Raw genomic sequence first — 57,671 nt, 5'->3', positions numbered from 1 at the left:
GACATCATTCCTGATCTTAGAAAACTTTTATAATACAAAATAGAATCTCTAGGAGTCATAATTGTATCTATATATCCTTTCCATGAAAAAATCTTCATTTCGGTTTTAACATCAAAAGATTTTAAGATCTCTTCCTCACTTTTGTTTTGAGATAACATTTTCTTTCTTCTTGCCGAACTTCTAATGGCTCTTTTGATAATACCAGCTACCTCTTGCTTTGTAAGATCTCTAAAAGGAGCCGTTTTATTTTTTTCTTCTTGCTTATCAAATTCTTTTTGAAGATTTGACATATGTTCCTGAACAGCTTCTTCCGCATACTTTTGCATTCTTGAATCAATTGTTACATTAATTCTAAGTCCATCTCTATAGATGTTATAATATTCTGTATTTCCTTCTTCATCTTCACCTTTTGGGTTTTTCTTTACCCAATTTCCCATCCAGCTTCTTACATATTCTCTAAAATACGTTGCGATTCCATCAGAATGTCCTTCTGGAGCATAGTCTAATTTTAATGGTAATTCTTGTAAACTATCTTTTTCTTTCTCAGTAATATATTCATATTTTGCCATTTGAGACAACACAACATCACGTCTGTCTTTCACCAATTCAGGGCGTCTCAAAGGATTAAATAAGGAAGAGTTTTTTAGCATCCCCACCAAAACAGCAGCTTCTTCCTGTTTCAGATCTTTTGGAGCTTTATTAAAGTAAATTCGGCAAGCAGAGCTAATTCCGATAGCTTGATTAAGGAAATCGTATTTATTAAGATACATCGCCATGATCTCATCCTTAGTATACTGTCTTTCTAATCTTGCAGCAATTACCCATTCTTTTATTTTTTGTGTATATCTCTGCCAACCACGTGATCTAGTACCGGTAAAAAGAAGTTTTGCTAATTGCTGTGTTATTGTACTTGCTCCTCCTTTTTTTCCTAAAAAAGCAAAAGCTCTTATGGTACCTCTAGCATCTATTCCTGAGTGATCATAATAACGCACATCTTCCGTAGCTACAAGAGCATTTACCAATTTTGGTGATAAATCTTCAAAACTAACTGGTGTTCTGTTTTCTTTAAAAAAAGTTCCTATTTGTTTACCATCTGAAGAGATAATTTGTGTTGCTAGATCATTTTGAGGGTTTTCCAATTCATCAAAACCCGGCATTTCTCCAAAATATCCCCAACTAGCAAAAAGAAATACGAGAATTACCAAAAATATTCCGGATGCAAAGGTGATCCAAAACCATTTTATATATTTCAATATGCTTATTTCTTGTGGTGCCGACTTTTTCTTAGTCGACTTCGGTGTTGCTTTAGCCATTTTATCTAGGGTTTTGTGCAAATTCTATTCTAAAACCTATATCTGTAATTCCTTCAAGTGTATTGATGCCTAACGTCTCTCCATTTTTCCTCATGGCATGTTGCAATGTCACTTTATACACTCCATTTTCTGTAAAACTTACATTTTCTTTATACCATAATTTACTTTCTTTCACATCTGAAAAACCAGAACCTAACCATTCTCCATTTGGTCTAGCCATTTCGTATTCCAAGGTATCTGTAACAATTTTACCATTTGGAAACTCCATTTCGCTTATCAGAAACAGATTGCTAAATTTATAATCATTGGTATTTCGCACATTAATAAACAAATTATATTGTTCTAAGGAGTCTAATTCGGGTAAATTAAAGGTAACTTTTTCTTCTTTATCCCAAGAATAAGAAACCGATCTATATTCATCAAAAACCCTTTCATCATCACAAGAATATATACCTGCACATAAAAAAAGTAATATAATAACTCTAAGATTTATCATTATTCTTTCGTTGCTGTGGTTTACGTTTTCTATTACGTTGATTATTCTTTTTTTTATTTGAACTTTTATTGTTCTTATTTGAAGCAGTTTCTTTAGGCTTCGGTGGATTTGATTTTGAATTTTGCTCCACTGCCACCTTTTTCTTATTTCTATTTCTGTTCTTATTTCTTCTCCTTTTACTTCTCTTAGGTTGATCAAAACGAGTTAAACTGTCTTGTCCTACAACGTTCTCAAAATCGGCTTTAGTATCTTCTAACAGCTCAGAAGCGAATTCTTCAAGACCTAATACTTTTTCATTTTTCTTATTAGCTTCAATAATTTCATTTGCATGATCAGCAGAAATCTTGTGCCAATTCATCCATTCTCCTTCATAAGCATACCATAAATATCCTTTAAAAATATCTATTTTTTGACATACAGCAGTACCCTTTTCTGTTTGTAATTTTACTTCAGTTTTTGGAAACTCCTTAAGTGCATCAATGTATGCATCTAACTCATAATTAAGACAACATTTAAGTTTTCCACATTGACCTGCTAGTTTTTGAGGATTCAAAGATAATTGCTGGTATCTGGCAGCACTTGTATTTACAGATCTAAAATCCGTAAGCCAGGTAGAGCAACACAATTCGCGACCACAAGACCCAATACCTCCTAAACGAGCAGCTTCCTGACGAAATCCAATCTGTCTCATTTCGATTCTGGTACTGAATTCTTGGGCAAATTCTTTGATCAACTGTCTAAAATCAACACGTTCCTCCGCGGTATAATAAAAAGTACATTTAGACCCGTCTCCTTGAAATTCAATATCAGAAATTTTCATTTGCAATTTCAAACGAATTGCAATTTCTCTAGATCTAACTTGAATACCTTTTTCACGATCACGGGCTTTTTGCCAAATATCTATATCCTTTTGAGAAGCTTTACGGTATACTTTTTTTACGTCTTCACTGTCTACATCTACCTTTTTCTTTTTCATTTGTATCCTCACCAACTCTCCAGTAAGAGATATAATTCCAACATCATGACCAGGAGAAGCCTCTGTGGCCACAATATCACCAATACTTAACGATAGATTTTCGGTATTTTTAAAGAAGCTTTTTCTTCCGTTCTTAAAACGAACTTCTACACAATGAAAAGGAGCTACGCCACCAGGAAGTGACATATTAGACAACCAATCAAAAACAGTTAGCTTATTGCAACCATCCGTACCACAGGTACCATTATTCTTACATCCTTTTGGCTGTCCGTCTTTCCCTGAGGAACAACTACTACACCCCATATACTTTTATATATTGAAATTTGTTCGCGACGAGCACGACAAATATGGTTCTTACTTAGATTGGATTTATAAAAATCCTATATTTACTTAATCGATAAAGATACTATGATTTCTTCTAAATCCATAGTATATAAATCATTTTAGTATTACTGCTTAAATTTTAATACTTCGGAACGTCCTTTCTTAAATATCTTATTGCTATTTCCTTTTCCCTTTCGAAGTGCTTTTTGCTCTTCATACGGTAAGCTGTTAATTTCCTGACATTCCACAGAACAACAATTATCCATTTTTGCAGCACATTCTGGACATTGAATAAACAATAGGTGACAAGCCTCATTGGCACAATTTACATGGGTATCACATGGTTTTCCACATTGATGACAATTCGAGATAATGTCATCAGATATTCTTTCTGATCTTCTGTGATCAAAAACAAAGTTTTTTCCTAAGTATTTATTTTCCAGTCCTTTTTCTTCTACCTGCCGAGCATATTCTATAATACCACCTTCTAATTGAAATACTTTTTTAAATCCTTTGTGCTTATAATAGGCACTTGCTTTTTCACATCGAATACCTCCAGTACAATACATGACCAGATTTTTATCCTCTTTGTGTTCTTTTAAATCTTCTTCTATAATATCTAATGAGTCTCTAAAAGTGTCCACATCTGGAGTAATAGCTCCTTGAAAATGTCCAATTTCACTTTCATAATGATTACGCATATCTACCAAGACGGTATCTGGATCCTCTATTAATTCGTTAAATTTTTCAGCATCAACGTGTACACCTTTATTGGTAACATCAAAAGTGTCATCATTTAATCCATCTGCTACAATTTTTTTACGAACTTTTACCTTAAGCTTTAAAAATGACTTTACATCTTGTTCTCTGGCTATATTTAATCGTACATTTTCTAAAAAAGAAATACTATCCAGATGTTTTTTGAAGGCATTAAAGTTAGGAGCAGGAACCGATAGCTGTCCATTAATTCCTTCATTGGCTACATAGATTCGACCTAATACATCCAATTCGTTCCAATTGACAAACAAGTGATTTCTGAAGATTTCAGTATTACCGATATGTGCATATTTATAAAAAGAAAGCGTAAGGCGATCTGTACCGGCCTCATCAATAAGAGCTGCTCTCTCTTTTGCACTTAATTTATTGTACAGTTGCATGCTATACTAATTTTTTAAGTTAGAGAAATAATTTACTTTTTTGCAAAAGTACAAATCCTTATATAATATGCAAGAGTATGGTTTTGGGATAAAAAAAATGCCTTGAAAACCACTTCAAGGCATTTTTTGGCTAATTCGTTATTTGAAAAATACTTCATCTTAACGATTAAAATCAAATAAAGAAGCTAGCCACCTTCTACGATACAACTACTAATCTTAGTAGTTATATGCCCATAAAGGTTATGTCTTACGACTCTTTTAAGAAACTTCATCTACATCTTCTTTTCATACAATTGTTCTAGTATTGCTTTCTATGTAGATACACTATTAAAGAAAAGGTTGCGTTCAATGATTAAAAAAATTTCAAACAACATTAAAGACCTCAAAATCATTGTTAATAAATTAGTGCTTCAAGTATAACTTTTGAAAGCGTTATGCGAAAAACTTATAGTATTTTAGCAGAAATCAATTACAAAAGAGAGTCAGCGCATGAGTACTGAAAAAGAAAAAGATGCAAAATTAAAAGCGTTAAAACTTACTTTAGACAAACTAGATAAGGCTTACGGTAAAGGTACCGTAATGAAAATGGGAGATGATGCAATTCAGGAAGTAGAAGTTATCCCAACGGGATCTCTAGGCTTGGATTTAGCGCTTGGTGTTGGAGGATATCCCAGAGGAAGAGTTATAGAAATTTTTGGTCCAGAATCTTCTGGTAAAACCACATTAACATTACATGCAATAGCACAAGCGCAAAAATCCGGAGGTATTGCCGCTTTTATAGATGCAGAACATGCTTTTGATAGGTTTTATGCAGAAAAATTAGGTGTAGATATTGACAACTTAATTATCTCACAACCTGATCATGGTGAACAAGCCTTAGAAATTGCAGATAATCTAATTCGATCAGGAGCAATCGACATCATTGTAATTGACTCTGTTGCTGCCTTAACTCCAAAAAGTGAAATCGAAGGAGAAATGGGAGATTCAAAGATGGGGCTTCATGCTCGATTAATGTCTCAAGCACTTAGAAAATTAACTAGTTCTATTAGCAAAACCAACTGTACGGTTATCTTTATCAATCAACTTCGTGAGAAGATAGGTGTTATGTTTGGAAATCCTGAAACTACAACGGGTGGAAACGCTCTTAAGTTTTATGCCTCTGTACGTTTAGATATTCGTAGATCAACGCAAATTAAAGATAGTAATAGCGAGGTAAAAGGAAATAAGACACGTGTAAAAGTTGTTAAAAATAAAGTAGCTCCACCATTTAGAACAGCCGAGTTTGATATTATGTATGGAACAGGAATTTCTAAGACTGGTGAAATCATCGATATAGGTGTTGATTATGAAATCGTAAAAAAGAGTGGATCTTGGTTTAGCTATCAGGACACAAAACTTGGTCAAGGAAGAGATTCTGTTAAATCATTATTAAATGATAATCCAGAACTTATGGAAGAGCTGGAAGAAAAAATAAAAGAAGCTATTAAGATTGTTAACGAATAAAAACTAGCTTAGATAAATACTAAAAATCCCGAGTTTTCGGGATTTTTTTATTCCTTATCTCAAATTACTACTATTAGTGTACTAAAACCTAAAACATCCGTTATTTTTTTATACTTTAAACGCAACCTTATTAATAACTAGACATCTACAGTGTAGAATTTGGTATGTGTAACCCCAAAGTTAGTTGTATGAAAAGGATAAAAATAATAGCACTAATCATCTTAACATCTTGTTTATCAAGCTGTTTGTCGGATGATGACTCAGGTATTAGTTTTTCTTATGAATTAGTACCTATAGAACAAATAGATATTCCTGAACAGTTTACAAGAGGACAAACTTATGAAATAACTGTTTCCTATTTTAGACCCTCAGATTGCCATTCATTCAGTGGTTTTGACTATGATAGAGTATCTAATGAACGTACAGTATCGGTAGTAAACGTATTGGTAAATGATCGTGAATGCGAAGATCTTGCCGAAACGGATTTAATCGATGCTTCAATTAATTTTTTGGTTGGGTTTGAAAACTCATATGTTTTCAGATTTTGGCAAGGAAGAGACGCACAAGGAGAAAATCAATTTTTAGTACGGGAAATCCCAGTTGTGGATTAGTATTTCCTGTAAATTCTATTAATTCAAACAAATTGTTAGTGAGTTTAGAGCAACTCATAAAAAAGTGTAAAAAACAAGATGCAAAGGCACAAGAGCAGCTGTATAGATTATACAGCAGTAAGTTATTTTCTATATGTTTAAAATACTCTAATAGTTATACGAATGCTGAAGATACTTTGCAAGATGCTTTTATTACAATTTTTGATAAAATAGAACAATATAATGGAAAAGGTTCTTTTGAAGGATGGATTAAACGGATTACTATAAATACCGCTTTACAAAAATATCGAAAACAAAAAGTATTCGAAATTATTGGTGAAGAACAGATAGAAGATGTCGAAGTAGAAATAGATGAGGACAATGTTTCTTTAGATTATTTGCTAGAGATCATTCAGCAATTACCGGATAGGTACAGATTAGTATTTAATTTGTATGTATTAGATGGTTATTCTCATAAAGAGATAGCCCAAATGCTAGAAATCTCTACTGGGACATCCAAATCTAATTTAGCGAGAGCAAGAAACATTTTAAAAGAAAAAATAGAAAGCAACCAAGAACATCGTGTTCAATCAATTGAAGGATGAAAATGGATGACAAAAAAAATATAGATAGATTATTTCAGGAGAAATTCAAAGATTTTGAAGTTGCTCCTAATGATGCTGTTTGGGAAAAAATCAAAGCCCGAAAAGATGATGACCGTAAACGTGTATTGATCCTACCATTCTGGTATCGTGTTGCAGGAGTAGCGGCATTGGTGGCTGTTATACTATCAGTAGGAACTTTTTTATGGCAAGATACTTCTCAGAAAGATACTATCGTAGTTACTGACGAAAATTTAATCGATGATAATTCGAGAGCAACTGAAACAGAAAATATCGATACTAAAGGATCAAATGAAGGTATTGTAAACCAAGAATCTAATACGATCAATGAAGTACCAAAGAATGAAATTATAAATAAGGAAGCAATAACAGATAATACTGTTTCGGATTCTAATAATGAACAATCACCAATTTCTAAAGATCGTAAGAATCCAGTCTTGACAAATTTCAAAAAATCTTCCACTAATACGGCAGACAAAAATAACACAGCAATTACATCTATTACTAATCAAAAACAAAACTCAGACAATTCAAATACTAATGATATAAATAATAATGCTATCACTAAAAGTGAGCAATCCGTATCAACTGATATTGCGAATGTTAGTCGAAATAAGAATTCAGAAATAGTTAAACAAGATATTCGTACTACACCTAAAAATAACACTACTGAAGCAATCGCAGAGCAAGAGGTTCTAAAAAATAATGAGAAGCAAGAGTCAAATTCAAATGAAAATTTGAATCCTTATTTTGTTGATCCTACCAACACTGAAAAAAACAGTATTGAAGCAGTTGTAGATAATAATAGTCAATCAAAAAACACTAAAGATGCTGACAGTATCATAAACTCAGATAGCAGTACAGGAAAAAAATCCATTTTTGATGCTATTAAGGAAAAAGAAGAAAAAGCAGTTGTTACGAATGACTCTAAGAGTGGCAAAAGATGGAATATCTCTCCAAATGTAGCTCCGGTATATTATGACTCTTTTGGTGGTTCTTCTATTGACCCTCAATTTTCGGATAATACCAAACAAGGAGAAGTAAATCTTAGTTATGGAATACAAGTTGCTTATGCAATAAATAAAAAATTAATTGTAAGATCAGGTGTGAGTAAGGTTGATGTAGGTTACAATACTGAAGATGTAGGGTTTGGTATTGCATCTATTGCAAGAGATGTAAATGGTGTCGGAAATACTCAAAGTATTGTTGTTTCTGATTACCAAGGTGGTCCTTCTTCATTAGCACCTCCTCCAGGAGATATTAACACTGAAATTTTAGTTACCTCGCAAAATCCAGGACTTCTTAATCATAGTATTGGATATATAGAAGTTCCATTGGAACTCAAATATGCACTTACAGATTCCAAAATTGGAATACATATGATTGGAGGAGTGAGTACATTGTTTTTAGAAAGTGATGAAGTGTCCATTATAGCTGGAAGCTTTAGAAATGAAAATGTTTCCAGAGAACAAACTGTCAATRATGTTAGCTTCAGTGGTAATTTTGGTATAGGATTTGATTATAAATTATCAGATCAATTTAAGATCAATATGGAGCCTATCTTTAAATATCAATTTAATGGCTTTAGAGATAGCGCCGAAAATTTTAGACCTTATTATTTTGGTGTATATACTGGAGTAAGTTTTAGGTTTTAGAACAATGAAAAAGAAGAAATACCTAAATGTGTTTAGGTTAATTTAGTTGGTTAGGTTGAATTATTGCTCTAGGGAAGCAATGATGACAAAGCTGTTTCTGGGGAGGAACAGCTTTTGTTTTTATAAGAAATCAAATTACAATGTTTGGGATTTCAACTTGTTCAGAATTATATTCCTAGTTTTCGTTTTAAGTTCCTTTTTATGCTCTTGTGTCAGACTCTTGGTAGGAATCTCATTGTGAACAAAAGCTCTCATTCGACCAGGACTACCACTAAAAAAAGTGTATGAAAATCGTTTTTTGTTATCCAAAAAAGATAGGGGTAGTATTGGTATTTGATGATCAATAGCTAATCTAAAAGCCCCATCTTTAAATTCATCTAGTATCACCTCTTCATCATCAGGTACTCCACCTTCTGGAAAGATACAAATACTAGTTCCTTTTTGTAATCTTGCCTGAGCTCTATCGAAAACTTCTTTCCTACTCTTTTGACTACTTCTATCTACCAGAATACACGTTCTTTTATAGAAAAACCCAAATATTGGGATTTTAGCTAACTCCTTTTTTCCAACAAAAACAAAAGGATTCTTCACACAATACAACATCAACATGATATCTGTCATAGAAGTATGGTTGGCTACGAACATGTAACTTTTCTTTACCTCTACTATTCCTTCATTTTTGACTTTGGGGATAAAACCACTCCCATATAATACGATTTTTGCCCAAAAGCGCGCTACTACAAAAAACTTTGGATACCATTCTTCTCTAGAGGTTAATATCAACAAAACTGGAAATAATACTATAATAGGAATTCCCATCATGATATAAAACCAAATACGCCAAAGAAGAATTAAAACATTTCTTAGGATCATCATAAATTCAAAAATACATAATTGGTTTGAGGTATGTGAACAAAAAAATTACCTTTGCCGGAAACTAAAAAATACTATGGCAAGAATTCTAACAGGAGTCCAAAGTACAGGAACACCTCATCTAGGAAACTTATTAGGTGCGATCATTCCTGCAATTCAGATGGCAAATCAGCCAGAGAATGAATCTTTCTTATTTATTGCAGATATGCATTCACTTACACAAATAAAGGATGCTACTATTTTAAGAGAGAACACCTACTCTACTGCTGCTACTTGGTTGGCTTTTGGTTTAGATATTGAAAAAACAGTTTTTTATCGTCAGAGTGATGTTCCTCAAGTGACCGAGCTTGCATGGTATCTTAATTGTTTTTTTCCTTATAAGAGATTAACATTAGCACACTCTTTTAAGGATAAAGCAGATCGATTAGAAGATGTAAATGCTGGATTGTTTACCTATCCTATGCTGATGGCGGCAGATATTTTATTATATGATGCTGAAATTGTTCCTGTTGGGAAAGATCAGGAGCAGCACTTAGAATTTACACGTGATGTAGCAGATAGAATTCATAATAAGGTTGGTGAAGTATTTGTGTTGCCAAAAGCACAATTTAGATCAGAAACCATGCATGTTCCTGGAACAGACGGGGCAAAAATGAGTAAATCTAAAGGAAATACCATTAATTTATTTTTACCAGACAAAAAATTACGTAAAAATATTATGTCTATCCAAACCGATAGTACACCACTGGAAGAGCCTAAAGATCCTGATACTTGTAATGTGTTTGCACTATATCAATTAGTAGCATCACCTGATGAAATATCAGAAATGCGTTCAAATTACGAAGGTGGTAACTACGGATATGGACATGCAAAACAAGCGTTATATGAGCTTTTGATTACAAAGTTTGCTGAAGAACGAAAACGCTATGCATATTATATGGAAAACCTGGAAGAAGTTGACAAAGCACTGGCGATTGGAGCTAAAAAAGCTTCAGAAGTTGCAGGAAAAGTACTTTCTAGAGTACGTGAAAAAGTTGGATATTAACTAAAGTGCAAACATAAAATAAAAGAAAGCCAGTCATTTTAGAACTGGCTTTTATCTTTTATAAAACATTTATTGATCAAAACCCATTTTCTACAACTACTAATAAATTGTGTGTTTTATCTTCCTTATTAACCACTACCGGATATTTTCCTGGTAGGATTACATTTCCTTGCAATCCCATTTTTTTAGCCATTACTGGATCTAAAACAATTTTGTTTTCTAAATAGAATATACTCGGTTGCGGAGTTGGATCTCCATAAACAATCTCGAAATCTTGAAACCCAGATGTTGGTGGTTCATAAAATTGTACTCCTAATACATTTTTATTTAATGCAAACGGAATCCCTTCCACTTTTTCATCTAATCTCAATTCGTATAGTCCTTTAAAGGATCTATAAAATCAATCCCACATGGAACTACTAAGCAAGGATCCCAAACCACTGGTGGTAATTCAAAAATAATATCTGGATCTGGTATACATTCTACAATTGCACAAATATCACCAAGACTATATCGACACTTAAAATTTCCCGTAGCCGGATCAGGTTCACTTTTAGCATTGATCTGTAGTGTAAATCTACAGAACTCGCCAGATCTTTTTTGTTGTAAGTCATTACTAATTTGCTCTGAATTCATCTCCAAAATACTGGTTTCTTCAGCGACATTTTCTTTTTGACAAGCTACTAAAACAAATAACATTGCCCCAATAATTACTAATGATCGTTTTTTCATGATTATATGGTTTTAAGTTAAAAAATAGAAAAGAACTTCCCGGACCATTTATAACAGTTATTTGTTATGGCCTAGTGAAGTTCTTTGATCATTAGTGTAAATCAGTATGTATAAGTAAACATGTAGAAATAAAAATTATTCATCTAAGCTTTCTTTACATCCAGCTTATCGTAATATTTGTTTTCGTAAGCATATTTTTTTATCTTAAATGATCTAAAGAAATAGGTAAAAGTTATGAAAGTAAATTGCAGTTTAGTGTTCGTATTTCTCTTTTTACAAGGTTTTTCTCAAAATATTTATAAAACCTTGCTTCATGATAAAGGAGCAGATATTTTAAATGATAAACAAGTATCCGAAATTACTACCTTGATCACTTCTTATACCGAAGAAGGTACAGAAACGGTAAAAGATATAACTACATTAAATGATCATCATAAAATTGTTTCTTGTATAATATATGATGATAAGGATTCTTTAAAAAGCAAACTTATCAGAAGTTTTGATGAAACTGGCCTTAGAAGTTTATCCGCAAAACGTGAAACTTGGAATAAGATGCTTGGATATAGTTCAGAAACTTCGAAATATCAATATGACCAAAAGGGAATATTATAAAAATAACAGAAAGTAATAATTTCAATATCATCATGCGCGAAGTTTTAATAGCGAATAACGAAAAAGGGCATCCAATTTCTGTTAGCCTACAACAACCTGGAGCTAAACCAAGTGGATTTATCGAAGTTGCGGAATATGATTACCCTAACAATTTAGTAGTTACCAAGCTATTAGATCCAAAAGGAAACGTGTTGAAACGTGATGATTTGATTGTAGATGGCAACCTAGTAAAGCTTGAAAAATCGTACGATCAACAGGGAAAACTTATAAAACCGGATGCATATGAGTATGAATATAAGTATGATGAAAAACAAAATTGGGTTGAAAAAAGGGTTTACAAAATAGAAAACGGAAAACGTGTAAAACATCAAACGTTCACCAGAACAATACGATATAATTCATGATTTTAACTAAAAAAACTTTACGCAATATCATCTGATAGAATCTCCTTTATGAACTTTCATTTCTAATAATGTGTGTCTATTGCCAATTTTAATAGGATCAGCATTTGCTTCATTTTTTAAATGTTTATTAAAGAATTCAACCACTAATTCATTGGTTATTTTTAAACCAAGTTCTGCATCTATAGTTCCCGTACCTGCAACGGATTGTATCGGAATCATCAAAGGAATATCCATAAAATTTGGGTGTCCAGAAGTTAATAATTTACATTCATAGAAATAATCCGTGCTCTTGTTTACATATGCGTGAGCACTTATATTTTCGTGATCTTCTGGCCAATCTGCGGATAGAAAAAGAAAAGGTTTTTCAAATATAGTATCCATCATTTCTCCCCATTGAATTCCATCTATGTTTACCGCAGCTTTTACTCTACTGTCTTTTAATGCGGTTTGACCAGCAGCGCCTCCTCCTCTAGAATGTCCAAAAACCCCAATCTTATCTAAATCCAGTCGTTCCTTGAGAAAACCAGTCTTGTTCCATGTTTCTAAGTGGTCTATAACCGACATTAAATCTTTAGACCATCTTTCTACAATATGCGTTACAAAATAATCTTTAGACGCTTCTCTAATTATTTTATGACGTTCATTAAAGGAAATATCTTTTTCAAAAGCCTCTTTTATTGGTATAATGTGATCCATTGATGAAGCATCTTGTTGATATTGATACTCATAATCGAAAAACTTCATACTACCATCAGTAAAAGTTGTTCCTAAGCTTTCATATGTATGAGATACATTAACAATAATATATCCATGACTAGCAATTTCTGATAACAATGCATAATAACCTGTAGATTTCGAGCCATAACCAGGAGAGAAAATCAAAACGGGAAACTTCTGTTTGGAAATAGGTACTCCTTCATACACATATGTTTTAATACGATCCAAATAATTTATCGTAAAAGGAGGTAAAATGCCCATGCTATATTTCCTAATGAAACCAAGTCGATTTGCTTGATCCACGTATGGCTCTCTCTTTCCTTCTGAAATATCATCTGTGGGATACCATATCTTTGCCATCAATTCTCTTTTGTCAGAAAGATCTTTTGTAATCACCTCATCTCGGTCTGTTTTAATATGAATCCATGTACTACCTACATTATATATGCCTGTTGGTTTTGGCAATGAAAAAACCGGAAGCACTATTGGTAAAATCCATGCCAAAGTAAGAGTTACTATGAGGAAAACATATCCAAAAATTCTAATAAAAGTAAGCTTCAACATCTTCATTAAATCAATATGATAGATTCTCCAGATTATAATTAAAACCAAAAAATAAGCAGGTAACATTTGCCAACGCCAACCATCGATTACAAGATGCATAATGACAAGCAATAAGATTAAAGCCAGTATATATTTCTTTGAAATCTTCTTGATCAGCGGTCGCTTGATAAATGGTAAAATTGTAATAATTACTAGCAAAAACACTTCTAAAAATCTCATATCATAAAAGGATCAAAACATTATACTGCAATATTTCTAAATTATAAGAGCTATTGAGATTTAAGCGACAAACTACCATTTTTAAAGGCTTTTCTACCCTATTAACACCTTTGAAATGAATCATAATGTATATCAAAACAAAAATTAAAACTAAAATATTAGTTCAAACTAAATATTTAGTTTATATTGCGATCTCAAACTAAGACCTTAGTTTGAAACTAAAAATCGATAAAGAATGAAGCAATTAACAAAAGCAGAAGAAGATATCATGAAAATCCTATGGGATTTACATGAAGGTAGTGTTGTTCAAATTCTTGAAGAATTACCAGAACCTAAACCAGCTTATAATACAGTATCGACTATTGTTAGAATATTAGAAGACAAAGGCTTTGTGAACTATAGAAAAGAAGGAAGAATCCACATCTACATTCCCTTGGTTAAAAAAACCGAATATAGCAATCAAAGTATTACCAAATTAATTGATGGATACTTTCAGGGATCTTTTCAAAGTATGGTTTCTTTTTTCATGAAGAAAAATGATATCAGCCTTGCAGAAATGGAAGAAGCACTTAGAGAAATTAATAACGAAGAAGAATAACGTCATGATACATTATATCTTACAAATTATAGCATTTCAATTACTTTTTTTAGCAACGTATGATTTGTTTCTGAAAAAAGAAACGTTTTTTAATTGGAATAGAATATACTTACTTATTACACCAATACTAAGTTTATTACTTCCACTTGTTCATTTAGAATTTATTAGAAATACGATACCAGAAACCTATAGTATTCAACTACCTGAAGTTCTAATTACTAATGCTCCGATGCAAGTATATAATCTTCCTGAAGTAACTATTGGATCTGAAAACCATATTCCGGATTACTATTCAATACTACCTATTCTGGGATATTTATGGTATATCGGTATTGCTTGCAGTTTATTATTATTTATTTATAAAATATTTAAAATCATAAAATTGAGAAAAAGCGGCACCAAAGTAAAATCTCAAAACATTACGTTGGTTTCATTACCTAATACAACAACAGCTTTTTCCTTTTTTAAAACAATTTATGTTGGAAGCAACCTATCACAACTTAAAAAAACCAATGTTATTGAACATGAAAAAGTTCATGTAAAAGAATATCATTCTTTCGATCTTATCTTTTTTGAAATCTTACGAATACTATTTTGGTTCAATCCATTAATCTATATGTATCAAAATAGAATGGCTATGCTTCAGGAGTATATCGCAGATGCCAAAGCTATCGCTAGCACTAACAAAAAAGAATATTATCAGGACCTTTTATCACAGGTTTTTCAAACTGAAAGAATATCATTTATCAATACATTTTTTAATCATTCACTAATTAAAAATCGACTAGTTATGTTACAAAAGTCAAAATCAAAAAAAATCTATCAACTAAAGTATTTATTGCTAATTCCAGTTATCGCCACCATGTTAGTTTATAGTTCTTGCTCTGAAGATCAGCGTGCGATAGAAAACAAAGAAGTTCCTGTAACCACTATTACCCAAAGAGCCGAATCTTTATTAAACAAAATCGAAAGTGAAGGCACTTATTCTGAAGAAAGTGAAAAGTTATTCTCTACGCTGATGCAAGACATGGGAAATCTATCTGACAATGAATTGACTCCAGAAAATATCAAAGTTTTGAACAGTCTTATGCAAACAATTTCTAAACTAAAGCCTAAGATTACTGAAAAAGTTGAAATAGAAGGTGTTCCTTTTATGAAATTAGATGCTGCTCCAATACATCCTAATTGTAGTGATCTTACAGGTGTAGATGCAAAAAAATGCTTTTCTCAACAAGTAGCTCAGCATGTAGGCAAAGAGTTTAATGTTAAACTTGGAGATGAAGTTGGTCTTACTGGAAAACTAAGAATTTATGTGAGATTTAAAATAAACACTAATGGAGATATCGAAGACATACAAGCTAGAGCACCACATCCAAGCCTAGAAGACGAGGCTTCACGTGTCATAAAGATGTTACCTAAAATGCAACCAGGAATTAAAGATGGTAAACCTGTAAGTGTACTATATTCTCTACCTATTGCTTTCGAAATAAAAGAATAAACGGCAATATCCTTAAAAAACTTTTGGGTTAAAAAAGAGAAAATGTATCGGAAAAAGTGCTTTCATTCATAAACTTATTTCCGATACATTTTTGTTTTTAGCCAAATAAACTAATGTGTTTTTCTTATTTCCAATTTAGTTATGAAAACTATCATCTTTACTGTCACTTTCTTAATTTGTCTTAATACTATTCAAGCGCAATCTAAACCTTTAGACAATAAGATTAAAGAAGACCTAAAAGAACAACTACAAGTTCTTTTTATGAAAGATCAACTATTTAGAAAATTATACCTACAAGCTGAGGAAAAGTTTGGAAAAGAATCCGAAGAAATGGAGTATTTCTGGGAAGTAGTAGAAAAACAAGATAAACTACTAGAAAAAGAGGTTAGCGCTATTATCGACGCTTACGGCTGGTTAGGGATCTCTGATGTTGGTCGATTAGGCAACACTACTCTTTGGGCGGTTCTTCAACATGGTTCTATCGCAGCAAAACAAAAATATGCTCCATTATTAAAAGCATCTGTTTTGAAAAAAGAATCTCAAGCAATTCATTATGCTAGATTAATCGATAGAATGCTAATAAACTCCAATAAACCTCAATTATACGGAACACAGTTTAATTACGACACAAAAGGAGACCCTTTTTTTCTTCCCGTTAAACATCCTGAATATATAAATAAAAGAAGAAAAGAACTTGGGCTTACTTCTATTGAAGATTTTGCAAAATCAAAAAACCTTATATGGACAACTCCTCAAAAACTATAACCAAGTTACTTCTTGCTTTTAGTTTAATATCATCTATGCTTTCCTTTTCTCAGCATAGTATGTATTATAGACATTTGAGATATAATCATGTTTCACCTTATATCGAACTAAAAGGAATACATCAAATAGATAGTATTACTGCAAACAAAACATCTCATTATGTATTCAGGTTTGATAAGTCGAATAGACTAACCGAAATCATCAATAATCATTACCATACCGAAAAAACTCATCCTCTTGCTTCTTTAGGTGTTTACAAGGTGGTTATCAATTATACAGACGGCAAAGAAATTAGAACGTTTTTTAATCCTAATAACGATAGAATAACAAACCATCGAAATGTTTATAAGGAAGTCTTTTTATTGGACAAAAATGGTCTGAGAAAACAATTGAATTTTTATGACTTAAAAGATAAACCAATGGAATCCAATTGGGAGATTACAGAATATCGCTGGGAACCATCTAAGAAATACATTATAGAGAGAAGATATAATCTCGCAGGAAAACTTGTTGACCTATCTCCATATTTCGAATTTGGTATTACCGGTATTGTACTGGACAAAACTGGCTGCCCAAAAGAGCATTATAACTTAAACTCTAAATTAGAAGTAGAAGACAATCATTTTGGTATTGCATCATATAAAGATTTTTATGATGAGATTGGGAACCATATCAAATATTCTTATCATTCTAAAGACAAAAATTTTGTAATGAATGAATGGGGATATTCAATTGGTATAAAAGAATATGATACCATTGGGAATCATACTAAACTGCGATTATTGAATACTAAGAAAAAAGTAATCAGTACCCGCAAAATATATTCGAATGCAACTGTCAAATTAAGTAGAATTGCTACCACCAATGATTCATTAGAAATACAAAAACGATCATTAGGATATTTAATAGCATTACAAAAATTACGACCACAATTAATGGATTCCGTTTTGAATGATCGTTTAAACAAAATTACAGTAGGATATGATCACGATATAAAGAAACAATTTGCTAAAAAGACAACTAAAGATCAAATGATTGATTTTGCGGAGAGTTGGAATGCATCAGGCTCTAAATTCCCATTTAATCCAACAAATCAAATAAAGATTCTTGATATTTATAATCGAATTGCAACCGTAAAATTAACCTCTGATAACTGGGTTGAATATTTACAATTAATCAAACTAAATGATCATTGGGAAATAGTGAATTTACTTTGGCAATATAAAGATGTAAAAATGTACGGAGAATAGACAACTTCTTTTCCTAAGCAAAATCTATAGTAAATAGAAAAGGTCTGCTAGAATCTATTCTAGTAGACCTTTTATACCAACAATACTTAAAATTAACGTTCAAAGCCCTTTTCTACGCTAAGAATGACATTAAAAGTTCCATTTTCCTTGTTTGCAATCACTGGATACTCTCCTGCTCTCACAACATTACCTTGTAATCCAAGCTCTTTTGACACTTCAGCATCAAGCACAAGATTTTCTTTAATCACAAAAGTTTCTCCTTTCAAAATTCCTTCTTGATTATATACTTGTAATCCTGCTATTCTTTCATTTAATGCAAATGGAATTGCTGCTTCTTTTGGATCAATATCAAGCTCCAATTTATCCTTGATAGAAATAAACTCTCTAGGATCTAGTTTTTCATAAATAATCCAAGGATCGAAAATGTCAATCCAACATGGCACAAACCAACAAGGATCATAGATGATATCTGGGATACAAATTTTATGAATCTTACAGATACTTGGAAAACTAGTATAACATCTACCTAGAAATTTTAGACCTGGTTCTATTAAATAAAAGCATCTACCATATCTTTTGCCTTCGATTTCTACCAAATCAGTTGCTTCAATAGACTCTACTTCTGTTGGTGCTTCTACAGTTTCTCTTTCGCAAGCGTAGAACATCCCAATGGCTATTACTACGACTAAAAAAAATACTTTTTTCATATTATTTAGGTTTTAAGATTAAAAAATCCCCTGTATTATTGGTTGTTGGCAGACCAATGATATAGGGGAATGTTTTGATAATTCAGTATACTTTAAATGATACCGAAATTATATGTGAAAATTTTAGTTGAAAAATATGATGCTAATGTACATTCTGAACAGCATCAAAATACAGGGCATTTACCTGTTTTTAAGGAAGTTATTTAACTGAAAAGTTCTAAAAAAAGAAGTTTGTAACCCCATGTTCATTGACTATTTAGTAGTGGAATGATGTATTTTTTGGATAAAGGAAACTATCTACTGTTTTATAGTTACTAAAATAGAAACTTCCTAAGATTTCCCACTTCATAGTCTGTTAGCATTTGTTTGATTAAAAATTAAGTATATTTATGAAGAACAAATTATTAATAACAAATACATATCTAAAAATGTCAATGTCGATTAAAAAACATAAAATATCAGACACATTTAAAAAGTTGGAAAACTCTTCTATTCTAGGAAAAAAATCTCTTAGAAGAATTATGGGAGGTATTGATAGAGGTGACAGCTACAAACCCAACAAACATATTAATCACTAAGGATAGAAACCGTAGTCCAGTTTACTATTCTAGCTCTATACATTACTTTACCAAAACACCTCTTTGTTGCATCACAGGAAGATCTTGAAATGCATTTTCGTTTATGGTATTTTTTCTAAATAGATATTTCTTATCATACAGTTTTCCTTCAGAAAAGAAAGAAACCGCAAACTCATTATTCATAACAAATAATTCCTCTTGAATCATTTCTATTTTTGCCGAAGATTTAGCATTTACCGTTCCAATACCGTGTCGTAATAAAGAAGTCTTTTTTTCGGTATTATAGCCTTTTGTGACTACAAACACCATTTCTATAGGTGTTTCTTGATCATTGATGATATATGAATTCCAGTCATAGCCACCGAACTCCTCATTCCATTCTTTTACAACGGCAATATAAACGTCTTTTACAACTGGGATTTCTATGTCCTTTCTCAATTATAAGGCTGATTTGAATTGTTCTAAAAAGCGCACATCATTTTCGCTAAGCATACGAATATCTGAAACTCCATATAACAATAATGCGATACGATCTATTCCCATTCCAAAAGCAAATCCGCTATACTCTTCTGGATCAATATTACAGTTTTTAAGCACATTTGGATCTACCATACCACAACCCATAATCTCTAACCATCCAGTTCCTTTGGTCATTTTATAATCCGTTTCTGTTTCTAGTCCCCAATACACATCCACTTCTGCACTTGGTTCTGTAAAAGGGAAATAAGATGGACGTAGTCTGATTTTAGATTTACCAAACATTTCTGTGGTAAAATATTGCAAAGTTTGCTTCAGATCAGCAAAAGAAACATCCTTATCAATATACAATCCTTCTACTTGATGGAAAAAACAATGAGACCTAGCTGAGATTGCTTCGTTACGATATACTCTTCCTGGTGATATCGTTCTAATAGGCGGTTTATTCTCTTCCATATATCTTACCTGAACCGAAGAAGTATGAGTTCTTAAAAGGATATCAGGATTTGTTTGTACAAAAAACGTATCCTGCATATCACGTGCCGGATGATATTCTGGTAAGTTCAATGCTGTAAAGTTATGCCAATCATCTTCAATTTCAGGACCTTCACTTACATTAAAACCAATACGAGAAAATATATCTATTATCTGATTTTTCACCAATGAAATTGGATGTCTCGAACCTAGAGTTATAGGCTCAGATGGACGTGTTAAATCTCCATATGTACCTTTATCCTCTTCTTTAGATTCTAATTCGTCTTTTAAAGCCTTTACTTTTTCCTCTGCCGCGACTTTTAAAGCGTTTATGGCTTGACCAAACTCCTTTTTCTGATCATTAGCTATATTTCTGAATTCAGCAAAAAAATCATTTACAAGTCCCTTCTTACCAGAAAACTTTATTCTGAATGCTTCAACTTCTTCCTTGGTTTTTGCCGAAAAATCTTCAACTTCCGATATATATTCTTTAATCTTATCGATCATGATCTTGTGCTTATTAGAGAAGGCAAATTTAAGATTTGTACCTAAAAAATGTATGTTTTTGAGAATAAAATGTGTGATATTAAGAAAAATAAACTTTCTGTTAGTATTTTATGCTGCTCTAGATCGTCGCGATATGTATACAACATGAGATAGAATATTGAAATTCCACCTAAAAGATGCGATAACCAATGTGTTCTTATATTGAAAAAATCAGTTTTCCAGAAGGTATCCGAACCTAAAAAACTTACGGCAATCACAAAAAACATAAAAGACTATAAAAAAGTACGTTAAAGCTCGTTAAAAAACTTGATAATGCTGCTATAATTCCTTATATTTAAGTGTATTAAACGTAGATAACATATCTTTTAATATAATCTTCCCAAACAACCTTACCTAACTGAATAGATGTAATTTATTGGTACGTAGCTAAAAGTTAGCTATGGTATAATGTTTAATTAAAAATTGCCGGATATGAAAAAGTTATTTTTTGGAATTCTGATTATTGATATGAAAGGATTAAAAGACTTAATTAGTAATCTTCCTTCGGCTTGCTGGTATGCCATGAGTAGATAATTACTAAATATTAAATATCAATAAAAAAGGGAACCGGATTGGTTCCCTTTTCTTATTTTAAAATAGTGTTATCTCATTTTGGTTGATGTCTTATCGTTTAATAAAACGAATGTAACTTACCAAGAGTAGCTATGATTTGTTATACAATGCTATCACCTGTTTTTCTATTTCTTTTTTTAATTCAGTTAAGAATGGACTACTTTCAGACCTGATTATAATTCTGTTCTTTTTATTTTTTAATAACTCCGAAAAATAACTGTCTGCAATATTTATTTCTACAACCATTCCACTTTTGGCTAAAACATTTTTAGCGATTACTTGAGGTAGCGTTGTTTCTCCAGAAGTTCCAAGAACAAACAATATTCCGGTTTCCTTAGAAATTCTTAAGACAGTATCTTTTTTGAAGAATTTTTCATTGTAATATTCATCAAACCACAAAACATGAGGTCTTAAATCTTCTCCACATTTAGGACATTTTAAGATTTTAATTTCCTCTTCAGTTAGCTGATCCTTTTTTCTATTTCTTAATTCAATTTCTTTTGGGAAAGGATACAATTCACTTGAACATTCATCTCCACATCTCATAAAATCATGATCTCCGTGGATCAGAAAAGTATTCTCTTCCGAATTTCCAGCTTTTTTATGTAAACTATCCACATTCTGAGAAATTAAGGCAAATTTGTCATCAAGAACATCCTCAATTTCTTTCAACTTTAAATGACTCTGATTAGGTGTAGCGAATTGTGTTATAGATTTTCTGTATAAATAGAATTTAAGAACTTCGTGCGAAGCGATATCAAAAAATCTTTTGGTTCCAATTTCTTGAGCTTTATAATTCTTGGAACCAGAAACCCAATAACCATCTTCACCACGAAAAGTTGGGATTCCACTTTCTGCAGAGATCCCTGCTCCAACAAGAAAGGAAATCCTTTTACCCTTTGTTAGACAGTATTCTATTCGCTCTATGATTCTTTTGTTAATGATTTAAAATTGGGGGTAACGTTCTATCAACGGCAAGTGCTTTGCATATACTATACACCTTGTTAAACTTGGCTTTTTAAACACTTAATTCAATAAACGTTGTTTTTTTATTCTGCCAAACTTCTTTTGCTTTTTTCTCCCAATCCTTACCAAAATTCCGAATTAGAAACCTTTTTAATATCTCAGCTTGGTCAGCGCATTGATGGACCAAAAATCCAATTCGAGCATAATATTGGTTATCAGTTTTAAGTTGGTTTAAAATCAATTCTTGAAAATTCTCATCATTGATAAAAGAGAAAAATAGTTCCGCTCCTACATTTTCAAATTCCTGTAGTTGACTTGTGAATTCATTTCTGCTTTCATCACCTACAATAGCTATTTTATCACCAGACCAATATCCAATTCGAAATTTTTCTATTGGCTTGCCCGAGTCCAAATTAGCCAACAAAAGTCGTCCAATCACGTACGGATGTATTCCATTCATCACAGCTCCTAATTTCACTCCGTCATTAAAAATTTCAGGTGAAAAGAATTGCTTTTTGTCTAGATTAACAACTTTATAATATTGACTCATATTTTTTCAAATTGCGTACAGCGTTTTATATATGTGCAGTAGCGGAGTAAAATGTTACCCTATTTTTCGATTTTTCTGGACATTCATTATTTTATCGATTTTTCACTCACTTTTCGGAACATAATAAAATCTAAAGTTTTCAAAAGGTGTTCCTTCAATTGCTTCCCCAGCTGGAATAAGAGTTATACTCTTCACTTTCAAATCTGTTATCTTTCCATTTAATTCTCCATTATCACGTTTTGTATAAATTGTTTTTTCCTCACTGTCATATTCCCACGTTCCTATCATAAAAGTTTCATCCGCATTATAAAGAAGATATTCTCCATTCCGCTTGAATTCATAGTCATTACTTGGTGATTTTGGAAGTCTACTTATTTTTTCGCCATTTGTCATTCCGTAATCTAATTTCCAACGTTGAAAAAATTCTTTTGGTAATTCCGAATTTAAGTCAGATTCCGAACTTTTCTGTAATCCGCAAGAATATGCAAATGTCAGTATTCCAATTAATAATATTATTCGCAATGATTTTTTCATATTATGCATAACGTTTCTTGTTTGTTGCGTCTACTAACCGAAGACAGCATTTGAAATATACAAATTGCTATGTGCTTGTGTTTTTCAATACTCCATTATATCCTCATTAATGAAATCATATTCATTGTCCATCAACTTTTTTAAATAATCTTCAAAACTATCAGCGATTACTTTAAATTCGTCTGGGTCGTGTAAAAATCTTACTACTTGTCCTATTTTTCCTTTTTCGGATGGACTAAAATCTATAAACAATTGAGAAGTTCCTCCATTGTTCATACAATCAGAAAAATGGAGCCAGTTTATTTTGTCAGCTCGATTCGTGATTTTATCATCAATTTCAATTCCATCATATTTTCTTTCAATATAATCTGAATAGTATTCTGTAGCTTGATTTCGATTTTCGATTATTTCTTTAGATGATAATAAGTAATAAGGATATTCATAAACATCAGAACCTAAAATAAAGAATGTAATTTCTTCTTCAGCATATTTTCTCCAATATGTTCCGTCTACATATCCAAGTAAGTCAATTAAAACGTCAGAAATATCAGGATAAATTTGTTTTAGTTTATCAATATTTTCTCTTTTCGCTCCGTGTATCACTTTTTCAAAGTGTTCCCAATCTTCCTGTCCCTTATTTTTAAAATAAGCATTTTTAAGCCCATTTATATATTTTTCAACTGTAGTATTCATTTAATTTTCAATATTGATCGCTTTATTTGAGCACAACATCTCTTGTACGTTGTGTTTGCGTACCAAAAGCGGCATATGTAATATACAAATTGTTGTAAGTAGGTTTTTTAATCCAGTTTTAGTCTTTTCTTTTTGCCAATAAACAGGTAAAATATTGAGCCAATTAATGGAATGAAAATCACTACTAAAATCCATATTAGCTTATGATTATTTTCAAATCGGTTTCTCAAAATATCTATAAGGCAATAAATCCATAAACCAATTGAAAGTAATATTATCAATTGCCAAATGAAAAGCCCGATAGAGAAGTCATTTATTATTTTATCCATATTTTTATTAGATTAGGTTTTTTAAAGGTGGTGCAGAATGTAGTTCCGTTTACCAGTCCTTATATGGTAGTTCTACTTTGAATTTAGGATGAATAAGAACGAATAAAATCAACAGCTATTTTCTCTGCATATTTTGCATTCAACAAGTTTCCGTTTTAATCCAACTCAATTACCTTAGCAAATATTGCAAAAGCTTGTTCGGTTACATCTGGTTCTTTTCCAAACAAGTCCAGATATTCAACTCCATTTAATTGATAGTGAGTTACACTTGTAATGAAATATGTAAATGTATTTAATGCTACAATAAATTAATTAATTTCATAGGTCTGGTCCACTTGGGTACAACTAAAAAATATATTCACTAGCCAAAAAATAATTTACAATAGCTTCTTTCATTAAAACGGATTGTTCTCCCGCTTTTAGATTTGGCAACTGTTCTTTAACTATATAATGAGGCCATCCATCATCATCAAAATAGTCAAATTCATAATATCCATAAGGTTCTAACAATCTGCAGATAGCAATATGCATGAGATCTAGTTTTTCATCTTTCTTAAACTTGCGATGCACCTGACCTAATTCCTGAACACCTATTAAATATATGATCGCATCCAAATCCAGTTCTTCTCCATCACCAAATTGAGCAGATAATTTTTGCACTAGTATCTCCCATCGTTCTTTAAGTTTCTCGTCTCTAGCCATACCCAAATATTTTGCTTGTTATATATAAAAAATTAAGCGCTACAAAAGTAACGCTTAACTAAAAAACCAACCATCAATTCGGGAGAAATCTTAAAACTCCCACAATATGCCAATTCCCGCATATTGATTTCTATAATTCCTAAATGATCTTGCGTCTATATCTGTATAATTTGTACTTCGAATTCTAGAAAACAAGTTTGCTGTAATGGAAAAACCATTACCAATCTTTTGAGATGCATGTAATTGAAAATTGGAGTATTCATAGGTTAATTTTTCTCCAATCAATCCTTCCGTATTTCTAGCTTCAATATCTGTGTAGTTTCGAGTTATAAATGAAAAAGAGCTACGCACCTTGGTATTCTTATTCTTATATCTTAATGCGATTCCTGGACCGAATTGATTAAATCCAGAACGATTCGTAGAATTATCAATACGCATATAATACACAAAACTAGGTCTTAGTTGTAAATATTTATTAATTGGTAATCCATAAAACAAAGTTCCTTTTACATAATCCCAATCTCTTTCTCCATCTGGTTSAACATCACTGGCATTAAACGTATCATACAATCTTTTTTTGGCATATACATTCAACCCTAATTTATGTTTCAACCGACCTATTTTGAATGTTTGCACAGAAGAGAAGCGAGCACCAAACTCACTATACTGTAAATCTCTCACTCCAAATGCATCAAAATTTCTAAAATTATAAAAACCTTCTATCGAACTTTCGTTGTTTTTAAATGGTGTAAACTCCAATCCTAGTGTACCTCCATAATTTGTATAACCTAATGGATTAATAAGAACATCCTGATCTCCTCCTAGTCCTTCTCTATTCATTCTCATAAACCTAGCTTCTGCGATTAAAGCGGTTTTTCTGTTAAACATATAATCGTATTTCGCTACCGTATTCAAACTCCAATAACTATCATCTATATTTTCATAAAATATTCTGGCAAACGGATTTGCAGAAATCCTAATTCTGTTATTTTTCCAACGATATCTAAATTTGTAGTTCACTTCGACATCCTGATAAAAGCTACTAGATATCAAATCATCTTCGGTTAATATTTCTCCATCAGTTCTTATTTCTTTTGGAYTTCTAAAATAATTATACTCATATCCTGCTTGCGTTGCAGCATTAAAAGTGTTTTTACTTTGACTATAGGATTGAATATAAATAGATACTAGTAAAATAGTACTCCAGATCTTTATGGTATTCATAGGTATTCTTTCTTTTTTTGTATTAATTAGTTTGTTCTTTGATAGCTTTTTTTAATCCTTGTTTATTCACCAATTGTATTCCCAATCCTGGACGTACATTGATCTCCATAATCTGAGGGCCTTTGTTTTTATCAATTACAATATCAATCCCCAAATAATTTAATGGGAAAGCCTTTGCTGTATCTATAGAGATTTTCAGGATTTCTTCCCAATAAGGGATTGGTACATTTTTTATCACAAATCCACTATCTGGATGATGATCAAAATAATTTTTCCCATCATATACTTCAGTTAATGTTCCTTTTGCTAAATCCACTCCAATTCCCACTCCATTTTGATGAAGATTTGCTTTGCCATCTGATTTATCGGTAGGCATTCTTAACATTCCCATCACAGGGTTTTTATGAAGTGTTATGATTCGGAAATCAGGGACTCCTTGCGGATAAATTTTATGGAAAAAAGGATGCGGTTCTATACATTCTTCAATCAAGACTCTATCATGAGAACCTAATGAAAAGAATCCCATGATGATCGCAGCCATATGCTGAAATATTTGTCGTTCTGTAATGACTTTTCCACTACTGATCCAATTTCCATTACTATCTTTTTTAATGATTTTTATACCTCCACCACCACAACCATTTGCTGGTTTAATTGCCATCGCATCATATTGTTTGCATAATTCCCAAGCTTTTTTAATATCACTATTGTATGTCACAACAGCATAGGTTTTAGCACATGGAATCTGATATTGATGCAAAATCTCTTTCGTACATACTTTATCATCAGCTAAGGGGTAATACTTTTTTTTATTGTTGGGATAGATGAGTTTTATGTTTCTTTCATTTAACCCCACTACTTCATCTTTCTTAAAGGGGTTTATTTTTAAAATTGTTGACAGCATAGTTTTTTTGTTTATGGATGTTAGGTACTTGCTATCTACCGTTGATCGGTAAATAGCGGATGACTATTGAATTGCAAATGAATTATTGAAGTACTGGTTTGAATCTGTATAACTCTGTCCATCTAATCCCGATGTATCTTCCTAAAAGAATAGCTGATGCTATAATAAGTAGAATGATTTCTGGAAAAATAATAAGGATAGACGGCAATGTTTTCCAGGATAACAACCCATAACAGAGTGTTGTGGCCAAGATGGTTTGAAATAGTTTATCTACTGCTATTTTATATCCATCTTCTACAGTAGCTCTCGAAAATCGTTCGGCTGCAATGGTTAAGATTATAGTAGGAAAAAATGTTAAGGTAGTTAACCAACTAATGTTATACTGCAATCCAATGGATGCTGCAATAATCATTAAACCAACCATTATGGTAAGTGAGACTACTAATTTTGGTGTGTACAATAATCCAATAGTATCAAACGGATAAGAGATAAGTCCGACTAATAGAATCAATCCTACAAAAAGTAAAACACCTGTAAAAAAGCCAGTATGTAATAAAGAAAAAGCAATTAAAACCGGAAGAAAAATCCCAAATGTTTTTATACCTACCACATTTCTTAAAAAAGCAACCAATAATCCTCCTAAGGGTAGTAACAATAATAAATGTAATGAAGATTTTGATATAATTCCAGAAGCTACCAATCCCCAAAGTGAAACACCAGACAACTTAGAAATTTCTTCAGAATTCATCTTCAAAAAGGGAATGTGATTCATCTCTTTAATTTGATATGTATAATCAAATTGGATTCCTGAAGTATGTGTTATCAAAAATTCATCACCTTGATAAATCTCTAAATAATTTGAAGGTAAATAAGCAAAATGATTATTTAATGTATCAAATGGAATCCAAATTCCATTCACCAAAACTTCTGCCCACACATGAGACGTTCGTTTAGTCGTGTTTTCAGCAATAATCCCTCCTTTAATTCTAGCCGGATATCCTAAATTTCTTAGTAGCGCAACAAACAATCTACTTTTTCCATTACATGACGCTCTATTCTGTTTAATAGTCGTTAAAGCATCTGTTAATGTAATAATAGGCGCCGAAGGAATACTTGCTACATGTTCAAAAACATTTCTAATTTTTTCTTTATCACTACCAGTATCTTGAACAAGTTGTTTTGCCAATTTACTAATCATACCATGATCCGATTGAATATTTGCTGTTGGTTCTAAAAACACTTCATATTCTTTAGTGGTATTCATAAAATTCTTAGGTATGATATAGCTTTTATCTTTTCCTTCAAAAATGAATTCATAATTAACATTGTGATAAGAATCCTTGCTATTAGTACTCCAAACGGCCTTTAGATTCTGGTTTTGCTCTTCCTTTTTACTGAAATGTAAGGTGCTATCTAAAGATATGTCTCCCACTGAAATTCTTTGTCTCGAATTATCTTTAGGAACAAATGTTTTTACATAGGTGTTTTTATTTCCCGACTTAAAAAAGTAGTTATAATTTACTTTATAAACTTTATCAGGATTAAAATCATCATAACTTGTAATGATAGGTTTTACTTTAAACATTATAGAGGTTAAGGCTATAACTGTAATTAGGATGACCACAGTTCTAAGATTTGTTTTGGAATTCATAATAAGTTATTTTTGGCTGTATAACCGGGCAGAAAAAAAATACCCTACCCTGGATTGAAAAAAAAATTCACTTATGAGTGTATCCTCCAAATCTGTTTGTGAGCAAGACGTGTTTAATGAACTGTTCATAACACACTCCAGAACCATCAGAAATCATATCTATTATAAATGTGGAGATCCTGACCAAGCCGAAGATATTATGCAAGAATCTTTTATTCGATTATGGAATAATTGTAAAAAGGTAATCTTAGAAAAAGCAAGAGCCTTTTTGTACAAGGTATCCACAAATTTGTTCTTAAATCAGGTAGAGCATAAAAAAGTGAGGTTAGCCTATTCTAAACTTTCACATCGAGATAGAAATCATGAATCCCCAGATTTTATTCTGGAAGAAAAAGAGTTTATGATCAAGCTTCAAAATGCTATTGGAGATCTTTCTGAAGCGCAACGTGAAGTATTTTTACTAAATAGAATCGACAAAAAAACATACAATGAAATCGCTGAAATGCTAGGGATTTCGGTAAAAGCAGTAGAAAAAAGAATGCATAATGCCCTTAAAAAACTAAGAAAGATTATAAAAAATATTTAAGCAAGGTAGGGTATTTTACTAATCACCGGTTATACGGATATTAAAACATCTGATTATTCGAAAAATAACTACAATACATGGAAGAGGATAAAGATCCATATTTGGCAAAGTGGCTAAACAATGATTTAACCAATGACGAGCTGGAACAATTTTCTACATCTGAAGAATTTGAGGATTATGAGAAAATTGTAAAAGGGCTTGAGTATTTTGATGCGCCTCCTTTTGATGAGGAAGCTTCTCTTTCGGTAACCTTAGAAAAATTACAACATCAAAAAAAGAAGAAGGTAATTCGATTAAAACCTATTATCTATTCGATTTCTGCAGCGGCGTCTATACTTCTTATCATTGGATTATTTTTTAATAAAGTAACTCATGAAGCCGCCAATGGAGAACGATTTGCCATAAGCCTTCCAGATGGTAGCAAAGCCGATTTGAATGCAGGATCATCGCTATCATACAATCGTTTCTTTTGGTCTCAAAACCGAGAAATAGATTTAAAAGGTGAAGGATTATTCACTGTAAAAAAAGGAGAAACCTTTAAGGTCATCACTACAGGAGGAGAAGTAGCAGTATTAGGAACTATTTTTAATGTAAAATCAAGGGGTAACATTTTTGAAGTGGCTTGCTATGAAGGAAAAGTGAAGGTACAAACGATCACTAATGAAGAAAAAATAATTATAAAAGGAGAGTCGGTTATTCTTAAAGAGAATACATTAAATAAAGTAAGCATTTCAGAAACTGAACCTCTTTGGAAAAAAGGAGAAAGCTTATTTAAAAGTATTCCTTTAAAAGAAGTTCTAGATGAATTAGAAAGACAATACGAGATTACTTTTATAAGAACCTCTATAGATGGAAATAAATTATTTTCAGGAGGTTTTTTACACAATAACTTGCAGCTTGCTTTAGAATCAGTTCTAATACCTATGAATATCGAATATGTTGTCAATGGAAAAGAAGTAAAACTTTCTAATAAGTAAGCATTCATATCATTATTTAATGAAATAAACATGAATAAATCTTAACCGTGTGAAAAAAACCATTTTATTCATCCTATTTTTTACTTATTCAGTACAAGCCCAAATTGTTAAAGAATATAAAAACGCTCCATTACAAGAGGTACTTACTAATATTTCTGAATCTTACGGACTTATTTTTTCCTATAGCAATGATATCATAAAAGATAAAGTTGTTTCAATTACAATAAATAATACACCTATTGATGAAATACTAAATACATTAAGAAAACTGACGAAGCTTTCTTATAATAAGATTTCAGATAGACAAATCACTGTGAGCACGCCAGATACTAAAACAACTGTATGCGGATATCTTTATGATAGCGAAACTAATAATCCATTATCATATGCAACTATTGTTATAAAAGAATCAAATCAAGGAGTGATTTCTGATGAAAATGGTTTTTTCATTTTTGAGAAAATCAACAAAACAGCTCTTATTTCTATTCAATATGTGGGATACAGTGAAAAAACTATTCCAGTTATATCATTTAAGAAATCAGATTGTCAACGCATTCTGCTTGTTAAGGAGAGTACCACCTTAGAAGAAGTTCTCATTGTAGAATATATTACCAAAGGTTTAGGAAAAAACATTGATGGATCTCTTGGAATTATCAACAAAGATTTAGGAATGATACCAGGACAAATAGAACCTGATGTTTTTCAGAGTTTACAGGCTATTCCTGGTATAAGTAGTCCTGATGAAACTGCCACAGGAATTCAAATTAGAGGAGGATCTCCAGATCAAAACCTGATTCTTTGGGATCATATCAAAATGTATAATACAGGGCATTTGTTTGGTTTAATTTCTGCTTTTAACCCTTACGTTGTTTCTGACGCAAAAATATTCAAAGGAGGTGCAGATCCTAAATATGGAGACAGAGTCTCTGGCGTAATTGACATTTCTAGCGATGATAAAATTCCAGAAAAACTAACAGGTGGTGCTGGTATCAATGGTACACATGCGGATCTATTTATAAAAGCTCCTATTGGAAAAAAAATAGGACTCATTGTTTCAGGAAGAAGAGCTTATACAGATTATCTAGAAACTCCAACCTATTCCGCATATTTTGAAAAAGTATTTCAAAATACTAAAATTACAAATGCACTAAACCCAATCGATATTGAAGAAGATGAAATAGAAGAAGAAGTTTCTGATAATAATTTCTTTTTCTATGATACTAGTGTAAAGCTCATTGGAGATATATCAGAACATAATAAAATAAGTGTAAGTGGCATTTACACCAAAAATGATCTTGCTTTCGAAATTAATAATGAAGAAGATCAACTCAGAGATAATCTGACTATTCAGAATGAAGGTGCAAGTTTTTCCTGGATTCATACAAGTTTCAAAAACGTGGAAGCTACTATGAAAGGATATTATTCTACCTATGATTCTGATTATAATTTTACAGAAACCCAAGAAACAGTAATCGAAGAGCAATCTGTTCGAAAAAACACAGTTGAAGACCTTGGTTTTGATCTTGGACTAAACTATAAACTAAATAAGAAACATGCGCTAGCATTTGGATATCAATTTTCCAATAATGAAGTATCTTATACGGTTACCAGAGAAGGAACATTTGAAACTCCCATTAATGAAACGGATCTTATAAAAAATAGTTCCAATTCTGTATATACAAATTATAAATATACTACTGCTAATAAAGGTCTTATTAATCTCGGTATTCGCGCTTCACATTACTCAGTGGTGGATCAATTCTACGCAGAACCTCGAATTAATATAGAATATCCCATTATGAATTCTTTGCGACTAAAAGCTACAGGAGAACTAAGATATCAACCCATTAGCCAACTGGTCGAGTTCGAAGACACACAACTACGATTAGAAAATAATTTATGGATTCATTCAGACAATGATGAAATACCCGTTTTGGAAAGTGTACAATTCTCTGGAGGGTTTTTATTTTCTAAGAATAATTGGAATTTCGAAATAGATGCCTATTATAAAAATATTGATGGTTTGACTTCACTTACGAATGGATTTAACAATATTAATAATGATTTATCTACCGGAGAAAGTGATGTGGTAGGTGTCGATGTTTTATTAAAAAGAAGATTTAAAAATTTTAGAACTTGGATTGGGTATACTTTTAATAATATTGAATATACGTTCCCAGAATTTCAGGAAGCCTCTTTTCCAGGCAATAACGATATTACTCACAATTTTAGGATTTCGAATACTTTAAAAATAAAAGATTGGGAGTTTTCTTTAGGCTGGATCTGGAGATCTGGAGCTCCTTTTACAGATGCTAATCTGGTGGATGAAGATATTAATTTTGGTACTCCAAATGGGCAAAACTTGCCCAATTATCATCGTTTAGATGCCTCATTGACATATCATTTTGACATTACAAAAAATAAAGACTGGAGAGGGCAAATTGGAGCTTCTGTGCTAAATCTTTATAATAGACAAGTACCTATTGCTATCAATTACCAACTAGATGAAAATGCTGATGGCGATGCAGAATTAGATATCATACGCCAACAATCTTTAGGGATTACACCTAACATCACCTTACGATTGTATTTTTAGAACTCATTAATTATTGCTATTGAACGCTTATGCTGGCTCGAAAAAATGCGGCCTCACGATTTTATAATGACGAAACCGGAAAAATAGAGTTTAATAATCAAATTGGATTTTTTCAATACTCAGTTATCGAATCCAATTTTAAAAAACAATAAAATTTACAACTATGAAAAAGTTAATTTATATCTTCCTAATTATTATATCATACGCATCATTTTCTTGTTCTGATGACGATACCATCTCTACCGTTAACAATGAAATACCCGATGCTTCAGAAGATAATCTTACAGCAGATCAAATCGCGATCCTTTGTATCGGTGATTCTAGAGTTGCCGGCGCTCGCCCAGAATATGAAAGTTATCGTTACGAATTTTGGAAACTCATGAAATCTGGAGGGTACAATTTTAATCTAATTGGCCCTTTAGAAGATACTGCAAACTACCCTACTTTTATGGATACTACTTTTGACAATGATCATGCAGGTATCGGAGGAATCGATACTAGTGGCGTATTAGAAGAGTTAGATGATTTTTTAGGAAGTGCTAATAGAGCTGCTGATGTCGTATTATTAGGTATAGGAGGTAATGATGTAGCGGATAATATCCGTCCGGTAGATGAGGTGATTCAAAATATTGGAGTGATCATAGACGGTATACAAGCTAGTAATGCTAATGTAACCATTGTGGTAGAAATCATTGCTGGTGCCTATGGTGACACACAAGAAGTTGCTAACCTTAACAACCTAATTACCACATTTGAGACACAAATAGTACAGCTAGCTGCCAATAAAACAACAAATACTTCGAATGTAGTTACGGTAGATATGAATACAGGTTTTACCAACAACGGACAGTTTTATGCAGATCCTGTACATTATAATGAAGCTGGCGCAGCAGAAATTGCGAAAAGATATTATGATGTGTTAGTGCCATTGTTGGATTAGTGAAGTTAGACACTATTTCGCTCAACAACTAAAACAAAGTATATTAGGATTATGTATTACAAGTCTGTCAATAGGTAGGCTTGTGTTTTAACATAACCTTCCGGTATCTCATTTTTACAACTCTTTTCTACTCTACTTTTAATTCTGGGGAATTTTTAGTTATTTTAAGAAATTTAATAATCGTTGGTGTTACTGGTGTATAATTACAAAATATAATGATATATCTCTACTAGTGAATATTTACCTGCGTTAGCGTAAGCAAAAATGACAGCTACAAAAGAACTATATATTGAAACATTAGAAAAATTTCTAGAAGTAGGAAAGTCATTCGGTCGGCTTATAAAATCTCGTACTGATGGACAATATTTAGATACTTTGACTCCAAAAAATCAAAAGACCATAAATAAAATTTCCTTGAGCAAAATTTATGGCACGAACAGATTTCCTTTTCATACAGATTGCGCATATTTAAAAATACCTCCAAAATATATTTTATTAAGATATGTTGGAAACGTTGAGAATCCAACTCCAACTGAAATAAAAGAAATAGATTTTAATAAACTAAATATAAAAGAAATAGAGTTTCTGAAAAATACAATATGGATAGTCAAGGGACAAAAAAGTAATTTTTATTCAAAAATTTATGATAATGGTATTTTAAGATATGATGAAAATATAATGACTTTATCTTCTCCCACAGAAAATTTGATTAAACAAATATTAGACAAACTAGAAACTAAAACTATCCAATGGTATAAAAACAAAACTATCGTAATAAATAATTGGTCTTCGGTACACAGTAGACCGCTAGTCTCCAAAAATGAAATTAATAATAGGATTTTACAAAGATTAAATATCGCTTATGAATAGTTCAGATTGGTCATACGACTCTCTATATAAAAAAGCTCAACTTTATGTTCAAAGAGCTTTAAAATCAGAAAGAAATAGTGGATTATTTCCATTTTGGGCCTCATTATCTTTAGAGCTTTTAGGCAGAGCAACTTTATCCAAAATTCACCCTGTTTTGATCTCAGACCCAAGAGAAGGGGGTAACATTCTTCACGCATTTGGATTTTCTCCTAAAAAATCAACTCCAAAAACAATCGGAGCTAAAACCATATTCATAAGACTTCAAATAATGCTTGATAAATTCACCGAGCAAAACGAAAAATTCTCTCAGTCATTTATAAATATGAGAAACGAGGAGTTACATACAGGAACACCAATTTTTGAAACCTTATCGACCAATGTTTGGCTAACTGATTATTACAAAACCATAAAAGTTCTTCTTGAACACCACGAATTAACGCTAGAAGACTTCTTAGGAAAGGAAGAAGCTGAAGTAGCAATCGAAATGATTGAATCCTTTAATGAAAAATTAAAAACTGAAATTCTGGGAAGAATAAGTAAATATTCAGACGTTTTTGAATCGTTAGACCCTGATGAAAAAAAGGAGAAAGAAGATGCTCTAGGAAAAAAGAATCAAGCTTTTATATTTAAAGAAAAATTATTCAATAAATACAAAGAAGTTGAATGCCCTAGTTGTAAAAACAAAGCAATTTTAATCGGTAAATTTATTTCTCAATCTGAGCCAAAAGTGAAAGACGACAAAATTCAAGTTCATCATAATCTTTTACCAATTGGATTAAAATGCTTTTGCTGCAGTCTTAAACTTAATAATAGTAGTGAGATTTCTCAAACCAATTTCGGAGGACAATTTAGCATTGAAGAATCTATAGAGCCACTAGAATATTATGAAATTGAAATTGACCCGATAGAAGAACTTCAAAAGGACGGATATACTTTAGATGATTTAGCAGACCATTTTGAACCAGATTTTGATTATGGAAATGACTAATAAAAACTAGTACCTAACATCGTATAAAAATAATCAAAAAACATTAAAACTGTTTCCTCTAATTTTTTTTCTATATGAATCGACTAATTAAAGTTCAAGATATTCCTGAAACTCTATGGGAGAGTAACAATCAAAAACTTCTTTTACCTGAAAGTCTAGTAGAAAGTTGGAAAAACATTTTAGAAATTCGTGGATTATTACAGCAGGCGACCGAAGAAACAAGAACAGGTGAAATAGGAGGAATAAGTGAGGAGGATACTCATAATCATTATTCTTTTCGTTTCAATGGTTCATGCGCTAGGTTTCAACTAACCTTTCTTGACCCTAAAGATGATTTAAAAGAAGTATCAAATGCATTCATAAAATCACTTGCGGGATACGATGTGTTTATTGCTGATATTCCCTCTGGTACAGGCGCTGCTTCATTGACTCTCCTGAGCAATATTGCTCAACTTCGAAAGGAAAACATTATTCCCAGACTCCCCTTAAGTGTTAAAATTTTAGCTGGAGAAATTTCGTCTACCGCAATCGAAATTTTTCAGCAAGCTTTTGATAAAATTATAGGAACTCTTAATTCACAACAAATTGATGTTGAATTAAAATTTCAAGAATGGAATATAAGGGATAAAGACTCAACTTCTCAATTAGTTAAGCAGATAACGCTCTATGGAAATGATAGTTCCGATAAAATACTACTTTTAGCAAACTTTACTGGTTTCCTTGAAAAAGATAAAAAGTGGGATGAAGTAAAAGATCAATTTGGAGAAATATTTAGGCACTTTTCAGGTAAATCTACTGTTGCTATTTGGTTAGAGCCAAACATGAATAGAGTTACAAAAAATTTTTGGCCAAGAACCAAAAAATGGTTTAAAAAGACTTTTAACAAATTACTTGGTTCTGATGAAGAATTACCAATAGAAACTTCTGAAGCATATTATAATCATGGATTGAGAGAAGCCATTGAAAGAACAGGTGTTGCAGTAGTCAAATTTAACACCGAAAGAACCTAATATGTCTATCAATATTGCTCTAAAATCATTGAATCAATATCGCAAACGTGATATAATCGCTTATTTATCTTTGAGATATTATTTAGCTTCAAAAAGTAGCCAAACAGATTTATGGGCAAATGAGGTCGCGGTAAAGCTTGCTCTCAAAAAACAGTCTTCTCGACTTTTGAAAATAAAGCATTTTAAAAGTTTCAATGAAGGTAGAATTGAATATAGAGATATATTCATTCCTTCACCAAATGATATAATAGCAGAATCCGCACTGATTACTAAATGTTCTGAATTCGAGGCATTTCAAACAAACTCTTCAGTTTATAGTTACCTAATGAATAAAGACAATCGTTCCGTTTTTCAACATTATTCTAATGGTCTAAAGAAAAGATATAAATCAATAAAAAGTGCTTGTCTTGACACAAAAAATGAAGAAATAATGTATTTGGACGTTAAGTCCTTCTACCCATCAATTGATCTTAATTTACTGAAAAGAATTTGGACCGAAGCATGTTTCTCTTCTCAGTTTCCTCAATTATTTACTGATCTGGGTATTGCATTCATAGAAAAATATCGAATCGAACAAAAGGAAATTGAAAAGCCAGGGTTATTAATAGGCCCTATGTTCTCTCATTTATTAGCTAATCTCTATTTGAAGAATCTAGATAAAAAAATGAAGTCAATGACCAATAATCGATATTGGCGGTATGTTGATGATATAGTACTCGTAGGCAACAAATTCGAAATTGAAGTATTTTCTAAAAATCTTAAAAATGAAATTTCATTGCTTGGTCTTCAATTTCATAACGAATTAAAGACCTTTAGGCTCCAAACAAATGAATGGTTAGCCAATAAAAACCCTTTAGGCAAATCTCTTTCTAAAAAATGGCCTGAGTTAGTTGGTCATATAAAGCGTTTAGCTATTTTTTATCCTGAAAGAATAGAGGAACTTGAAAATATTCTTGATAAAATGGATGTTCGTCTCGAAATTCTAGAATACATGAATGAAACCAAATCTAAGACATTGTCCATAGGTTTGTTTAAGTGGATAAAATGGTATACTTCAGCCAGAGAATTAACACCTAGATCTATCGCAACGATGATTGATGAGATACGGAAAGAATACCTTTCACTATTCTATGATACATTAAAACGGTTACCTCAAAATGAGTTAGAAACGAAATCAAAAATTACAAAAGCAAAATATTTGGTAGGTAGGCTCATTTACTTATCTAAAAAATCTGACTTACAAGAAATTGCTAAGGCTATAAAGGACTTCCCAGAATTATACGTTCAGTATGAAATAATAAGAACCATACTCACAGGAGACATTTCGAATATTATTAAACTTGGAACAAATGCAGCTCAAGCTACCGCTCAAGTGATAAAAAATAAAATACCTAAATTAACTTGTCGCCTTGATTCAAATGAAAATGATGTAATCTTAGCAATATCCATTTTTAAGTTTCACTCAATTGAAATTGAGTTTATTGATAACGAAATAGAAATACATAACCCATTTTATGACTTTGCTTCAGGTAAAATGACTAAAATGAATGATTCTGGAGATTCTTACTTACATGAATTAATTGCTCTACATGGAGAAGAAGAATCTAGGCATAGTAAAATACTTAATTCCTTGTTTGATGAAAATGAAACATTGTCATTCGATGTCTTAAATGCAGGTACAGGTTCTAGTTACTACGAATAAAAAGCAAACACTCGATCCAGCGGATTTATAATCCGTATAAATTACCAAAAAGAGAGAAATGTATTATTGGGTAAACCAAGGAAAAACATATAAAGAAGAAAAAGAAGGAGGCTATTTATGGGCTCCAACTCGTAATAGTTCTGGAAATTCAGTTTTTCATTGGGAAAATATGACTAAACTAGAGCCCAATAATATTGTTCTAAACTATTGCAAAGGTTATGTAATTGGATATTGTATTATAGAATCCAAATATTTTTTAGCAACACAACCTAAAGAATTTAATGTAGATGTTGATTGGGAAAATGAAGGTTATATGGTTCATGCTAAGTATTTCTTATTTAGTAAACCTTTGGATATAAAAACAGTGTACGACCAAATTGAACAATATTTACCTTCAAAATACTCACCTCTTAATAAAACTGGAAACCCCTATAAAATTAAAGCTAATCAAGGTTATCTTTATAAGTCAAATAGAAATATTACAAAAACTGTATTCAATCTAGCTAAAGTGTATTTAGATGATTATGATGAATTTAAAAATACAGTTAATGAAGACCCTGTTGAATACAACACTCCTAAGCAAACAACACGAGAGGGTTTAGTAACATCTAGAATTGGACAAGGTGAATATAGACAAAGAATATTAAGGCGATGGAATTTTAAATGTGCTGTTACCGAAGTATCCATTAAAGAAATCCTAATAGCTTCTCATATTGTGCCATGGAGAGAATCTAATAATCAAGAAAGGTTGGATGTTGACAATGGTTTGTTACTATCACCTACATATGACGCTCTTTTTGATAGATATCTTATTTCTTTTGATGACAATGGACAAATTTTATTGTCAAAATCAATGAATAAAATTGATTTTTCTAAGCTAGGTATAACCGGAAAGGAAAAAATTGATAATTTGACAATTGGAAACAAAAAATATTTAAAAAGACATCGTGAGAAATTAATAAACTTATGACGAAAGTAGTTTGCGGAATTATATACAAAGATGACAAGATATTTTTATGTAGACGAAATCCTGATAAACAATTAGGAGGATACTGGGAATTCCCTGGAGGTAAAATAGAATCAAATGAAGAACCAGAAAAAGCTCTAAAAAGAGAACTTGATGAAGAAATCTCCATGTCTGTAAAAGAATTAAGTTACTTTACAACAGTTATCCATGAGTATGGAGAACTTACAATTGAACTTATAGCATATAAGTGTGAATTTATTGAGGCTGAATTCAAATTAACAGATCACGATAAATATGAATGGCTTGATTTAAAACAAATGACAAATAAGAAATTAGCTCCTGCTGATATACCTATTTTGAAAAGACTAATGAATATCAATTAAATACTACATATACAAACCCATACCCAAAAAAATGCTTATTACCAATTTTAATAGAAAACAGTATATTCGTCTAAAGAAACCACATCGATGAATTATATTGATATTATTCTTGGCATTTTACTTCTTTGGGGACTTATCAAAGGGTTTAGCAAAGGTTTATTTGTTTCCTTAGCCTCCTTAGTGGCACTCGTAGCAGGTATCTATGTATCAGTACATTTCTCTTATTATGTAGGTGATTATCTAGCACAATTTGTGGATTGGGGTGATGGGGCACTTAAATTAACTGCCTTTGCCATCACATTTATCGGTGTTGTCATTCTGATATCTTTAGCCGGAAAGTTACTCACCAAAATTGCAGATTTTGCATCCTTAGGGATTCTAAATAAATTGTTGGGTGCTGCTTTTGGGGTATTAAAATTTGCTTTTATTGCTAGTGTAGTCATCATCTTTATAGACGCAGCCAACAGATCCTTAAACATCATCAAGCAGGAAACATTAAATTCCTCGATTTTGTATGGTCCTGTAAAAAGTTTGGCTCCAGCCATTTTACCAAATATCTTAAAAGACAATAACAACACTACTTCTGAAGAAAGTACACAGATATAAATTACTTCTTAGACCGTATCCTGAACGTTGTTTTGAATATATGCTAAACACGAATCAAAGTCTTCGAATATATAATTCTCAGGCACCAAGTCAGGAACGATATCAATATGTTCCATCATATATCTTGGTTGCTTTGCTAAGCCTACAAATAGTACTTTAATACCTTTTTCCTGAAGTCCTAGAATGATTTCTTCCATCGTATATAATCCCGACTGATCCATGTATTGCATTTTGGCCAATCGTACGATCACCACTTTAGAAGTATCCGGAATCTGCGCTGCCAAATTCTGGAAATCACTCGTAGATCCAAAGAATAACGGTCCTTTTAGATGTTTGATAAACACTTCTTCTTTCAACTTATCCGGAAAGTTTTTCTCATCACTCCAAGCTTCTTCTTTTAGCGGCTTTACATCAGATCGTTCGGCTGTAAGATCCCCAATTTTTTTCATAAACATCAAACAGGCTATCACCAATCCAATACCAACTGCGTATACTAAATTCCAAAAAGTCGATAAGATCAATACCACAAACATGATCAATACTTCAGAACTTACTTTAATAGGTCCTAATTTGATGTCTTTAGGCATGCTTGGTACTGCTTTTAGCCCTTTATAATCCATGACACCAATTCCTACCGTAATTAAGATTCCTGCGAGTACGGCAGCAGGTATTTTAGAAGCTACGGGTGCTAATCCTAACATCACAACCAACAAAACCAATCCAGCGATCATACCTGATAATCTTGTTCTACCACCAGCATTGATATTTACCACAGTTCGTATGGTCGCTCCTGCTCCAGGAATTCCACCAAACAATGATGCTATCGTATTACCAATACCTTGTCCAACAAGTTCTTTATTAGGTTTGTGTCGGGTTTTAGTCATATTATCGGCAATTACACTCGTTAATAAAGAGTCTATTGCTCCCAAGAGTGCCAACGTAAAGGCAGTAAATATATAAGGTGTAATACTAGCTAGACTAAAGCCTGTAAATATTTCCCATCTTGGTAAAGGCAAACCACTTGGAATCTCTTTAATTGGTCGATAATCTAACCCAAAACCATAGGCAATACCAGACATTACTATGAGTGCAACTAAAGTACTCGGTATCGCTTTTGTAATTCGTTTAAACCCGTAAATGATAAAAATGGTTCCTAATGCTAATAATAGTTCTAACCAATTAATATTCTGTAAAGCTCTAGGCAATGCTTTAATGGCTCCTAATGCACCAGAGGCTTCTTTTCCTGCTAAGGTTTGCGATTCTTTTAAAATATCAGCTTCCGAAATTGTTTCAGCTTTGGTAATCGTTTGTTTAAAATCTTCTAAAACCAAAATACCTTTACCTGCTTCTTCTTGTAAAATGTTCTTCAGGATTACTTCTTCTGCTTCTGGTTTAAATTTTGACACAAACTCCGCATCTTCTTTAGGATAATATCCAACAGACGGTAATATTTGCGTTAATAGGATGATCACTCCAATGGCTGTCATAAAACCAGAAACTACAGGATATGGGATATATTTAATATACTTTCCAATTCCGATGGCTCCCAACAGAATTTGTATCAATCCGCATAATAAAAAGATAGTGAGTATTGCAGGTAAGGCTTTTTCTACACTTCCGTCATTTGCAGCAATAATTCCAGCGATCACCACCATACTTACAGCAGTCATTGGTGCTGTAGGACCAGAGATTTGTGTATTAGTTCCTCCAAAAAGTGCAGCAAAAAAGCTAATAAAAATAGCTCCATACAATCCTGCTGTAGGTCCTAATCCAGATGATACTCCAAATGCTAAAGCCAATGGCAATGCTACAATACCAGAAGTTAATCCACCAAAAGCATCTCCTTTAAAATTGCTAAAAAATCCTTTCATTACACGTATGTTATTTCCTTAGAAGTTTTAATTCGTTGTTTAAATGTCTAATGTAAAACTATTAAAATAAAACAAAAAAACCGGCATTACTGTATGCCGGTTTTTTTAAAAGCTTGATATTGTACTTTAAGCTTCAAAGAAAGTTACACTTCCATTGCTAATATCATACATTCCACCAATGATCATAATTTCACCATTAGCTTCCATTTCTTTAAGCACTTCACTTTGATCTTTTATATTTTGAATCGTCATATTCACATTTTGCTCTGCAACTTCGTTTACAAAGTCGATATTTTTTGAAGTTCTTTCTGCTGGATCTGCAGGTTCTGTCACTGCTGCTACAGCAGGTTTGATCTTACTCAATAAGGCAGTAAGATTTCCTAATTTTGCATCATCACAAGCTCCTTTTACTGCTCCACATGCTGTATGTCCAAGTACTAAAACCAACTTAGTACCCGCAAGTTTACAAGCAAACTCCATACTTCCTAAAATATCCTCATTTACGAAATTACCAGCTACACGAGCGCTAAAGATATCTCCTATTCCTTGATCAAAAATCAACTCTGAAGATACTCTAGAGTCAATACAGCTAAGGATCGTTGCAAAAGGAAACTGACCTGATTTGGTATCATTTACCTGATCCAACAGATCTCTATCTGCCATCAATTTTTGCTGAAATCTTTGGTTTCCTTCTTTTAGCAATTGTAACGCTATTTGTGGTGTTATTGCCGCCTGTGTTTCTTTAGTATGTGCTTTCATATATATTTTTTTGTAATTTTTCTTTACGTTAAAATGAAATTTCCTTAACAACATCCATCATACAATCATTACATCGATATAAGGTTATTTCCTACTCTTTTAGTTTCTTAATTCAGTTTTGGTCTCAACTTGAAAAAGTCAATATAACTTTCAGGGTTTTCCTCTGTACCTCGTTGGGATATTAACTTCACTGTAATATTTCTATTTCTTGCTTTATCCTTAAAATCATCTAATATTTCGATCACATCATGATCTAAATAAGTTGTTTTTGTCACATCTAATTCTAAATAAGAATTTTCTGGTAAGGCATCTAACTCTTTTAATATGGTTGCCTTATTGAAAAAGGTAACCTCTTCGGCTAAGGTCATTTTGATTTTAGAAGTACCTGCACTTTCCTCTTTATGAAGGAAGTGAGAGTTTTGGTAACTTTTGATAAGTGTAATTACAATTCCTACAGCAAGTCCAATACCTATTCCCCACAACAAATCTTTAAATACAATAAATACTACTGTAATGATAAAAGGAACAAATTGCTTCCATCCAGCACTCCACATCGCTTTAAACGTAGAAGGTTTTGCTAATTTATAACCTACTAAAAGTAGTATAGCAGCTAATACAGAAAGTGGAATTTTATTAAGTATGGTAGGAATTAACATTACAGAAATTAATAAGAAAAATCCATGAATAATAGCTGACATTTTTGATTTTCCTCCGGATTGAATATTCGCAGAACTACGAACGATTACCTGTGTAATTGGAAGTCCTCCGATTAATCCTGATACTATATTTCCTGCTCCTTGCGCAATTAATTCTCTATTGGTAGGTGTTACTCTTTTTTGTGGATCTAGCTTATCTGTTGCTTCTACACAAAGTAAGGTTTCCAAACTTGCAACCAGTGCGATGGTAAAGGCTGTCACGTAGATTTCAGTTTTGGTAATTACCTCCCAATTTGGCATGGTAAACTGAGCTAAAAAAGAATCCGCATCAGCTGGAACTGGAACGTTTACCAGGTTTTCTGTACTAATTCCTAAACTTCCTGAATCTCCGAAGACCAAATAAAATATGATTCCCAGCACTACAGCTACTAATGGTCCTTGTACCAATTGAAAGATCTTACCTTTCTTTGATAATACATTTTGCCATAACAACAAAATACCTAAACCTACCACTGCGATCAGTGTCTCACCCACACTAATATTTAATAATGAATTGTATATCGGTGCAAATAACCCTTCTCCTTTTTGCGGAGTATAACCGAAGAAATACGGAATCTCTTTAAGAAAAATGATAATACCGATACCTGTTAACATCCCTTTGATCACTGAAGAAGGAAAAAAGTACCCGATAACACCAGCTTTTAAAACTCCGAATAGAATTTGAATAACTCCAGCCAGTACTACAGCTACTAAAAAATCTTCGAACCCAAGAGAAACAATCGCTGCAAAAACGATCGCTGCAAGACCTGCTGCTGGTCCACTCACTCCAATTTGAGAACCACTAATAGCTCCTACTACGATACCTCCTACAATACCGGCTATTAAACCTGAGAATAAAGGAGCTCCACTAGCTAAGGCAATTCCTAGACATAAAGGCAAGGCCACAAAAAAGACGACAATACTTGCAGGTATGTCAGACTTTAAACTTTGAAATAATTTTGAATTACTCATAAAACATACATAAGTAACGAAACTTATTTTCGTTACATTTTTTAAAATTGAAAAAATTGAATTTTGAGTTAAATAGTACTTTCTTATACTTTATTTGAACTCTAAGTGTGCTATAAAATTATCCTACCTCTGGCGGTGGAGTGGTATATTCTAAATAGACTGATAAATTTTCATATATCAGATCGGGATAATATTTTATACTGTAGTGTGATATTCCGGTATGCTTATTATCAGCATACTGAGAAATCTTATCTTTTTCCTTTAAATCTTCCTTCTCAGATCCATCCTTTTCGTTTGATTCAGATTTTTCTTCTGTATCATCGATGGCATAACTAATAGAAATTATATCATCTCCATAAAAATCTAGCAGCCCAACAATATAATTACTCGCGTTTAATAGAAAACCCGAGATAATCAAAAATCTAGCAATTTTAATTTTTATGGATTGCATAAATATTTTTTATGGGTTATAAAAATAATAGTAATACTTGCAAAATCTGTTAAATCCATTGTAAAATTAATTAACAATTTACCCTTAGAAAACCTATTTCTCCTAATATGTACTTGAGAATTAATAGATTTTAACTTTTTAAGCATTGTTTAAAAAATTTCAATCCACTAATTTTAAACACCTTGGAAAATAACACAGCAAATAGAATCATAATCATTGACGCTTTACGCGGTTTTTCATTGGCTGGTGTATGCTTAGTACATTTGAATGAACAGTATATTGCATCTGCTCCTTCAGAAAGTCTAATGGAAGTAACAAATACTATCTTTGATCAGATTTTAGGAGGAGTTATCGGTTTTTTCATTGTTGGTAAGTTCTTTGCCCTATTCTCTATTCTATTCGGGCTTAGTTTTTTTATACAAATGAATTCTGCATCCAAAAGGAATGAAGATTTTGGACTCCGTTTTCTATGGAGAGCATTTTTGCTTTTTATAATTGGGTATATTCATCAACTATTCTATAAAGGAGACATTTTAACCATTTATGCACTGCTAGCGCCTTTTTTAATTCCTTTTTATCGTATATCGAATAAGTGGATTTTACTTGTTTCAGGAGTATTTCTAATCAGTCTACCGAGATTTATTGCTTTTGCAATTTTAGGAAGCGAAAGTGCCTTCGGATTTTCTTCTATTATGGATGGAAATAGTCCCACCAATTTGGAGTATATCGCAACTTTGAAAGAAGGTAGCATTACAGAAGTTTTTGTTGCCAATGGTGTACAGGGAATGCTACAAAAAATGGATTTTCAAATTAGCGTATTCGCTAGATTTTACTTAACATTTGGTTATTTCCTAATTGGACTATGGTTAGGAAAAATAGGACTATTTCAAAAACTAAGTGAGAAAAGGTCTGATATCAAAAAATGGTTAAAAAGAGCTTCTATATTTTTCTTTATTGCCCTTGCACTTACAGCGGGCGTATTTGCCATTGCTCCGCAACCTGTCGATTTTAAAAGTTGGCTACACGCCATTGGAATAAACATCTTCGATTGGTCGAATATTGCGCTAACCGCTATTATTCTTTGTAGTTTCCTACTACTTTACCATAAGAAAAGATGGAATCGGTTTTTCTCTTTTTTCGAATCTTATGGTAGAATGGCACTAACGAATTATGTGTTGCAATCCATCATAGGTACTTTTTTACTTTTTGGATGGGGATTAGGACTTATGGGTAAATTACAAACGGTTTATTTAGTACTTATAGCCATTATCTTAATCATCATACAATCAGTGATCAGCAAATTCTGGTTGCAAAAATTCTATTTTGGACCATTGGAATGGGCTTGGAGAAGCGCTACCAAAGGTAAAATCCAACGGTTCAAAAAATAAGTATCATCAATTTCTCTCTATCTTTCTCAACTTTTGTTTCGCCTCTTCATTACCATCGATTTCAATTGCTTTCTTATAGTTTTTGATCGCTTCTTCATCTTCATCTTCAACAACATAAAAATCACCTAATGCTACATAGCTCTTTGAATTGTCTGGATGGAAGTCCACATTCATCTTTAGATATGCTAAGGCTTTGTCAGGAAGATCATGCCCTTCTAGCATAAAAGAGGCAATATCGTTTATAAGTTGCCATTCAGGTTTCATTTCTCTTCCCATATGAAAACTTAGTTCTTTATAATGCTTATAAAAAGGTTCTGTTAATTCTTCTTCAGAATATCCTTGTGGTGTATTAAATCGCCACATTTCTTTAAAAGGAAACCATGAAAAAACAGCTCTAAATCCATTATACTGTCCTGGAATAACAATACTTCCGTGATCCTCATTCTTAAAGTATTCCCATTCAAAGTCCAGCTCTCTCTTGTATTTAGCGAGTACATCATGAAACTTTAAATTAGCCCGAATTTGCTCCGTGATTTCGCTTCTATCTCTTCTTACTTTTACGGTATCCATACGCTCACCAATACTATTGGCGACAGCTACATATAAAGATTTGCCTTTATAATTTCTTTCATTGATGAGTTTTCTCGATTGTTTTACTAAATCTTCATCATCCCACCAAAGACTTGGATCTATTGCGATAAAATTATTGAAAACACTGTCATTATGTAAATAAGAATATATTACAAATAATCCGGCTGTAGAATGCCCTACTATGGTAGCGTTACTTTCAGTTTTATATGTTTCTGTTATTAGACAATGTAGTTCTTCATCTAAGAATTTTGCAAAATTCTTAGCACCTCCTGAAGTCTCCGTATTGTGTTTTCTGGAAGATTTTACATTAGTAGGCGTATAATCTCTAATTCCGTCTTCGCTTCTAATCCCTACAACTATAGATTTAGGAATCTGCCAATTATCCAAACGAGTCAACAAACCAGTAACAGAATGAAAATGTCCAACCGCATCCAACACATAAATAATCGGATATCTTTTTGTAGGATCATATTTTTCTGGCGTATGCACCCAAAATTCTCGTTGTTCTTTTAATACTTTAGAATATATACTATCTATTTTTCCTATAACTATTTCTCCCTTTGAGCTCTTCTTTTCCTGGCCATTTGTGTGTAGACCAATAAAAAATAATGATAGAATTACTACTAATTTCCAGTTTTCTAAATAAGTATGTGATTGAATCATGTTTAAATTTATTCTTTAATTTTTAAAGTATACAACTACATTATCAAAAAACCAGATTTGATAGTTTGTATTCCTTTTTTCTATTATTCTCTTGACTTTTGAAAAACCAAAAGTATTCTGAAAACCATGAACCAATCCCCTAAAAATGTGGGTTAGGTACAAAACAATGGGATTTAGGTATAAAAATTAATGTGGTAATAAGTGCTTATCGAACGTTTTTGAAACAGGAACGTCCATATGAGTAAGCGTAATTGTATTAGAATTCTTCCAAGATCTAAAATGTACAGGATTTATWAAATGTGAACGATGTACCTGGATCAAGAATTCCAATTCATCTTTCATGTTTTTAAGAGACGAACGTATTAACTTAGATCTAAGATTGCCTTCTTCAATAAAAAAAATTTCTACATAATTTTGAGCATTCGTTATACATACTAACTTAGATCTATCAACTTGTAGTACATCTAATCGATTTTCTCCTTTAATCTTTAGCACCTCATCTTTATCTTGCATTTCGGGTGTATCAGCAATAAGTCTTGATACATATATTCTTGCTAAAACTAGGATAGGTGTAAAAATCAATGAAAACTGAAAAACCAAACTAGCAAAATCCCAAAACTCATAAATTCCCCTAAAAAGAGGGCTTTTGTAAAGGTTATAACTAACTATTAAATTAAGTATATGGAAAAAGAGGATGGCACTTATTTCTAAGCTAATATTCCACTTTCTTATTTTGTCATAAACTACTTTTTGTAATATGGCAAGTATTGCATAGCAAACAAAGGCAATTGAACTAAACCCTATACTTATCTTATCCCAATCGAAATATGAAATTCCTGTATCAAAAGGTTTTATGTAATATGTGAAGACAAAAATCCAAAAACTAATAAAAATCCCAATGAGAAGATGAAGCTTAATAGAAGTATTTAGTTTGTTCATTTAGTCATTAAACATATTCATTCTGAATATATAAATTATAGTTGTAAAATATCGTTTGATTATTCGTTTTATGAATTGAATGAAATCAGAATCCTTAAAGTTCTTTTAGATCTGTAGCTGGAATCCAACCTATTTTACCATCAGCAAGTTTGATTTTTTTCCAATCATTTACCGTTTCAGTTACTTTAACCTTTGTTCCTTCATGAAGTTCGAATACTTCTTCACTTCTTAAATTTGGTTCACTTTTAATAGTACTTTCTTGTGCAAAAATAATTGCATATTGATTATTCGTGATAAAACTGTACTGTTTAAAAGCAAAAATTAGAGCGAAAACCCCTATAAGTAATGATATCCATGAACCTAAAAAGAAAAGTCTTTTTTTGGACGATATCCGTGCAGCATAATATAATAGAAACAAGATTACAAAAATAATAACGCAAAAAACGGAAATCCAAGCCCATGAATCAAAACTAAACATGTTGGTAAAGTTACCAATCGTTCTAGAAATCACACCTTCAGGTATGACATCTATTGCGTCTATTGTGGCGTTGTTTGCAAAAGATAAGTTGTTTTTAATATCTTCATCATTAGGAGCTAATTCTAACGCTTTTTCGTAATAATAAATACTTGGACCTATATTGCTCAATTTATAATTAGCATTGGCCAAATTATAATACAAAGATGCTGATTCCTGACCACTTTCCAGAATAGAAGTGTATGCATCAATAGCTTCTTGATATTGTTCTTGATTGTAAAAAGAATTTGCCTTTTCAAACAGTTGATCATTTTGAGCTATGCTTAGAAAGCCAATTAAAAAAACAATTATTGTTATGAATTTTTTCGCCATTATCTGTTTTTATAATTGTTTATCAATTGCTGCAATCACTCTAGATGCTTTGTCATAATCTTGTTGCATAGCTGTTGTAGAAGATGGTGTATATCTTGCAAATTCGCAGCTTTCTAACAACCCAATAAATTCTATTGAAGTAGCATCCTCAACTTCTCTTTCTTTCAATAATCTTTGGATACGATCTTTACTCATATCGCTGGTCTGTATATTCAGTTTTGCTTTTAAATAGTTGTGTAAAGCTCGTTCCATAGCGATATAAAAATCCTTTTGATTTCCCAAATTCTTTTTAGCTTCAGAAAGGTATTTTCTAGCCAACTTATCGGCTTTTCGAACTCTATTTCCGCTAACATCACTTAATCGTTCCTCTCTCTTTTTACCAAAAAACATAAATAAAGGAATTGCTAATAGAGGTGCAGTAAGTGCTACCCAAAATCCAGTAGATTTAAAGAAATATTGCTTTTGGATAGGTTCTAGATTCGCATCAAGCTTTAAAAAACGAAATTGACTTCCCGTTTGTGTTACCAATTTTTTAGTCGTTCCTGAATCATCTGTGTTTGCAACGATACTTACGCTATCAGGACCATTCTTAACATTGATCACAATTTCTTGAGAAGTAATTCTTTTATAAGTTTCTGTTTTAAGATCAAAATATGAGAAAGAAACTGGAGGAATTGGATACTTCCCTTTAAACTGTGGTACTAAGGTGTAAGAATCAGAAATACTTCCAGACATCCCAGTTATATTCGTTCGTACTCTCTCATTATGTTCTGGTTCATATTGTTCTAAACCATTAGGGACACTTAATTTTGGCAAGTCAAATAACTTTAAATTACCATTCCCGGATACCTGGATCTTTGTTTCTAAAGATTCTGTAGCATCTAGTTCGGTTCTATTTGGTGTTACTTTAAAATCAAAAGAACCCACAGCTCCTGAAAAATCAGCAGGTTTTCCTTCTAAAGGAAGTGGTTTAACATTGATAGTTCGCGTACCTGCAGCTACTGTTTTATTAACTGTGGTATACAATTTACCTCCGAAAATATCTCTACGATTCGTTGGAACATCTACTGCAATAGATAAGGTAAGCGGTTCTATTTCTAGTTTTCCTGTTTTTTGAGGATACAAAACTGTTTTTCCACATACCACAAAATTGTAAGGTTCTCCTTTATATTCTCCTCGTTCTACTCTTAACTGACCAATTTTTATCGCCTGACTCCAAAAATCACTATACTTTGGATTATCTATTTCTCTAAGGTTACTTATCTGGATTCTTGGACTTACATAAAGTTTATAAACGACAGTGATCGCTTCATTGAGATATGGATTTGTTTTGGAAACTTCGGCTACTAGATGTAAATTTTCACTTGCCACATAATCCGCATTATTACCGTCTTTAGGTTTATCTACTGCGCTCGTTACTTGAACTTTTACAGGTAACGTTTTATAGATCTGACCATCGATTTCAATTGTTGCTTGTCCGATGGTAAAATTTCCTCTCTTAGTTGGTGATAAAAAGTAGCTAAAAGTTTTGGCGTATGATCTTTTTCCATTAATCCAAGAATTACTAATCGATTGATTTGGTCCTCCAACCACGGTAAACCCTTTAAAGCTAGGTTGCGTAAAATTATCTCCATCTTGATTCATTTCGAAATCAACACGAAGTCTTTCGTTTACTCCTAATTTTTTCTTACTCACTTTAGCTTCAAATTTTACCTGAGCTAAACCGAGTTGAGAAACTGCTAAAAGTAATGTTAGAAAAATTAATCTTATGTTCATCAGCTTACCAATCTTTTTCAGTTTTTGTTTTTGCTCCTTTTGCTTTTTTAGCATTTATTTTATCCTGCACTTTTCTTTCTTCATTATTCATAGCTTCTAAAAGGCTTTTTACTTGCTGAGGAGATAATTGACCTTGCGCCTGCTGAGGTTGTTGTTTTTTCTCTTCTGGCTTTCCATCACCTTCTTTTTGATCTTTTTTCTTTTCTTTTCCATCTTCATTAGGATCGTCTTGCTTATCTTCTTTATCCTTGCCTTTCTCATCTTTTTTATTTTCCCCTTCATCTCCTTTTTGATCCTTATCGTCTCCACCTTCTTTTTTATCTTCCTTATTATCTCCGTCCTTTTTATCTTTATTTTCTTTGTCCTTGTTTTCGTCTTTATTCTGATCCTTATCTCCGCCTTTATCCTCATTTTGTTGCTTCTCTAGCATCTTCTTTGCCAATGCCAGATTGTATCGCGTTTCGTCATCTTTAGGATTATTTCTTAGCGCATTCTTATAGGCAGCTACTGCTTCTTTGTATTTCTTTTGCTCCATAAAGGTATTTCCTTGATTATGGAACGCTTTATGTTTTTCGGCTTTAGACGTTGCAGTTTTAGCAGCCTCTACATAACGTTGATTGGCTTCGTCATATTTTTCTGTATTATAATATGCATTTGCTAAATTATATTTAGCTGTTGGATCTACTGGATTTTTTGATATCGCCTTTCTATATTCWCCTTCTGCTTTGGGAAAGTTACCATCCTTAACAAGCACTTCGTTACCATTGGCTACAAATCGATCTGCTTCGGCAATAATCTCTTCACGATCTTCTTCTTGAGAAAAAGTAATCCCAAATTGAAAACATAACAATATGATTAATAAATTCCTCATAGCATTCTAATTTTACTCTACTCCTCGTTAAAAAGGTTCAATTTTTTTACCCAAGACGTTTTTCGCTCTAATAATAAAACATCTAAAAATAATAATAATAAACCTGCTGCTAAAAACCATTGAAATTGGTCTTTGAAATCGGCAAACTGTTTTGCTTCAAACTCTTTCTTATCCATACCTTGTAGTAGTTCTGTCACATTTTCTACCACATTACTAGTACTAGTTCCATCTATATACACTCCATTGGCTTCATTCGCAATTTCTTGCAAAATTGTCGTATTCAATTTCGTAATAACAGTTTCTCCTTGACTATTCTTCTTATACGTTTGTACAATTCCATTTCGTTTTATAGGAATAGGGCCTCCTTTTGTTGTGCCTACGCCTATTGTAAATATCTTGATTCCTTCTTTGGCAGCATCCTCTGCAATAGATCCTACATTTCCTTCATGATCTTCTCCATCGCTTATGATAAACAAAACTCGATTTGTTTGTTCTTCGTCGTTATAATAGGTTTTAGCTAATTCTATTGCTTCATTAATTGCTGTTCCTTGGGAAGATAGCATATCAGTATTCATAGATTGCAAAAACATCTTTGCCGAACCATAATCTGTAGTGATTGGTAGCTGTGGAAACGCACTTGCTGCATATGCGATAATTCCCACTCGATCACTAGCTAAATTATTGATAATTTGGGTAACTAATTGTTTAGACTTTTCTATCCTATTCGGAGCAATATCTTCGGCAAGCATACTTTTGGAAACATCTATTGCAAATACGACATCTACTCCTTCTCGCTTTACTGTTTCCAGCTTTGTACCGATTTTAGGGTTTACTAATGCAACAACGAAACATGCAAACGCTAGGCTAATCACTACTATTTTTAATACTGATTTAAAAACAGATTGATTGGGACTAAGTCGTTTTAACAGTTCTTTGTCAGCAAATTTTTTCTGTGTGGTTTTCTTCCATATCAAAACCCCAAGAAACAGTACTATTAGTACTGGTATTACCAACATCAACCAGAAATATATTTTTTCTTCTAATAAGTACATTCTTAATAAATTATATACTTTTTTAATTTTTAATTTTTAATGCAAATGCATTAATCTTCTCTTTTACTTCTAAAGAAAGTTCTTTGTTTTTGATCCAAGCATGAATATCTCCTAAATACTCCATTCCTAAATATGCAGCACTTCTTGAAAAGGGAAGATGATACTCTTCTACTCTATCATCATCATTACTGCAGCTAATCATCGCCATTTCCTTTCCTCTTAGCATACGACCAAAGTCTTTCTCTTTATATAAATAGTCAGAAATTCGATCCAAAAAAACCTTCATAATACCACTCATTGTATACCAATATACGGGTGTTGCAAGTACTATGGTTTGATAATTCTGAACCATATTTTTAAATATAATTTCAAAATCATCTTTATTTTGGAATTCATAATCGAAATAATTGATATCCCTTTGATTCAAATCTATCACATCAAAACCTGTCATTTTTTCAAGATATGAAACCACCACATGAGTGTCTCCATCACTTCTAGAACTTCCTTGAATTATAATTCCTTTTTTCATTTGTTAGATCAAATGTCTTTTTTCAATTTCAAATTTTAAACAAAACTTCTAAAAACAGTAAATCGAAGTAGAAACTCTATTAATAATAGTATACCAGCAAACAATACTAAAGGCCTAAATTTTTCTTCATAATTGTAAAATTTAAACTCCTCTACATCTGTTTTTTCTAACTTATCTATTTCTTCATATATCTGTTCCAACTTCTTGTTATCAGTAGCTCTAAAATATTTTCCTTTAGTAACTTTGGCAATCTCCTTTAAGAGTTCTTCATCTATTTCCACTTTCACATTTCCGTACTGGAATGTTCCATTAGGTCGTATCGCTACTGGAGCTAATGCCATTCCGTTTGTTCCTAAACCAATCGTATATGTCTTGATTCCATATTCTACAGCCAATTCTGAAGCAATCTTCGGGTCTATAAAACCAGCATTGTTAGATCCATCTGTTAATAGAATAATTACTTTACTTTTTGCTTTACTATCTTTTAATCTATTCACAGAAGTAGCTAAACCCATTCCAATGGCGGTACCGTTTTCTAATAAATTATTGTACTCAATCTCTTTCATTGCGCTAAGTACAATTGACTTATCACTAGTAATAGGCGTTTTTGTAAAACTTTCGGCAGCATACATTACCAAACCAATTCTATCATTCGGTCTACCTTGAATAAACTCTGCAGCTACATCTTTTAGCGCTTCCAATCGGTTAGGTCGTAAGTCTCTGGCCAACATACTTGCCGAAACATCAATTGCCATTACAATATCAATTCCTCTGGTAGTTTTGGTTTTAGTTGATACATCTACTGTTCTTGGTCTTGCTAATGCTACAATAATTAGTGCCATAGCAACTAATCTCAACAACAATAATAATGGTCTAATTTTAGCAAGTAAACTTCCAGTAGCTTTAAATCCTTTGATACTAGATATTTTTAGTTCAGCTTGTTGCTTATTGCGCTTCCAGAGATACCATGCTATTGCTAGAGGTAGTATTAAAAACAACCAGAAAAACTGTGGATTCTCAAATGTAATATTTTCAAACATTCCTATTTAGCGTTTCTAAGTTCTACTGAGTTTATAATACGTTGCGCCACATCTTTGGCATATCGGTCTTCTTTATCAAAAACAACCATAATTTGTTGAAATCCTCCATTTTCAGCAAAATTGAGCATTAGATAATCACTCTTTTGCTCCTTTTTTGTCACAGAATTCATTACTTCCAAACTTCCGTATACTTTGATTCCTTTTGCTCCTGCTAAGGTTTCATATTCTTCGTCTTTTACAGTAATATTTTTGGCTCCTTGAGATTCAAAATTTCCAACCACACCTTCTACTATTTTATTCAAATCAACTTCGGTCTTCTGGTTATACTGTATGGTGGAAACTGAGATAAAAAAGTTTCCTATAAGACTACCATAGACAAAGGTTTCATTACCTTTTAATATTTGTTTTTGTTCTTCAGTTAACTGAAAATTATTTCTGATTAACACTTTTGGAGTAGAAATAGTAACTGGTGGAGCTCCGTAAGCGCTACTGATCCATTCAGATTCTGCTAATTCTTTTGTTGGATGACCTAACAAAGAATCTTTTACTACATCATATCCTTTTACGAAAATAAAGATCATTAAAGTGATAGTGATAACGCCAACACCTGCAATACTTCCGAAAATAATTTTCCTTCTTAATTTTTTCTCAGCAACAGTTTTGCGATATTCTTCGTCTGCTAATAACTCTTCTTCAGTAGGTTCAGGAATTGCATTCTTAGTTTCATTAATAACCTTTTCAATAACATTTCTATCCGCTTTGGCTGTACCAATATCCGGTTTAGATTTTGCAAACTTCGCCATATCCGCAGTTTTAAGAACGGTTTTAAGTTCTTCTATAGTCTGCTTATCTAAGTTTAATGAACCTTTTTTGATCTCTTCATCCAAACGAGCAATTAGCTCATCGGTAGTGCTTTCCATAGCATGATCATATACTTCCTCATCTATATATTTTCGAGCAGTATCACTTAGTTGTGAATAGTATTCTTTATGTGAATCTTGCTCTAATAGATGTGATTCATCAATTCTCTGTAACGCAAGAATAGCTCTTTCATAAGGTGGTAGTTCTTTTTGTTTAGCCTCTTTTTTCTTCTTTCTTCTAAGAACGAAAAAAGTGATCAACCCTATCAATAAAAGTGGGATCAAAATCCACCACAGGTATTTTTTCCAATTAAAAAAAGAAGCATCTACCTCAACCAATGGCTTGATCTCGTACATTTTTTGTTTTGTGGTATCTACTAACACATCACGCACTTCTACTTTTAAAGAATCCGTAAAAAATACACGATCACCAACCATCACTTTTTGTCTTGGAATGGTGTAATATCCAGAATCAAACTGAGTTAAAGCATATTCTTTGATCAGATTAAACTTCCTTCCATTTTTTGTGGTATCCGTTTTATAAGATTCAATAACTTCTAATGGAGAAAATGTTTGTCCTTCTGGAAAAATAACAATTTCAGAAGAGTCTGCTTCCACCTGCATTTTGTATCGTATTTCTTCACCTATCAGAATAGAGGTTGAATCAATACTGGCTGCTACTTGTGCGTTCGTTTGAAGTCCTGCTAAAACGATAAAAAATAGTAACGATAACATCTTTACGGTTTTTCTTGAAAGTAGAAAACCAGTATTGTTATCAGTAATTCGTAATTCGTAATTTTTCATTATTTATTATCGCCTATCCTCTTCTTTTAAAATATCCTAGTAATTTCTTTACGTAGCTTTCATCAACTCTACTACTTAATGATCCAGCACCGCTTCTGGTAAAACTATCTCTAAAATAATCAACTCGATCCTGATAGTATTTAGCATAATTCATTCGTACCTTTTTAGAAGCTGTATTTACCATAAGTAATTCTCCAGTTTCTTCATCCTCCATTTGCACCATACCTAAATTTGGTATTTCCTCTTCTCGCTGATCATATACTCGAATTCCAGTAACATCATGTTTTCCTCCAACTATTTTTAAGGTTTGTTGGTAATCATCTGTAATAAAATCAGAAAGCACAAATACAATCGCTTTCTTCTTCATTACATTGGATAAGAACTTCAATGCTTCTGTTATATCTGTTTTTGTACTCTTTGGTTCATACTCTAATAGTTCACGTATGATACGAAGTACATGAGATCTTCCTTTTTTAGGAGGAATGAATAACTCAATTTCATCTGTAAAAAGTATCAGACCAATTTTATCATTATTTTGAGTAGCAGAAAAAGCTAAGGTCGCTGCAATTTCGGTAATTATTTCTTTCTTGAATTGTTGTTTTGTACCGAACAGTTGGGATCCAGAAACATCAACCATCAACATCATCGTGAGCTCTCTTTCCTCTTCAAAAACTTTTATATAAGGTTCATTGTAACGTGCTGTAACATTCCAATCAATATTACGGACATCATCTCCAAATTGATACTGACGTACTTCACTAAAAGTCATACCACGTCCTTTGAAGGTAGAATGGTATTCTCCTCCAAAAATATGATCACTCAAGCGCCTTGTCTTGATTTCAATTTTCCGAACTTTTTTTAGTAACTCTTTAGTATCCATTTACTCGCCTCTAGGCTCGTTTAGTATTTAGTAATTAGTAGTTAGTACAAAGAGATTTGTTGTTTGGCACTTAAGACCTAAGACTTTGTACTAATGCGCAGCATCTACTATGGCACTTCGATTTCGTTTACAATCTTATTGATAATATCTTCTGAGGTAACATTTTCTGCTTCCGCTTCATAGGTAATACCAATACGATGACGTAATACATCATGCACAACTGCTCGTACATCTTC

The 57,671-nt window shown here is 32.3% G+C and carries 60 protein-coding genes (2 of these 60 running past the window's edge); 24 read left to right on the top strand and 36 right to left on the bottom strand.

All coding sequences use genetic code 11. The annotated features are described in order from the left end of the window. The 4 genes from GBO31_RS01080 to GBO31_RS01065 form a co-directional block, all read right to left on the bottom strand. Positions 1-1,313, bottom strand: the 5' portion of a protein-coding gene (locus GBO31_RS01080; protein WP_219006448.1) for a penicillin-binding protein 1A. Its footprint begins 1,018 nt before the window's first position; the window shows 1,313 of its 2,331 coding nt (coding positions 1-1,313); it begins with the start codon at positions 1,311-1,313; its stop codon lies beyond the left edge, outside the window. Position 1,314: 1 nt separating this feature from the next. Then, positions 1,315-1,809 (bottom strand): gliding motility lipoprotein GldH, encoded by a 495-nt coding sequence (locus GBO31_RS01075; protein ID WP_219006447.1) that lies wholly within the window; start codon positions 1,807-1,809, stop codon positions 1,315-1,317. Then, positions 1,796-3,088, bottom strand: coding sequence for a PSP1 domain-containing protein (locus tag GBO31_RS01070; RefSeq protein ID WP_219006446.1), 1,293 nt, complete (start codon positions 3,086-3,088; stop codon positions 1,796-1,798). The genes GBO31_RS01075 and GBO31_RS01070 overlap by 14 nt, the downstream gene beginning before the upstream one ends. A 146-nt stretch (positions 3,089-3,234) precedes the next feature. Next, positions 3,235-4,266: a rhodanese-related sulfurtransferase gene (locus GBO31_RS01065; protein WP_219006445.1), complete on the bottom strand. Its 1,032-nt coding sequence runs from the start codon at positions 4,264-4,266 to the stop codon at positions 3,235-3,237. Between the two features lie 489 nt (positions 4,267-4,755). Between GBO31_RS01065 and recA the strand changes: the two genes are divergently transcribed. From recA to GBO31_RS01045, 4 genes are all read left to right on the top strand, one after another. After that, positions 4,756-5,769, top strand: a complete 1,014-nt coding sequence (recA, locus tag GBO31_RS01060) for a recombinase RecA (protein ID WP_219006444.1) — start codon at positions 4,756-4,758, stop codon at positions 5,767-5,769. A 188-nt stretch (positions 5,770-5,957) separates the two neighbouring features. Then, complete coding sequence (locus GBO31_RS01055) at positions 5,958-6,380, top strand: hypothetical protein (protein ID WP_219006443.1); 423 nt, start codon at positions 5,958-5,960, stop codon at positions 6,378-6,380. 38 nt (positions 6,381-6,418) lie between these two features. Then, a complete protein-coding gene (locus tag GBO31_RS01050) occupies positions 6,419-6,964 on the top strand; it encodes an RNA polymerase sigma factor (protein WP_219006442.1) in 546 nt (181 codons plus the stop codon). Positions 6,965-6,966: 2 nt separating this feature from the next. Beyond that, a complete protein-coding gene (locus GBO31_RS01045) occupies positions 6,967-8,637 on the top strand; it encodes a hypothetical protein (RefSeq protein WP_219006441.1) in 1,671 nt (556 codons plus the stop codon). A 135-nt stretch (positions 8,638-8,772) separates the two neighbouring features. On the opposite strand, the gene GBO31_RS01040 is transcribed toward GBO31_RS01045, so the two are convergent. Continuing rightward, complete coding sequence (locus GBO31_RS01040) at positions 8,773-9,513, bottom strand: lysophospholipid acyltransferase family protein (protein WP_219006440.1); 741 nt, start codon at positions 9,511-9,513, stop codon at positions 8,773-8,775. Between the two features lie 73 nt (positions 9,514-9,586). Here GBO31_RS01040 and trpS point away from each other — a divergent pair, with 73 nt between their 5' ends. Then, positions 9,587-10,555, top strand: a complete 969-nt coding sequence (gene trpS / locus GBO31_RS01035) for a tryptophan--tRNA ligase (protein WP_219006439.1) — start codon at positions 9,587-9,589, stop codon at positions 10,553-10,555. A gap of 76 nt (positions 10,556-10,631) precedes the next feature. On the opposite strand, the gene GBO31_RS01030 is transcribed toward trpS, so the two are convergent. Then, complete coding sequence (locus GBO31_RS01030; protein WP_219006438.1) at positions 10,632-10,925, bottom strand: hypothetical protein; 294 nt, start codon at positions 10,923-10,925, stop codon at positions 10,632-10,634. Then, positions 10,922-11,287: a hypothetical protein gene (locus GBO31_RS01025; RefSeq protein WP_219006437.1), complete on the bottom strand. Its 366-nt coding sequence runs from the start codon at positions 11,285-11,287 to the stop codon at positions 10,922-10,924. Before GBO31_RS01025 ends, GBO31_RS01030 begins: the two co-directional genes overlap by 4 nt. Before the next feature lie 234 nt (positions 11,288-11,521). Here GBO31_RS01025 and GBO31_RS01020 point away from each other — a divergent pair, with 234 nt between their 5' ends. Both GBO31_RS01020 and GBO31_RS01015 read left to right on the top strand, forming a co-directional pair. Beyond that, entirely contained in the window at positions 11,522-11,899 is a 378-nt protein-coding gene (locus GBO31_RS01020) for a hypothetical protein (RefSeq protein WP_219006436.1), read from the top strand. A 32-nt stretch (positions 11,900-11,931) separates the two neighbouring features. Continuing rightward, a complete protein-coding gene (locus tag GBO31_RS01015; protein WP_219006435.1) occupies positions 11,932-12,303 on the top strand; it encodes a hypothetical protein in 372 nt (123 codons plus the stop codon). Positions 12,304-12,330: 27 nt separating this feature from the next. Here the strand turns inward: GBO31_RS01015 and GBO31_RS01010 are convergent, their stop codons facing one another. Then, positions 12,331-13,803 carry an alpha/beta hydrolase family protein gene (locus GBO31_RS01010; RefSeq protein ID WP_219006434.1) on the bottom strand — a complete coding sequence of 491 codons (1,473 nt, stop codon included), beginning with the start codon at positions 13,801-13,803 and terminating at the stop codon, positions 12,331-12,333. Between the two features lie 235 nt (positions 13,804-14,038). Here GBO31_RS01010 and GBO31_RS01005 point away from each other — a divergent pair, with 235 nt between their 5' ends. The 4 genes from GBO31_RS01005 (at position 14,039) to GBO31_RS00990 (ending at position 17,914) form a co-directional block, all read left to right on the top strand. After that, positions 14,039-14,401: a BlaI/MecI/CopY family transcriptional regulator gene (locus tag GBO31_RS01005; protein WP_219006433.1), complete on the top strand. Its 363-nt coding sequence runs from the start codon at positions 14,039-14,041 to the stop codon at positions 14,399-14,401. A gap of 4 nt (positions 14,402-14,405) precedes the next feature. Beyond that, entirely contained in the window at positions 14,406-15,899 is a 1,494-nt protein-coding gene (locus GBO31_RS01000; protein WP_219006432.1) for a M56 family metallopeptidase, read from the top strand. 141 nt (positions 15,900-16,040) lie between these two features. Further along, positions 16,041-16,664: a DUF6624 domain-containing protein gene (locus GBO31_RS00995; RefSeq protein WP_219006431.1), complete on the top strand. Its 624-nt coding sequence runs from the start codon at positions 16,041-16,043 to the stop codon at positions 16,662-16,664. Beyond that, on the top strand, positions 16,640-17,914 hold the full coding sequence (locus GBO31_RS00990) for a nuclear transport factor 2 family protein (protein ID WP_219006430.1): 1,275 nt from the start codon (positions 16,640-16,642) through the stop codon (positions 17,912-17,914). The genes GBO31_RS00995 and GBO31_RS00990 overlap by 25 nt, the downstream gene beginning before the upstream one ends. Positions 17,915-18,006: 92 nt before the next feature. On the opposite strand, the gene GBO31_RS00985 is transcribed toward GBO31_RS00990, so the two are convergent. Further along, on the bottom strand, positions 18,007-18,621 hold the full coding sequence (locus GBO31_RS00985) for a hypothetical protein (RefSeq protein ID WP_219006429.1): 615 nt from the start codon (positions 18,619-18,621) through the stop codon (positions 18,007-18,009). Positions 18,622-19,010: 389 nt separating this feature from the next. Here GBO31_RS00985 and GBO31_RS00980 point away from each other — a divergent pair, with 389 nt between their 5' ends. Further along, positions 19,011-19,199 (top strand): hypothetical protein, encoded by a 189-nt coding sequence (locus GBO31_RS00980; protein ID WP_219006428.1) that lies wholly within the window; start codon positions 19,011-19,013, stop codon positions 19,197-19,199. A gap of 42 nt (positions 19,200-19,241) precedes the next feature. Here the strand turns inward: GBO31_RS00980 and GBO31_RS00975 are convergent, their stop codons facing one another. From GBO31_RS00975 to GBO31_RS00925, 12 genes are all read right to left on the bottom strand, one after another. Beyond that, the gene (locus GBO31_RS00975) at positions 19,242-19,637 is read right to left on the bottom strand and encodes a hypothetical protein (protein ID WP_219006427.1); all 396 of its coding nucleotides are present in this window, start codon (positions 19,635-19,637) and stop codon (positions 19,242-19,244) included. After that, on the bottom strand, positions 19,638-20,657 hold the full coding sequence (pheS, locus tag GBO31_RS00970) for a phenylalanine--tRNA ligase subunit alpha (protein WP_219006426.1): 1,020 nt from the start codon (positions 20,655-20,657) through the stop codon (positions 19,638-19,640). It abuts the gene before it with no gap. Between the two features lie 702 nt (positions 20,658-21,359). Further along, positions 21,360-22,133, bottom strand: coding sequence for an SIR2 family NAD-dependent protein deacylase (locus tag GBO31_RS00965; protein WP_343211282.1), 774 nt, complete (start codon positions 22,131-22,133; stop codon positions 21,360-21,362). Positions 22,134-22,287: 154 nt separating this feature from the next. Continuing rightward, complete coding sequence (locus GBO31_RS00960; RefSeq protein WP_219006425.1) at positions 22,288-22,785, bottom strand: hypothetical protein; 498 nt, start codon at positions 22,783-22,785, stop codon at positions 22,288-22,290. Between the two features lie 102 nt (positions 22,786-22,887). Then, positions 22,888-23,319, bottom strand: a complete 432-nt coding sequence (locus tag GBO31_RS00955) for a hypothetical protein (protein ID WP_219006424.1) — start codon at positions 23,317-23,319, stop codon at positions 22,888-22,890. Positions 23,320-23,403: 84 nt separating this feature from the next. Continuing rightward, positions 23,404-24,012 carry an SMI1/KNR4 family protein gene (locus GBO31_RS00950; RefSeq protein ID WP_219006423.1) on the bottom strand — a complete coding sequence of 203 codons (609 nt, stop codon included), beginning with the start codon at positions 24,010-24,012 and terminating at the stop codon, positions 23,404-23,406. Positions 24,013-24,119: 107 nt separating this feature from the next. Then, a complete protein-coding gene (locus tag GBO31_RS00945) occupies positions 24,120-24,341 on the bottom strand; it encodes a PLDc N-terminal domain-containing protein (protein ID WP_219006422.1) in 222 nt (73 codons plus the stop codon). Between the two features lie 155 nt (positions 24,342-24,496). After that, the gene (locus GBO31_RS27365) at positions 24,497-24,646 is read right to left on the bottom strand and encodes a DUF7677 family protein (RefSeq protein WP_429725662.1); all 150 of its coding nucleotides are present in this window, start codon (positions 24,644-24,646) and stop codon (positions 24,497-24,499) included. A 40-nt stretch (positions 24,647-24,686) separates the two neighbouring features. Beyond that, positions 24,687-25,043: a hypothetical protein gene (locus GBO31_RS00940; protein WP_219006421.1), complete on the bottom strand. Its 357-nt coding sequence runs from the start codon at positions 25,041-25,043 to the stop codon at positions 24,687-24,689. Between the two features lie 90 nt (positions 25,044-25,133). Beyond that, the gene (locus GBO31_RS00935) at positions 25,134-26,267 is read right to left on the bottom strand and encodes a hypothetical protein (RefSeq protein WP_219006420.1); all 1,134 of its coding nucleotides are present in this window, start codon (positions 26,265-26,267) and stop codon (positions 25,134-25,136) included. Positions 26,268-26,289: 22 nt separating this feature from the next. After that, entirely contained in the window at positions 26,290-27,171 is an 882-nt protein-coding gene (locus tag GBO31_RS00930; RefSeq protein WP_219006419.1) for a sugar-transfer associated ATP-grasp domain-containing protein, read from the bottom strand. A gap of 82 nt (positions 27,172-27,253) precedes the next feature. Next, entirely contained in the window at positions 27,254-28,822 is a 1,569-nt protein-coding gene (locus GBO31_RS00925) for a 7TM domain-containing protein (RefSeq protein ID WP_219006418.1), read from the bottom strand. Positions 28,823-28,895: 73 nt separating this feature from the next. Here GBO31_RS00925 and GBO31_RS00920 point away from each other — a divergent pair, with 73 nt between their 5' ends. From GBO31_RS00920 to GBO31_RS00870, 11 genes are all read left to right on the top strand, one after another. Next, positions 28,896-29,408 carry an RNA polymerase sigma factor gene (locus tag GBO31_RS00920; RefSeq protein WP_219006417.1) on the top strand — a complete coding sequence of 171 codons (513 nt, stop codon included), beginning with the start codon at positions 28,896-28,898 and terminating at the stop codon, positions 29,406-29,408. Between the two features lie 77 nt (positions 29,409-29,485). Continuing rightward, positions 29,486-30,385 carry a FecR family protein gene (locus GBO31_RS00915; RefSeq protein ID WP_219006416.1) on the top strand — a complete coding sequence of 300 codons (900 nt, stop codon included), beginning with the start codon at positions 29,486-29,488 and terminating at the stop codon, positions 30,383-30,385. Between the two features lie 49 nt (positions 30,386-30,434). Further along, complete coding sequence (locus GBO31_RS00910; RefSeq protein ID WP_219006415.1) at positions 30,435-32,981, top strand: carboxypeptidase-like regulatory domain-containing protein; 2,547 nt, start codon at positions 30,435-30,437, stop codon at positions 32,979-32,981. 163 nt (positions 32,982-33,144) lie between these two features. Further along, positions 33,145-33,921, top strand: coding sequence for an SGNH/GDSL hydrolase family protein (locus GBO31_RS00905; protein ID WP_219006414.1), 777 nt, complete (start codon positions 33,145-33,147; stop codon positions 33,919-33,921). 264 nt (positions 33,922-34,185) lie between these two features. Continuing rightward, positions 34,186-34,791, top strand: coding sequence for a hypothetical protein (locus GBO31_RS00900; protein WP_219006413.1), 606 nt, complete (start codon positions 34,186-34,188; stop codon positions 34,789-34,791). Further along, positions 34,784-35,779, top strand: coding sequence for a hypothetical protein (locus GBO31_RS00895; RefSeq protein WP_219006412.1), 996 nt, complete (start codon positions 34,784-34,786; stop codon positions 35,777-35,779). The genes GBO31_RS00900 and GBO31_RS00895 overlap by 8 nt, the downstream gene beginning before the upstream one ends. Before the next feature lie 74 nt (positions 35,780-35,853). Continuing rightward, entirely contained in the window at positions 35,854-36,789 is a 936-nt protein-coding gene (locus GBO31_RS00890; protein WP_219006411.1) for a hypothetical protein, read from the top strand. A 1-nt stretch (position 36,790) separates the two neighbouring features. Then, positions 36,791-38,491 (top strand): RNA-directed DNA polymerase, encoded by a 1,701-nt coding sequence (locus GBO31_RS00885; RefSeq protein WP_219006410.1) that lies wholly within the window; start codon positions 36,791-36,793, stop codon positions 38,489-38,491. A gap of 58 nt (positions 38,492-38,549) precedes the next feature. Then, complete coding sequence (locus GBO31_RS00880; RefSeq protein ID WP_219006409.1) at positions 38,550-39,461, top strand: HNH endonuclease; 912 nt, start codon at positions 38,550-38,552, stop codon at positions 39,459-39,461. Continuing rightward, positions 39,458-39,841 carry a (deoxy)nucleoside triphosphate pyrophosphohydrolase gene (locus GBO31_RS00875; protein ID WP_219006408.1) on the top strand — a complete coding sequence of 128 codons (384 nt, stop codon included), beginning with the start codon at positions 39,458-39,460 and terminating at the stop codon, positions 39,839-39,841. The genes GBO31_RS00880 and GBO31_RS00875 overlap by 4 nt, the downstream gene beginning before the upstream one ends. Before the next feature lie 87 nt (positions 39,842-39,928). Beyond that, complete coding sequence (locus GBO31_RS00870) at positions 39,929-40,447, top strand: CvpA family protein (RefSeq protein WP_219006407.1); 519 nt, start codon at positions 39,929-39,931, stop codon at positions 40,445-40,447. An 8-nt stretch (positions 40,448-40,455) separates the two neighbouring features. Here the strand turns inward: GBO31_RS00870 and GBO31_RS00865 are convergent, their stop codons facing one another. The 4 genes from GBO31_RS00865 to GBO31_RS00850 form a co-directional block, all read right to left on the bottom strand. Next, positions 40,456-42,318, bottom strand: coding sequence for a SulP family inorganic anion transporter (locus GBO31_RS00865; protein ID WP_219006406.1), 1,863 nt, complete (start codon positions 42,316-42,318; stop codon positions 40,456-40,458). A 126-nt stretch (positions 42,319-42,444) separates the two neighbouring features. Continuing rightward, positions 42,445-43,077, bottom strand: coding sequence for a carbonic anhydrase family protein (locus GBO31_RS00860; protein ID WP_219006405.1), 633 nt, complete (start codon positions 43,075-43,077; stop codon positions 42,445-42,447). A gap of 107 nt (positions 43,078-43,184) precedes the next feature. Then, entirely contained in the window at positions 43,185-44,744 is a 1,560-nt protein-coding gene (locus GBO31_RS00855) for a SulP family inorganic anion transporter (RefSeq protein ID WP_219006404.1), read from the bottom strand. A 118-nt stretch (positions 44,745-44,862) separates the two neighbouring features. Continuing rightward, positions 44,863-45,195: a hypothetical protein gene (locus GBO31_RS00850; protein WP_219006403.1), complete on the bottom strand. Its 333-nt coding sequence runs from the start codon at positions 45,193-45,195 to the stop codon at positions 44,863-44,865. A 182-nt stretch (positions 45,196-45,377) separates the two neighbouring features. On the opposite strand from GBO31_RS00850, the gene GBO31_RS00845 reads away from it, so the two are divergent. Beyond that, on the top strand, positions 45,378-46,583 hold the full coding sequence (locus GBO31_RS00845; protein WP_219006402.1) for a DUF418 domain-containing protein: 1,206 nt from the start codon (positions 45,378-45,380) through the stop codon (positions 46,581-46,583). Positions 46,584-46,589: 6 nt separating this feature from the next. Here GBO31_RS00845 and GBO31_RS00840 read toward each other — a convergent pair whose 3' ends face one another. The 11 genes from GBO31_RS00840 to GBO31_RS00790 form a co-directional block, all read right to left on the bottom strand. Further along, positions 46,590-47,837, bottom strand: coding sequence for an alpha/beta hydrolase-fold protein (locus GBO31_RS00840; RefSeq protein ID WP_219006401.1), 1,248 nt, complete (start codon positions 47,835-47,837; stop codon positions 46,590-46,592). Between the two features lie 186 nt (positions 47,838-48,023). Next, positions 48,024-48,776, bottom strand: coding sequence for a LytTR family DNA-binding domain-containing protein (locus tag GBO31_RS00835; protein WP_219006400.1), 753 nt, complete (start codon positions 48,774-48,776; stop codon positions 48,024-48,026). Between the two features lie 94 nt (positions 48,777-48,870). After that, complete coding sequence (locus GBO31_RS00830; RefSeq protein WP_219006399.1) at positions 48,871-49,623, bottom strand: tetratricopeptide repeat protein; 753 nt, start codon at positions 49,621-49,623, stop codon at positions 48,871-48,873. A 9-nt stretch (positions 49,624-49,632) separates the two neighbouring features. After that, positions 49,633-51,399 (bottom strand): BatD family protein, encoded by a 1,767-nt coding sequence (locus GBO31_RS00825; protein ID WP_219006398.1) that lies wholly within the window; start codon positions 51,397-51,399, stop codon positions 49,633-49,635. A gap of 4 nt (positions 51,400-51,403) precedes the next feature. Then, positions 51,404-52,270, bottom strand: a complete 867-nt coding sequence (locus tag GBO31_RS00820) for a tetratricopeptide repeat protein (RefSeq protein ID WP_219006397.1) — start codon at positions 52,268-52,270, stop codon at positions 51,404-51,406. A gap of 17 nt (positions 52,271-52,287) precedes the next feature. Further along, positions 52,288-53,322 (bottom strand): vWA domain-containing protein, encoded by a 1,035-nt coding sequence (locus tag GBO31_RS00815; protein ID WP_219006396.1) that lies wholly within the window; start codon positions 53,320-53,322, stop codon positions 52,288-52,290. Positions 53,323-53,344: 22 nt separating this feature from the next. Next, the gene (locus GBO31_RS00810) at positions 53,345-53,851 is read right to left on the bottom strand and encodes a flavodoxin family protein (RefSeq protein WP_219006395.1); all 507 of its coding nucleotides are present in this window, start codon (positions 53,849-53,851) and stop codon (positions 53,345-53,347) included. Positions 53,852-53,886: 35 nt separating this feature from the next. After that, positions 53,887-54,891, bottom strand: coding sequence for a vWA domain-containing protein (locus GBO31_RS00805; RefSeq protein WP_219006394.1), 1,005 nt, complete (start codon positions 54,889-54,891; stop codon positions 53,887-53,889). Positions 54,892-54,893: 2 nt separating this feature from the next. Continuing rightward, a complete protein-coding gene (locus tag GBO31_RS00800) occupies positions 54,894-56,555 on the bottom strand; it encodes a DUF4381 domain-containing protein (RefSeq protein WP_219006393.1) in 1,662 nt (553 codons plus the stop codon). Between the two features lie 13 nt (positions 56,556-56,568). Continuing rightward, positions 56,569-57,435 (bottom strand): DUF58 domain-containing protein, encoded by an 867-nt coding sequence (locus GBO31_RS00795; RefSeq protein WP_219006392.1) that lies wholly within the window; start codon positions 57,433-57,435, stop codon positions 56,569-56,571. 107 nt (positions 57,436-57,542) lie between these two features. Beyond that, positions 57,543-57,671, bottom strand: the 3' portion of a protein-coding gene (locus GBO31_RS00790) for an AAA family ATPase (protein WP_219006391.1). Its footprint extends 873 nt past the window's final position; 129 of the gene's 1,002 nt are visible here — the last part of the coding sequence; its start codon lies beyond the right edge, outside the window; its stop codon occupies positions 57,543-57,545.

Origin of the sequence: Aquimarina litoralis (assembly GCF_019295435.1) — a bacterium.
Taxonomy (GTDB): Bacteria; Bacteroidota; Bacteroidia; order Flavobacteriales; family Flavobacteriaceae; genus Aquimarina; species Aquimarina litoralis_A.
Note: the sequence above shows the minus strand (reverse complement) of the source record. Positions and strands in the feature narration are given on the sequence as shown.

Excerpts from the sequence above, each read along its gene's own strand:
- GBO31_RS01075 (WP_219006447.1), bottom strand. The coding sequence starts at position 1,809 with ATGATAAATCTTAGAGTTATTATATTACTTTTTTTATGTGCAGGTATA.
- GBO31_RS01070 (WP_219006446.1), bottom strand. The coding sequence starts at position 3,088 with ATGGGGTGTAGTAGTTGTTCCTCAGGGAAAGACGGACAGCCAAAAGGA.
- GBO31_RS01065 (WP_219006445.1), bottom strand. The coding sequence starts at position 4,266 with ATGCAACTGTACAATAAATTAAGTGCAAAAGAGAGAGCAGCTCTTATT.
- recA (WP_219006444.1), top strand. The coding sequence starts at position 4,756 with ATGAGTACTGAAAAAGAAAAAGATGCAAAATTAAAAGCGTTAAAACTT.
- GBO31_RS01055 (WP_219006443.1), top strand. The coding sequence starts at position 5,958 with ATGAAAAGGATAAAAATAATAGCACTAATCATCTTAACATCTTGTTTA.
- GBO31_RS01040 (WP_219006440.1), bottom strand. The coding sequence starts at position 9,513 with ATGATGATCCTAAGAAATGTTTTAATTCTTCTTTGGCGTATTTGGTTT.
- trpS (WP_219006439.1), top strand. The coding sequence starts at position 9,587 with ATGGCAAGAATTCTAACAGGAGTCCAAAGTACAGGAACACCTCATCTA.
- GBO31_RS01025 (WP_219006437.1), bottom strand. The coding sequence starts at position 11,287 with ATGAAAAAACGATCATTAGTAATTATTGGGGCAATGTTATTTGTTTTA.
- GBO31_RS01020 (WP_219006436.1), top strand. The coding sequence starts at position 11,522 with ATGAAAGTAAATTGCAGTTTAGTGTTCGTATTTCTCTTTTTACAAGGT.
- GBO31_RS01015 (WP_219006435.1), top strand. The coding sequence starts at position 11,932 with ATGCGCGAAGTTTTAATAGCGAATAACGAAAAAGGGCATCCAATTTCT.
- GBO31_RS01010 (WP_219006434.1), bottom strand. The coding sequence starts at position 13,803 with ATGAGATTTTTAGAAGTGTTTTTGCTAGTAATTATTACAATTTTACCA.
- GBO31_RS01005 (WP_219006433.1), top strand. The coding sequence starts at position 14,039 with ATGAAGCAATTAACAAAAGCAGAAGAAGATATCATGAAAATCCTATGG.
- GBO31_RS01000 (WP_219006432.1), top strand. The coding sequence starts at position 14,406 with ATGATACATTATATCTTACAAATTATAGCATTTCAATTACTTTTTTTA.
- GBO31_RS00995 (WP_219006431.1), top strand. The coding sequence starts at position 16,041 with ATGAAAACTATCATCTTTACTGTCACTTTCTTAATTTGTCTTAATACT.
- GBO31_RS00990 (WP_219006430.1), top strand. The coding sequence starts at position 16,640 with ATGGACAACTCCTCAAAAACTATAACCAAGTTACTTCTTGCTTTTAGT.
- GBO31_RS00985 (WP_219006429.1), bottom strand. The coding sequence starts at position 18,621 with ATGAAAAAAGTATTTTTTTTAGTCGTAGTAATAGCCATTGGGATGTTC.
- GBO31_RS00980 (WP_219006428.1), top strand. The coding sequence starts at position 19,011 with ATGAAGAACAAATTATTAATAACAAATACATATCTAAAAATGTCAATG.
- pheS (WP_219006426.1), bottom strand. The coding sequence starts at position 20,657 with ATGATCGATAAGATTAAAGAATATATATCGGAAGTTGAAGATTTTTCG.
- GBO31_RS00960 (WP_219006425.1), bottom strand. The coding sequence starts at position 22,785 with ATGAGTCAATATTATAAAGTTGTTAATCTAGACAAAAAGCAATTCTTT.
- GBO31_RS00955 (WP_219006424.1), bottom strand. The coding sequence starts at position 23,319 with ATGAAAAAATCATTGCGAATAATATTATTAATTGGAATACTGACATTT.
- GBO31_RS00950 (WP_219006423.1), bottom strand. The coding sequence starts at position 24,012 with ATGAATACTACAGTTGAAAAATATATAAATGGGCTTAAAAATGCTTAT.
- GBO31_RS00945 (WP_219006422.1), bottom strand. The coding sequence starts at position 24,341 with ATGGATAAAATAATAAATGACTTCTCTATCGGGCTTTTCATTTGGCAA.
- GBO31_RS00940 (WP_219006421.1), bottom strand. The coding sequence starts at position 25,043 with ATGGCTAGAGACGAGAAACTTAAAGAACGATGGGAGATACTAGTGCAA.
- GBO31_RS00930 (WP_219006419.1), bottom strand. The coding sequence starts at position 27,171 with ATGCTGTCAACAATTTTAAAAATAAACCCCTTTAAGAAAGATGAAGTA.
- GBO31_RS00925 (WP_219006418.1), bottom strand. The coding sequence starts at position 28,822 with ATGAATTCCAAAACAAATCTTAGAACTGTGGTCATCCTAATTACAGTT.
- GBO31_RS00920 (WP_219006417.1), top strand. The coding sequence starts at position 28,896 with ATGAGTGTATCCTCCAAATCTGTTTGTGAGCAAGACGTGTTTAATGAA.
- GBO31_RS00915 (WP_219006416.1), top strand. The coding sequence starts at position 29,486 with ATGGAAGAGGATAAAGATCCATATTTGGCAAAGTGGCTAAACAATGAT.
- GBO31_RS00905 (WP_219006414.1), top strand. The coding sequence starts at position 33,145 with ATGAAAAAGTTAATTTATATCTTCCTAATTATTATATCATACGCATCA.
- GBO31_RS00900 (WP_219006413.1), top strand. The coding sequence starts at position 34,186 with ATGACAGCTACAAAAGAACTATATATTGAAACATTAGAAAAATTTCTA.
- GBO31_RS00895 (WP_219006412.1), top strand. The coding sequence starts at position 34,784 with ATGAATAGTTCAGATTGGTCATACGACTCTCTATATAAAAAAGCTCAA.
- GBO31_RS00890 (WP_219006411.1), top strand. The coding sequence starts at position 35,854 with ATGAATCGACTAATTAAAGTTCAAGATATTCCTGAAACTCTATGGGAG.
- GBO31_RS00885 (WP_219006410.1), top strand. The coding sequence starts at position 36,791 with ATGTCTATCAATATTGCTCTAAAATCATTGAATCAATATCGCAAACGT.
- GBO31_RS00880 (WP_219006409.1), top strand. The coding sequence starts at position 38,550 with ATGTATTATTGGGTAAACCAAGGAAAAACATATAAAGAAGAAAAAGAA.
- GBO31_RS00875 (WP_219006408.1), top strand. The coding sequence starts at position 39,458 with ATGACGAAAGTAGTTTGCGGAATTATATACAAAGATGACAAGATATTT.
- GBO31_RS00870 (WP_219006407.1), top strand. The coding sequence starts at position 39,929 with ATGAATTATATTGATATTATTCTTGGCATTTTACTTCTTTGGGGACTT.
- GBO31_RS00865 (WP_219006406.1), bottom strand. The coding sequence starts at position 42,318 with ATGAAAGGATTTTTTAGCAATTTTAAAGGAGATGCTTTTGGTGGATTA.
- GBO31_RS00860 (WP_219006405.1), bottom strand. The coding sequence starts at position 43,077 with ATGAAAGCACATACTAAAGAAACACAGGCGGCAATAACACCACAAATA.
- GBO31_RS00855 (WP_219006404.1), bottom strand. The coding sequence starts at position 44,744 with ATGAGTAATTCAAAATTATTTCAAAGTTTAAAGTCTGACATACCTGCA.
- GBO31_RS00850 (WP_219006403.1), bottom strand. The coding sequence starts at position 45,195 with ATGCAATCCATAAAAATTAAAATTGCTAGATTTTTGATTATCTCGGGT.
- GBO31_RS00840 (WP_219006401.1), bottom strand. The coding sequence starts at position 47,837 with ATGATTCAATCACATACTTATTTAGAAAACTGGAAATTAGTAGTAATT.
- GBO31_RS00830 (WP_219006399.1), bottom strand. The coding sequence starts at position 49,623 with ATGGCGAAAAAATTCATAACAATAATTGTTTTTTTAATTGGCTTTCTA.
- GBO31_RS00825 (WP_219006398.1), bottom strand. The coding sequence starts at position 51,399 with ATGAACATAAGATTAATTTTTCTAACATTACTTTTAGCAGTTTCTCAA.
- GBO31_RS00815 (WP_219006396.1), bottom strand. The coding sequence starts at position 53,322 with ATGTACTTATTAGAAGAAAAAATATATTTCTGGTTGATGTTGGTAATA.
- GBO31_RS00810 (WP_219006395.1), bottom strand. The coding sequence starts at position 53,851 with ATGAAAAAAGGAATTATAATTCAAGGAAGTTCTAGAAGTGATGGAGAC.
- GBO31_RS00805 (WP_219006394.1), bottom strand. The coding sequence starts at position 54,891 with ATGTTTGAAAATATTACATTTGAGAATCCACAGTTTTTCTGGTTGTTT.
- GBO31_RS00800 (WP_219006393.1), bottom strand. The coding sequence starts at position 56,555 with ATGAAAAATTACGAATTACGAATTACTGATAACAATACTGGTTTTCTA.
- GBO31_RS00795 (WP_219006392.1), bottom strand. The coding sequence starts at position 57,435 with ATGGATACTAAAGAGTTACTAAAAAAAGTTCGGAAAATTGAAATCAAG.